This window comes from Streptomyces sp. NPDC036764 (genome assembly GCF_055609385.1).
This window is the reverse complement of record NZ_JBVJPT010000012.1, coordinates 228882-283471: the sequence shown is the minus strand read 5'-3', so window position 1 is coordinate 283471 and position 54590 is coordinate 228882. Positions and strand designations below refer to the sequence as shown.

63 protein-coding genes and 1 tRNA gene (2 of these 64 cut by a window edge) are annotated in these 54590 nt (G+C 70.2%); 46 read left to right on the top strand and 18 right to left on the bottom strand.

Features of this window, described 5'->3' with window-relative positions; all coding sequences use genetic code 11:
* The 31 genes from ACZ69Q_RS34155 to ACZ69Q_RS34005 form a co-directional block, all read left to right on the top strand.
* Positions 1–102, top strand: partial view of a cell division protein FtsK gene (locus tag ACZ69Q_RS34155; protein WP_471049571.1) — the end only. 1929 nt of this gene lie to the left of the window's left edge; only the last 102 of its 2031 coding nucleotides appear in the window; the start codon falls outside the window, past its left edge; its stop codon occupies positions 100–102.
* Positions 103–288: 186 nt separating this feature from the next.
* Entirely contained in the window at positions 289–732 is a 444-nt protein-coding gene (locus tag ACZ69Q_RS34150; RefSeq protein WP_471049568.1) for a DUF6221 family protein, read from the top strand.
* A gap of 18 nt (positions 733–750) precedes the next feature.
* Positions 751–951, top strand: a complete 201-nt coding sequence (locus ACZ69Q_RS34145) for a hypothetical protein (protein WP_471049566.1) — start codon at positions 751–753, stop codon at positions 949–951.
* 210 nt (positions 952–1161) lie between these two features.
* Positions 1162–1419, top strand: a complete 258-nt coding sequence (locus ACZ69Q_RS34140; protein WP_471049563.1) for a hypothetical protein — start codon at positions 1162–1164, stop codon at positions 1417–1419.
* Between the two features lie 13 nt (positions 1420–1432).
* Complete coding sequence (locus ACZ69Q_RS34135; protein WP_471049561.1) at positions 1433–1723, top strand: HNH endonuclease; 291 nt, start codon at positions 1433–1435, stop codon at positions 1721–1723.
* Between the two features lie 2 nt (positions 1724–1725).
* Positions 1726–2070 (top strand): DUF6221 family protein, encoded by a 345-nt coding sequence (locus tag ACZ69Q_RS34130; RefSeq protein WP_471049559.1) that lies wholly within the window; start codon positions 1726–1728, stop codon positions 2068–2070.
* Between the two features lie 201 nt (positions 2071–2271).
* Positions 2272–2724, top strand: coding sequence for an ATP-binding protein (locus tag ACZ69Q_RS34125; RefSeq protein ID WP_471049556.1), 453 nt, complete (start codon positions 2272–2274; stop codon positions 2722–2724).
* 381 nt (positions 2725–3105) lie between these two features.
* The gene (locus ACZ69Q_RS34120) at positions 3106–3378 is read left to right on the top strand and encodes a hypothetical protein (protein ID WP_471049554.1); all 273 of its coding nucleotides are present in this window, start codon (positions 3106–3108) and stop codon (positions 3376–3378) included.
* On the top strand, positions 3371–4897 hold the full coding sequence (locus ACZ69Q_RS34115) for a terminase (protein WP_471049551.1): 1527 nt from the start codon (positions 3371–3373) through the stop codon (positions 4895–4897). The genes ACZ69Q_RS34120 and ACZ69Q_RS34115 overlap by 8 nt, the downstream gene beginning before the upstream one ends.
* Complete coding sequence (locus tag ACZ69Q_RS34110) at positions 4879–5058, top strand: hypothetical protein (RefSeq protein WP_471049548.1); 180 nt, start codon at positions 4879–4881, stop codon at positions 5056–5058. Before ACZ69Q_RS34115 ends, ACZ69Q_RS34110 begins: the two co-directional genes overlap by 19 nt.
* Entirely contained in the window at positions 5055–6416 is a 1362-nt protein-coding gene (locus tag ACZ69Q_RS34105; protein ID WP_471049546.1) for a phage portal protein, read from the top strand. Before ACZ69Q_RS34110 ends, ACZ69Q_RS34105 begins: the two co-directional genes overlap by 4 nt.
* A complete protein-coding gene (locus tag ACZ69Q_RS34100; RefSeq protein ID WP_471049543.1) occupies positions 6416–7456 on the top strand; it encodes an HK97 family phage prohead protease in 1041 nt (346 codons plus the stop codon). The genes ACZ69Q_RS34105 and ACZ69Q_RS34100 overlap by 1 nt, the downstream gene beginning before the upstream one ends.
* Before the next feature lie 2 nt (positions 7457–7458).
* A complete protein-coding gene (locus ACZ69Q_RS34095; RefSeq protein WP_471049540.1) occupies positions 7459–8934 on the top strand; it encodes a phage major capsid protein in 1476 nt (491 codons plus the stop codon).
* A gap of 70 nt (positions 8935–9004) precedes the next feature.
* Positions 9005–9415 (top strand): hypothetical protein, encoded by a 411-nt coding sequence (locus tag ACZ69Q_RS34090; protein WP_471049537.1) that lies wholly within the window; start codon positions 9005–9007, stop codon positions 9413–9415.
* Positions 9416–9423: 8 nt separating this feature from the next.
* Positions 9424–9828 (top strand): hypothetical protein, encoded by a 405-nt coding sequence (locus tag ACZ69Q_RS34085; protein ID WP_471049535.1) that lies wholly within the window; start codon positions 9424–9426, stop codon positions 9826–9828.
* A 54-nt stretch (positions 9829–9882) separates the two neighbouring features.
* Complete coding sequence (locus tag ACZ69Q_RS34080) at positions 9883–10488, top strand: DUF1349 domain-containing protein (RefSeq protein WP_471049532.1); 606 nt, start codon at positions 9883–9885, stop codon at positions 10486–10488.
* A 1-nt stretch (position 10489) separates the two neighbouring features.
* The gene (locus ACZ69Q_RS34075; protein ID WP_471049529.1) at positions 10490–11314 is read left to right on the top strand and encodes a hypothetical protein; all 825 of its coding nucleotides are present in this window, start codon (positions 10490–10492) and stop codon (positions 11312–11314) included.
* A complete protein-coding gene (locus ACZ69Q_RS34070) occupies positions 11315–11782 on the top strand; it encodes a hypothetical protein (protein ID WP_471049526.1) in 468 nt (155 codons plus the stop codon).
* Between the two features lie 13 nt (positions 11783–11795).
* Positions 11796–12011, top strand: a complete 216-nt coding sequence (locus ACZ69Q_RS34065) for a hypothetical protein (protein ID WP_471049524.1) — start codon at positions 11796–11798, stop codon at positions 12009–12011.
* A 3-nt stretch (positions 12012–12014) separates the two neighbouring features.
* Positions 12015–13001: a phage tail tube protein gene (locus ACZ69Q_RS34060; protein ID WP_471049521.1), complete on the top strand. Its 987-nt coding sequence runs from the start codon at positions 12015–12017 to the stop codon at positions 12999–13001.
* Positions 13002–13010: 9 nt separating this feature from the next.
* Positions 13011–13523 carry a hypothetical protein gene (locus ACZ69Q_RS34055; RefSeq protein WP_471049520.1) on the top strand — a complete coding sequence of 171 codons (513 nt, stop codon included), beginning with the start codon at positions 13011–13013 and terminating at the stop codon, positions 13521–13523.
* A gap of 10 nt (positions 13524–13533) precedes the next feature.
* Positions 13534–14088, top strand: coding sequence for a hypothetical protein (locus tag ACZ69Q_RS34050; protein WP_471049517.1), 555 nt, complete (start codon positions 13534–13536; stop codon positions 14086–14088).
* Positions 14089–14173: 85 nt separating this feature from the next.
* Positions 14174–17998: a hypothetical protein gene (locus ACZ69Q_RS34045; protein WP_471049515.1), complete on the top strand. Its 3825-nt coding sequence runs from the start codon at positions 14174–14176 to the stop codon at positions 17996–17998.
* A gap of 11 nt (positions 17999–18009) precedes the next feature.
* Positions 18010–20451 (top strand): hypothetical protein, encoded by a 2442-nt coding sequence (locus ACZ69Q_RS34040; protein ID WP_471049512.1) that lies wholly within the window; start codon positions 18010–18012, stop codon positions 20449–20451.
* Between the two features lie 10 nt (positions 20452–20461).
* Complete coding sequence (locus ACZ69Q_RS34035; RefSeq protein WP_471049510.1) at positions 20462–20971, top strand: hypothetical protein; 510 nt, start codon at positions 20462–20464, stop codon at positions 20969–20971.
* Complete coding sequence (locus tag ACZ69Q_RS34030; RefSeq protein ID WP_471049509.1) at positions 20968–21465, top strand: hypothetical protein; 498 nt, start codon at positions 20968–20970, stop codon at positions 21463–21465. The genes ACZ69Q_RS34035 and ACZ69Q_RS34030 overlap by 4 nt, the downstream gene beginning before the upstream one ends.
* A 9-nt stretch (positions 21466–21474) precedes the next feature.
* Positions 21475–21720, top strand: coding sequence for a hypothetical protein (locus ACZ69Q_RS34025; protein WP_471049506.1), 246 nt, complete (start codon positions 21475–21477; stop codon positions 21718–21720).
* A 64-nt stretch (positions 21721–21784) separates the two neighbouring features.
* The gene (locus ACZ69Q_RS34020; protein WP_471049504.1) at positions 21785–22711 is read left to right on the top strand and encodes an N-acetylmuramoyl-L-alanine amidase; all 927 of its coding nucleotides are present in this window, start codon (positions 21785–21787) and stop codon (positions 22709–22711) included.
* Between the two features lie 24 nt (positions 22712–22735).
* A complete protein-coding gene (locus ACZ69Q_RS34015) occupies positions 22736–23044 on the top strand; it encodes a hypothetical protein (protein WP_471049502.1) in 309 nt (102 codons plus the stop codon).
* A gap of 30 nt (positions 23045–23074) precedes the next feature.
* Positions 23075–23485 carry a hypothetical protein gene (locus ACZ69Q_RS34010; RefSeq protein WP_471049499.1) on the top strand — a complete coding sequence of 137 codons (411 nt, stop codon included), beginning with the start codon at positions 23075–23077 and terminating at the stop codon, positions 23483–23485.
* Positions 23482–23841 carry a hypothetical protein gene (locus ACZ69Q_RS34005; protein ID WP_471049498.1) on the top strand — a complete coding sequence of 120 codons (360 nt, stop codon included), beginning with the start codon at positions 23482–23484 and terminating at the stop codon, positions 23839–23841. Before ACZ69Q_RS34010 ends, ACZ69Q_RS34005 begins: the two co-directional genes overlap by 4 nt.
* Before the next feature lie 56 nt (positions 23842–23897).
* Here the strand turns inward: ACZ69Q_RS34005 and ACZ69Q_RS34000 are convergent, their stop codons facing one another.
* Together ACZ69Q_RS34000 and ACZ69Q_RS33995 are read right to left on the bottom strand one after the other, a co-directional pair.
* Positions 23898–24119 carry a hypothetical protein gene (locus tag ACZ69Q_RS34000; protein WP_471049497.1) on the bottom strand — a complete coding sequence of 74 codons (222 nt, stop codon included), beginning with the start codon at positions 24117–24119 and terminating at the stop codon, positions 23898–23900.
* Positions 24120–24144: 25 nt separating this feature from the next.
* On the bottom strand, positions 24145–24339 hold the full coding sequence (locus ACZ69Q_RS33995; RefSeq protein ID WP_471049495.1) for a hypothetical protein: 195 nt from the start codon (positions 24337–24339) through the stop codon (positions 24145–24147).
* A gap of 126 nt (positions 24340–24465) precedes the next feature.
* On the opposite strand from ACZ69Q_RS33995, the gene ACZ69Q_RS33990 reads away from it, so the two are divergent.
* The 3 genes from ACZ69Q_RS33990 to ACZ69Q_RS33980 are packed head-to-tail and all read left to right on the top strand — an operon-like array spanning position 24466 to position 26260.
* Complete coding sequence (locus tag ACZ69Q_RS33990; protein WP_471049494.1) at positions 24466–25716, top strand: helix-turn-helix domain-containing protein; 1251 nt, start codon at positions 24466–24468, stop codon at positions 25714–25716.
* A gap of 56 nt (positions 25717–25772) precedes the next feature.
* Positions 25773–26105 (top strand): DUF6415 family natural product biosynthesis protein, encoded by a 333-nt coding sequence (locus ACZ69Q_RS33985; RefSeq protein WP_471049492.1) that lies wholly within the window; start codon positions 25773–25775, stop codon positions 26103–26105.
* Complete coding sequence (locus tag ACZ69Q_RS33980; RefSeq protein ID WP_471049491.1) at positions 26102–26260, top strand: hypothetical protein; 159 nt, start codon at positions 26102–26104, stop codon at positions 26258–26260. Before ACZ69Q_RS33985 ends, ACZ69Q_RS33980 begins: the two co-directional genes overlap by 4 nt.
* A 116-nt stretch (positions 26261–26376) precedes the next feature.
* Here the strand turns inward: ACZ69Q_RS33980 and ACZ69Q_RS33975 are convergent, their stop codons facing one another.
* Positions 26377–26610, bottom strand: a complete 234-nt coding sequence (locus ACZ69Q_RS33975; RefSeq protein WP_471049488.1) for a helix-turn-helix domain-containing protein — start codon at positions 26608–26610, stop codon at positions 26377–26379.
* A gap of 493 nt (positions 26611–27103) precedes the next feature.
* A tRNA-Arg gene (locus ACZ69Q_RS33970) sits at positions 27104–27179 on the bottom strand.
* A 218-nt stretch (positions 27180–27397) separates the two neighbouring features.
* Here ACZ69Q_RS33970 and ACZ69Q_RS33965 point away from each other — a divergent pair.
* Entirely contained in the window at positions 27398–27985 is a 588-nt protein-coding gene (locus ACZ69Q_RS33965) for an NADPH-dependent FMN reductase (RefSeq protein WP_471049485.1), read from the top strand.
* Positions 27986–28043: 58 nt separating this feature from the next.
* Here ACZ69Q_RS33965 and ACZ69Q_RS33960 read toward each other — a convergent pair whose 3' ends face one another.
* The gene (locus ACZ69Q_RS33960; RefSeq protein ID WP_471049482.1) at positions 28044–29726 is read right to left on the bottom strand and encodes an IclR family transcriptional regulator domain-containing protein; all 1683 of its coding nucleotides are present in this window, start codon (positions 29724–29726) and stop codon (positions 28044–28046) included.
* Between the two features lie 456 nt (positions 29727–30182).
* Positions 30183–31463: a M6 family metalloprotease domain-containing protein gene (locus ACZ69Q_RS33955; protein ID WP_471049480.1), complete on the bottom strand. Its 1281-nt coding sequence runs from the start codon at positions 31461–31463 to the stop codon at positions 30183–30185.
* 291 nt (positions 31464–31754) lie between these two features.
* Here ACZ69Q_RS33955 and ACZ69Q_RS33950 point away from each other — a divergent pair, with 291 nt between their 5' ends.
* Positions 31755–32399, top strand: a complete 645-nt coding sequence (locus tag ACZ69Q_RS33950; protein WP_471049477.1) for a TetR/AcrR family transcriptional regulator — start codon at positions 31755–31757, stop codon at positions 32397–32399.
* A 241-nt stretch (positions 32400–32640) separates the two neighbouring features.
* Positions 32641–34182, top strand: a complete 1542-nt coding sequence (locus tag ACZ69Q_RS33945; RefSeq protein ID WP_471049474.1) for an MFS transporter — start codon at positions 32641–32643, stop codon at positions 34180–34182.
* A gap of 115 nt (positions 34183–34297) precedes the next feature.
* Here ACZ69Q_RS33945 and ACZ69Q_RS33940 read toward each other — a convergent pair whose 3' ends face one another.
* Positions 34298–34849: a MarR family winged helix-turn-helix transcriptional regulator gene (locus ACZ69Q_RS33940; RefSeq protein WP_471049471.1), complete on the bottom strand. Its 552-nt coding sequence runs from the start codon at positions 34847–34849 to the stop codon at positions 34298–34300.
* A gap of 120 nt (positions 34850–34969) precedes the next feature.
* Here ACZ69Q_RS33940 and ACZ69Q_RS33935 point away from each other — a divergent pair, with 120 nt between their 5' ends.
* Positions 34970–35755, top strand: a complete 786-nt coding sequence (locus ACZ69Q_RS33935; RefSeq protein WP_471049469.1) for a dioxygenase family protein — start codon at positions 34970–34972, stop codon at positions 35753–35755.
* Between the two features lie 44 nt (positions 35756–35799).
* Here ACZ69Q_RS33935 and ACZ69Q_RS33930 read toward each other — a convergent pair whose 3' ends face one another.
* A complete protein-coding gene (locus tag ACZ69Q_RS33930) occupies positions 35800–36330 on the bottom strand; it encodes a GNAT family N-acetyltransferase (protein WP_471049466.1) in 531 nt (176 codons plus the stop codon).
* 199 nt (positions 36331–36529) lie between these two features.
* On the opposite strand from ACZ69Q_RS33930, the gene ACZ69Q_RS33925 reads away from it, so the two are divergent.
* Positions 36530–37528 carry a sigma-70 family RNA polymerase sigma factor gene (locus tag ACZ69Q_RS33925; protein ID WP_471049463.1) on the top strand — a complete coding sequence of 333 codons (999 nt, stop codon included), beginning with the start codon at positions 36530–36532 and terminating at the stop codon, positions 37526–37528.
* Positions 37529–37924: 396 nt separating this feature from the next.
* Positions 37925–38584 (top strand): TetR/AcrR family transcriptional regulator, encoded by a 660-nt coding sequence (locus ACZ69Q_RS33920; RefSeq protein ID WP_471049460.1) that lies wholly within the window; start codon positions 37925–37927, stop codon positions 38582–38584.
* Positions 38585–39380: 796 nt separating this feature from the next.
* On the opposite strand, the gene ACZ69Q_RS33915 is transcribed toward ACZ69Q_RS33920, so the two are convergent.
* Positions 39381–40370: a helix-turn-helix transcriptional regulator gene (locus ACZ69Q_RS33915; RefSeq protein WP_471049456.1), complete on the bottom strand. Its 990-nt coding sequence runs from the start codon at positions 40368–40370 to the stop codon at positions 39381–39383.
* A 227-nt stretch (positions 40371–40597) separates the two neighbouring features.
* On the opposite strand from ACZ69Q_RS33915, the gene ACZ69Q_RS33910 reads away from it, so the two are divergent.
* The 5 genes from ACZ69Q_RS33910 (at position 40598) to ACZ69Q_RS33890 (ending at position 46577) form a co-directional block, all read left to right on the top strand.
* Positions 40598–42049 (top strand): MFS transporter, encoded by a 1452-nt coding sequence (locus ACZ69Q_RS33910; RefSeq protein WP_471049697.1) that lies wholly within the window; start codon positions 40598–40600, stop codon positions 42047–42049.
* A gap of 172 nt (positions 42050–42221) precedes the next feature.
* Positions 42222–42983, top strand: coding sequence for a DeoR/GlpR family DNA-binding transcription regulator (locus ACZ69Q_RS33905; RefSeq protein WP_471049453.1), 762 nt, complete (start codon positions 42222–42224; stop codon positions 42981–42983).
* Entirely contained in the window at positions 42980–43927 is a 948-nt protein-coding gene (pfkB, locus tag ACZ69Q_RS33900; RefSeq protein WP_471049450.1) for a 1-phosphofructokinase, read from the top strand. Before ACZ69Q_RS33905 ends, pfkB begins: the two co-directional genes overlap by 4 nt.
* A gap of 229 nt (positions 43928–44156) precedes the next feature.
* Positions 44157–46208 carry a PTS fructose transporter subunit IIABC gene (locus ACZ69Q_RS33895; protein WP_471049447.1) on the top strand — a complete coding sequence of 684 codons (2052 nt, stop codon included), beginning with the start codon at positions 44157–44159 and terminating at the stop codon, positions 46206–46208.
* 114 nt (positions 46209–46322) lie between these two features.
* A complete protein-coding gene (locus ACZ69Q_RS33890) occupies positions 46323–46577 on the top strand; it encodes a hypothetical protein (protein WP_471049445.1) in 255 nt (84 codons plus the stop codon).
* Between the two features lie 58 nt (positions 46578–46635).
* Here the strand turns inward: ACZ69Q_RS33890 and ACZ69Q_RS33885 are convergent, their stop codons facing one another.
* From ACZ69Q_RS33885 to ACZ69Q_RS33870, 4 genes are all read right to left on the bottom strand, one after another.
* On the bottom strand, positions 46636–47382 hold the full coding sequence (locus tag ACZ69Q_RS33885) for a DUF6227 family protein (protein ID WP_471049443.1): 747 nt from the start codon (positions 47380–47382) through the stop codon (positions 46636–46638).
* Positions 47383–47571: 189 nt separating this feature from the next.
* Positions 47572–48786, bottom strand: a complete 1215-nt coding sequence (locus ACZ69Q_RS33880; RefSeq protein ID WP_471049440.1) for a L,D-transpeptidase — start codon at positions 48784–48786, stop codon at positions 47572–47574.
* A gap of 182 nt (positions 48787–48968) precedes the next feature.
* Complete coding sequence (locus ACZ69Q_RS33875; protein WP_471049437.1) at positions 48969–49997, bottom strand: P1 family peptidase; 1029 nt, start codon at positions 49995–49997, stop codon at positions 48969–48971.
* A gap of 144 nt (positions 49998–50141) precedes the next feature.
* Positions 50142–51380, bottom strand: coding sequence for a low temperature requirement protein A (locus tag ACZ69Q_RS33870; RefSeq protein WP_471049434.1), 1239 nt, complete (start codon positions 51378–51380; stop codon positions 50142–50144).
* 157 nt (positions 51381–51537) lie between these two features.
* On the opposite strand from ACZ69Q_RS33870, the gene ACZ69Q_RS33865 reads away from it, so the two are divergent.
* Entirely contained in the window at positions 51538–51720 is a 183-nt protein-coding gene (locus tag ACZ69Q_RS33865; protein ID WP_471049431.1) for a hypothetical protein, read from the top strand.
* Positions 51721–51724: 4 nt separating this feature from the next.
* On the opposite strand, the gene mscL is transcribed toward ACZ69Q_RS33865, so the two are convergent.
* The 5 genes from mscL to ACZ69Q_RS33840 all read right to left on the bottom strand — a co-directional run.
* A complete protein-coding gene (mscL, locus tag ACZ69Q_RS33860; RefSeq protein ID WP_471049429.1) occupies positions 51725–52183 on the bottom strand; it encodes a large conductance mechanosensitive channel protein MscL in 459 nt (152 codons plus the stop codon).
* Positions 52184–52312: 129 nt separating this feature from the next.
* Positions 52313–52864: a hypothetical protein gene (locus ACZ69Q_RS33855; RefSeq protein WP_471049426.1), complete on the bottom strand. Its 552-nt coding sequence runs from the start codon at positions 52862–52864 to the stop codon at positions 52313–52315.
* Between the two features lie 216 nt (positions 52865–53080).
* Positions 53081–53923, bottom strand: a complete 843-nt coding sequence (locus tag ACZ69Q_RS33850; protein ID WP_471049422.1) for an S-methyl-5'-thioadenosine phosphorylase — start codon at positions 53921–53923, stop codon at positions 53081–53083.
* A gap of 80 nt (positions 53924–54003) precedes the next feature.
* Positions 54004–54324 (bottom strand): FmdB family zinc ribbon protein, encoded by a 321-nt coding sequence (locus tag ACZ69Q_RS33845; RefSeq protein ID WP_471049419.1) that lies wholly within the window; start codon positions 54322–54324, stop codon positions 54004–54006.
* 67 nt (positions 54325–54391) lie between these two features.
* Positions 54392–54590, bottom strand: the 3' portion of a protein-coding gene (locus ACZ69Q_RS33840) for an MFS transporter (RefSeq protein ID WP_471049418.1). Its footprint extends 1094 nt past the window's final position; 199 of the gene's 1293 nt are visible here — the last part of the coding sequence; the start codon falls outside the window, past its right edge; it ends in the stop codon at positions 54392–54394.

Below are 54590 nucleotides of genomic sequence, written 5' to 3'. Positions count from 1 at the left end.
CAGTACAAGTCCGACGGCCGCATGGTCGTCGCCCGCACCCGCGTCCAAGACGCCATCCTTGAACGCCTCGCCGAGGAGGCCACAGACATCGACGACGAGTAGGGAGGCACCAAGATCTCAGGGAGTTCTCCCTAACAGCCTCCCTGGCCCGCCTCCCTGTACATGACCTGCGGAAATGGCCACACAGGGAGGCCAGGGAGACCAGAGACCCTCACCCCTCGGGAGGCCGGAAACGGGGGTTCAGCATCCCTCGCCGCGCCTCCCTCCCTGACGCGAGAGGATGACCCCATGGACGAACTGGTGCAGTGGCTCCGTGTCCAACTGGCGGACGACGAAGCGCACGCGAAGAAGGACTTGTGGGCCGCTGGCAGGGCCACCCCCGGACGCTGGCGAGCGCGCTACGGGACCAACCTCGATCACTCCTGGGTGGAGACCGAGAGCACACCCGTACTGCGGCTGGACGCCGCCGAACACGAGGCTGACGCACTCCTCGTCGCCCGGTTCAAGCCCGAGACCGTCCGCAAGCGCGCGGAAGAGAAGCTGCGCGACATCGAGGCGAAGCGGGCTCTGCTCGACCTGCACGAGCCCGGCGAGATGGAGTACGTGGACGGCGACGTGTGCATGGCCTGCGATGTGCGGGGCGGCGAGCCGTTCTACCCCTGCAAGACGCTGCGCCTGCTCGCCCTGCCCTACGCGGACCGGCCCGGCTACCGCCCCGAGTGGCGGCCGTAGCGGGCGCATCATGGGGCCATGGAGTCGCAGAACCTACGGCCCGGCCACCTCACCGCCCACCAGACCGCCCACGTCCTCGGAATCGGCCTCCCCGGCGTCCGCAAGCTCGTACAACGCGGCCAGCTCACCCGCTCCGGCGGCACCCCCCGACAGCCCTGGTACGCCGCCACCGCCGTCGCCGCCCTCGCCGCCAAACGCGCCACACCGGCTGGAGCTTGACCCCCAGGTCAGCGCAATGTCACGATCTGCGTGTACAACCATGCCCGCACACGGGCACCAACAGACCCACGACGAAGCCCCGGTGTCCAGAGCACCGGGGCTTCGTCGTGCCACCACCACCCGGCACGGTCACAACCCGGCCACAGCGCCCACACGCCGCCCACACGCGCCGGATGATGCCCACAGCATCAGACCGTCATTGGGGGCAACGTGAGCAGCAACTACCGAGACATCCAGACCGCCGTGCGCGTCGAGAAGCTGCGCATCTGGTTCGCCTGGCTCTGCGGCAACGTCATCCTGCTGATGATCGCGGTGGGGACACAGGACGTGGCCGTACTCAGCGTCATCACCCAAGTCCTGCTCGTTGCAGGCTTCCTCGCGCTCACCGTCGCCCTGTTCCGCATGACCGGCGCCCTCAACCGCAAGGCCCTCGCCGCCCGCCAAGAGGTCCTCGGCGACGACCTGTAGCAAGGAGGCGCCCGTGGCCGGCAACCCCCGCAACGGGCGCCCCTACCGCCGCCTCTGCGCCGCACAGCGAGCCCTCGGCCTCCCCTGCTGGTGGTGCGGCAAGCCCATCCGCTACGACATCACAGGCCCCCTCGCCGGCCGCCACCGCGACGCCTTCACCCTCGACCACGCCATCCCACTCTCCCGCGGCGGCGACCTGAACGACCCTGCCAACGCACGCTCGGCGCACCGCCGCTGCAACAGCGCCCGCGGCAACCGCACCGACCACAAGCGCCAGCCGGTACGGGCCTCACGGAGGTGGTGAAGGTGGCAGGCACGCACGACCTGTTCCGGTTCATCGAGGCCCGCCTGGACGAGGACGAAGCGCTGGCACGAGAGGCACCGCCGGGACCGTGGCACATCGGCAACGCTGTCGACCCCACACAGCCGTGCCACGTCCACACCTTCCCCGGGGCGCGGCTCGTAGCTGACGGCCTTAACTGGCTGGTTGCCGAGCACATCGCTCGCTTCCACCCAGCCCGCATGCTCGCCGAGGCGAAGGCCAAACGGCAGATCCTCCAGGCATGGGAGGACATCGACTACGACGTGCCGAGCTACGTGCTCGAGGCACTCGCCGAGCCGTACTCCGATCACCCGGACTACCCCAAGTAGCCGCACGGAGGTGGTGACTGTGCGCCTGCCTCACCTGATGCACCGAGATCCGCACTGGCAGGCACGCGGCCTCTACGCCTACTACCGATGCCGATGCGGCGCACGCCGGACCAGACGCCTCACCTCAACCATGCACGGGCCCGTCGCCCCCGGCTGGCCCGAGCCCCGAGACAGCCACGGGCGCCCGACCCACGACTCCGGATGGCAGCGATGCTGTACGTCGTGACCGGCCCGCCCGCTGCGGGAAAGTCCAGTTGGATTGAGGCACGGGCCAGACCCACCGACATCGTCATCGACCTCGACCGCATCACCGCCGCCCTCTCCGGCCCCGGCGCTCCGAGCTGGACACAGGACGGCTACGCACTCAAGGTCGCCCACCGCGCCCGCTACGCCGCCATCGACGAGGCCCTCAAGCACGTCGACCACGTCGACGTCTACCTCATCCACACCATGCCCAGCCCCAAGTGGCTCGCCCGCTACCGCAGGCACGGAGCCGAGATCATCGCCGTGGACCCAGGCAGAGACATCGTCATGCAGCGCATCGCCGACATGCGATCACCCGCACTACAGGCAGTAGCCACCAGGTGGTACACCCAGCGGGACAAGCAGCGCAACGCACACAGAGTCACACGTCAGGCATCACGCGCATGGTGATCGCGCGTTCATCATCGCTTCGAACTGATCACGGGGAGCGCCCCGTTCGCCGGCCAGCGGCCCGTGGTCGACGGGCGCGGCGGCAAGGCCACCGGTGAGGGTGGAGGGGAGTGGCGGTGGGTGACCATGCGGGGTCACCTGCCGCCACGGGCCGTGATGGCACCTCAGACAGTGATCCATTGAGCCTCGAACGAGCTCGAATGAGGGCGGGAGGGGGGCCCGACTCCATCGTGAAATTTGGAGGACCGGGCGACCCAAACGCCCTTGTCGCCCGATTTTTTGCGCGGCCAAATCGAGTCCCTAATCCGGCGAAGCGAACGCCAGCGATTTAGCGACGGTCACCCTGTGTGACGTCACGCTGTGTGACGGGTGGTGGTGATCATGGCAGTCGCCGACAAGATCGCCGACGAACTCGAAGATCTTCACGCGGAAGAGACGTCACCGGGCATGGCGGCCGTCGCCCTCGACCTCGCCAAGGCGATCGACAGCACGAACGTCCCCGGGGCGAAGGCAGCGGCGGCGCACCAACTCCGGTCCATCATGGCCGACCTGCGGAGGCTGGCCCCCGTCGAGGCGAAGGGGGACGCGGTCGATGACATTGCTGAGCAGCGAAAGAAGCGCCGAGCCGCAGCACGCGAGCAAGCCAGTGGCTGACGGCCCCGTGTACGGCTGGCAGAAACCGCCCATCGAGGTCGCCCCACCGTCGGTGACCACCGCGGGCCAGGAGGCGATCGACTTGGCGGCCCGGGCCGGTCTGCACCTGGACCCGTGGCAGCAGCACATCCTCCGCGTCGGCATGGGCGAGAAGGCGGACGGCAGTTGGGCGTCGTTCGAGGTAGCGATCAACGTGCCGCGACAGAACGGCAAGGGCGGGATCATCGAAGCCCGCGAGCTGTGGGGCCTGTTCATCGGCGGCGAGGAACTGATCCTCCACTCGGCACACGAGTTCAAGACGGCGAAGGCTGCGTTCAAGCGGATCGAGCGCCTGATCCGACGAACCCCTGACCTGCACAAACGCGTCAAGCGCTACTGGCAGACCACCGGTGAGGAAGGCATCGAGCTGCACACCGGCCAGTGGCTCCGGTTCGTAGCCCGCTCCAAGGGGTCCGGCCGTGGCTTCACCGGCAACTGCAACATGATGGACGAGGACATGATCCTCGGCGACAACGAGATGGACGCGCTGCTGCCGACGATGGCGGCCGTCGAGGACCCGCAGATCTGGTACCTGGGCAGCGCCGGTCTCGGCGCGCCGTCCGTACAGCTCGCACGGCTACGCCGCCGGGCCCTGGCCGCCATTGAGGCCGGCCGCCCCGACCCGTCGCTGTCGTACTTCGAGTGGTCCGCCGAGCTGCACGTCAAGGAGTGCCCGAAGGACTGCGACCGGCACGACGACCTCGACTCGGACGAGACGGTCCGGAAGTCCAATCCAGCGCTCGGCTACCGCCTGACCCTGCAAAAGGTCGCCAACGAGCGGGTCACGCTGAGCAAGGACGGATACGCGCGAGAGAGGCTCGGCGTGGGCGAGTACCCGTCCGATGAAGCGGACGCCTGGCAGGTCATCGGCAAGGAGGTCTGGGAGGCCCTGGCGGACGACGAGAGCCAGCCCGACGACCCGGTGGCCTTCGCCGTCGACGTCACGCCCGAACGGTCCCACGCGTCGATCTGCGTGGCCGGCCGGTTCGGTGACGGCGTGCACGTTGAGGTCGTGGACAACCGTCCCGGCACGGGATGGGTTGCTGAACGGCTGCGGGAACTGGCCGAGCGGCACGGGCCACGCTGCGTGGTCATCGACCCGGGCAGCCCGGCAGGTTCGCTCATCACGGACGTGACCGATGCGCTGAGGGTTGACCCAGACGAAGAGGTCGCGGAAGACGAGGAGCCGCGACTCCTGGTGCCCATCGTGCAGATGAAGACCAGAGACGTCGTCCAGGCCACCGGGCAGTTCTACGACGCGGTGGCCGCCGGCCGGGTCTCGCACCTCGACCAGGCGCCGCTGTCGACGGCTCTGGCGGGCGCCAGGAAGCGCGAGCTCGGCGAGGCGTGGGCGTGGGCCCGCAAGGGAGTCGGCGTCGACATCACGCCGCTGGTTGGCGTCACAGAAGCGCGGTGGGGGCTCTTCGTCGAGATCGAAGAGCCGGAGGAAGAGGTGGAACCGTGGGCCGAGTTCGGCTGACCCGTGCGGGCTGGTCACGGGCGGGGGTCCTGGTGGGCGGCGCGATGGCGGCGTCCGGGACGGGGCTGCGTTTCGGCCTTGCGGTCGGTCTCATCGTGGGCGGGCTGCTGCTGGTGGCGTACTGCCTGTTCCTGACCGACACGGACGGGAGTAGCCCATGACGAGCCTGTGGCAGCGCTCCCGCCGACCCCGGTCGGAGACGCGCGACATCACGACGATCGACGACTACGCGGCCGCGCTACAGGCGTCCCTGGGCTACGGCGGATACTCCGCCCTGGGAATGGCGCTCACGCAGCCCGGCCAGGCCGCTGAGCGGGCGCCTACGGACCTCCCGGGCTACGCCACGCTGTTCGCGACCAATCCCGTCGTGTGGGCGTGCATGGTGGCCCGGATGAGCGTCTTCTCGGCGCCCCGGTTCGCGTGGCAGCGGCTGAACAACGGCATGCCGAGCGAGATGTTCGGCACAGCCGAGCTGCGGCTGCTGGAGACGCCATGGCCGGGCGGGACGACGCAGGACTTGCTGAACAAGGTCCTCCAGGATGCCGACCTGGCGGGGAACAGCTACTGGACGCGGCACGAGGATGAGGCCGTGCGGATGCGGCCGGACTGGGTGCAGATCGTCCTTGAGCGGCGTCGCCATCCGCACGGTGGTGACCTGGGGTGGCGCCGGTACGGATACCTGTACCAAGAGCCCGGCTGCGACCCGGTGTTCCTGTGGCCGGATGAGGTCGCGCACTTCGCGCCGACCCCGGACCCGCTGGCGACGTTCCGCGGCATGTCGTGGCTGACGCCGGTACTGCGGGAGACGCAGAACGACAACCTGATGGCCGCGCACAAGCGGAAGTACTTCGAGAACGCGGCCACCCCGAACCTGATTGTCCGGCTGGCCCGCGAGGTCACCCCCGATGCGTTCAAGAAGTTCAAGGACAAGATGGAGGCCGGGCACCGCGGCGTGGAGAACGCCTACAAGACGCTGTACCTGGGCGGCGGCGCCGATGTCAGCGTGGTGGGCTCCGACTTCCAGCAGATGGATTTCAGCGCCGTGCAGGGCGCCGGCGAGACCCGCATCGCCTCGGCGGCCGGAGTGCCGCCGATCATCGTGGGCCTGTCGGAGGGACTGAAGGCCGCGACCTACTCGAACTATGGGCAGGCGCGGCGCCGGTTCGCGGACGGCACGATCCACCCGCTGTGGCAGAACGCGGCTGGCAGCTTTGCCCCGCTGGTGACGCCACCCGGTGGCGGAGGCTCGGGCGCGGTACGGCTCTGGTACGACGCGCGGCACGTGCCGTTCCTGCGCGAGGACGCCAAGGACGCCGCCGAGATCCAGGGTGTGCAGTCCCGCACGATTCGCACCCTGGTGGACGCCGGCTACACCCCGGAGTCCGTCATGGCGGCCGTGACCGCCACCGACTGGTCCCTGCTGGACCACACCGGCCTGTTCTCCGTCCAGTTGCAGAAGCCCGGCTCTGCCGAGCCCGAGGCGCCTGCGCTTCCCGCCCCGACCGAGGAGGGTTCGTAATGCCCCTGACCGCCGCGGTGCGGGACCTGGAAAGGTCCGTGCCGTTCCAGATGATCCGCGCCGACGGTGACGAGGAGGGTGACGGCCGGACCCTGTCCGGGTACGCGGCTCTCTTCGACACCCCCACAGAGATCAACTCGTGGGAGGGCGCGTTTACCGAGAAGATCCGCAAGGGCGCCTTCAAGAAGACGATCCGCGAGCAGACCCCGGTGATGCAGTTCGACCACGGCCGGCACCCGCTCATCGGCTCTATCCCGATCGGTTCCATCAGCGACCTGCGCGAGGACGACCAGGGCCTCTACGTCGAGGGACGCATCACGGACAACTGGCTCATGCAGCCCGTCCGCGACGCCATCGCCGAGAAGTCCGTCAACGGGATGAGCTTCCGGTTCGAGGTCGTCCGCGAGGAGTGGCGCGACGTCAACGGCAAGCTCGTCAAGCCCGAAGAGGTCTACGACCTCCTGTGGATGCCTGGCGACCGTGGCCCCCTCCAGCGTGAGCTGATCGAGCTGAAGTGCCGCGAGCTCGGCCCGGTCGTCTTCCCCGCCTACGTGGGCACCAGCGTGTCCGTGCGGGCCCGGGACGTCGCCGACGGCCTCGCCCACGACGACGAGATGACCCGCCGCATCCGGCACAGCCTCGCCCGCGACGCCGCGGCCCCGAGCGTGCCGGACGATCCCGAGCTGCGCCGCGAGGTCGCCACCGCCCTGCTCTACCAGCGGGCGGATGCACCCCGCCTTGTCATCGACCTGGCGGACACCACCGACCCCGAGCAACTCGCCACCAAGGTGCGCGAGGCGCTCGGCCGACACCAGCGCGGAGCCGCGCCGCTCGCAGTCCTTGAGCACCCGGCCCCGACTCGTTCCACTGGCGCGCCGCTCACACCCGAGCACCCGCCCACCCCGAGCAGCACCGACGCGCCGCCCGCCGATGGGCACCCGTCGCCTGACCCCGACACCGCACGACGCAAGGCCCACATCGGCGAAGTCCGAGGCCTCATGCGCGGCGTGCTGGAGTCCATCGAGCAGAAGGACAACTGATCATGGCCGTACAGCTCAGCCACCCGCAGGCGGTGATCCGCCTCAAGGACATCGAGCAGGAACTGGAGCGCCTCCAGGCGAAGGACAAGCTCACCGCCGAGGATGAGCAGTCCTTCGACGAGCTGACCCGCGAGTTCGCCGACGTCGACGACCACCGCCGCCAGTTGGAGCGCACCGCCGCCCTGGAGCGGATCCGCTCGCAGAGCAGCACCGCCGACCGCCGCCCGGCCGCCACGGCTCTGGAGCGCGGCACCGGGTACAGCTCGGCCGGCTACGACGCCGACCCGATCCTGAACCCCGACTCGGTCGAGGACCGCCGGTTCCGCAACCCGTGGGACCTCGGCGAGATGCGCACCTTCGACCGTTCCCCGGAGCAGGTCGGGCAGGAACTGCGCGCTCGGGCCCTGTGCGCCGTCGAGAAGATGGCGGGCGCCAACGACCGCATCCGGTCCACAGCCACGCAGATCATCGAGGCGTGGGACGACAAGCGCGGCTCCATCGCCCGCATGTGCCTGGCGACGTCCTCGCCGGAGTACATGCGCGCCTGGTCCAAGCTGGCCCGCGGCAAGGGCCACATGGTGACCCCCGAGGAGCAGCAGGCGCTGGAGCGCGCGATGTCCCTGACGGACAACGCGGGCGGCTACCTGGTGCCGTTCCAGCTCGACCCGACCGTGATCATCACGTCGAACGGGTCCATCAACCAGATCCGGCAGGTGGCCCGCCAGGTCGTCGCCACGGGCGATGTGTGGAACGGCGTGTCCGCCGGCGCCGTGTCGTGGCGGTGGGCCGCGGAGGGCTCCGAGGCGGGCGACAACGCGCCGACCTTCGCGCAGCCGACCGTCCCGGTCTACAAGGCCGACGGATTCGTTCCGATCAGCATCGAGGCGATGGACGACGCCGACAACGTCACCACCGAGGTCGGGCGCCTGCTCGCCTTCGGCAAGGACACGCTCGAGGCCGCAGCGTTCATCACCGGCTCCGGCTCCGGCCAGCCGACCGGCATCGTCACCGCACTGACCGGCACGTCGTCGATCGTGACCTCGACGACCACCGACACGTTCGCCTCCGGCGACGTCTACAAGACCGACACGGCGCTGCCGGGCCGATACCGGCCGAACGCGTCGTGGCTGGCCAACCGCGGCATCTACAACGCGGTCCGCCAGTTCGACTCCTCGGGTGGCACCAACCTGTGGGAGCGCATCGGCGCCGACGTCCCCCCGATGCTCCTCGGCCGCAAGGCCCTGGAAGCGGAGGACATGGACGGCGTGGTCAACGCCACGCAGGAGAACTACGTGATGGTGTACGGCGACTTCGACAACTACGTCATCGCCGACCGCATCGGCATGAGCATCGAGTTCCTGCCGCACCTGGTGGGCGCCAACCGTCGGCCCACCGGTCAGCGCGGCTGGTACGCCTGGTACCGGGTCGGCGCCGACTCGGTGAACGACGGCGCGTTCCGGATGCTCAACGTCACCTGACCCAGCCCGCTGTACGGCCGGAGGACCCCGTGGTCCTCCGGCCGTCCGCATTCCCCCAAGGGAGTCACCCATGAGGCAGAGCCTCTACAACGTGGCGCGGGCCAAGGCGACGCTGACCGTCGCGCTGCGCACGAACGGCACGGTCAACGGCACATCCGTGGACCTGCACGAGAACAAGGACGGGTCCCGCTCCGCGATGCTCGTCGTGCACTCGGGCACCGTCACCGACGGCTCGCACGCCGTCATCCTGCAAGAGTCCGACGACAACTCGTCGTGGGGCACCGTGGCAGCGGCTGACCTGCAAGGGTCCGCGCCGACGCTCACGTCGACCGACGACGACGCCCTGTTCGAGCTCGGCTACAAGGGCTCCAAGCGCTACCTGCGCGCGTCCGTCACCACGTCCGGGGCTACGACGGGCGGCACGTTCGGCGCCGTCATCCTGCGCGGCTTCCCGCGGCGTACCCCGATCGCGCATAGCTGAGGAGCACCATGAAGCGCTGCACAGAGTCATTCACCATCTGGCGGGACGGCGCCCCGGTGTCGTTCACCGTCGGCCAGTTGGTCGACGACAAGCACCCGATCCTCAAGTCGCACAAGCACCTCTTCGCCGAGCCGACGGCCACGCTGCCGTCCGCGCCGACGGCGGTGAAGGCACAGCCCGCCGAGCAGGCCACCGCCGATCCCGGCGAGCAGCGGACCCTGACGTCGCCGGAGCAGACGGCCGCCAAGAGCGACGACGAGCCGAAGCCGTTCGACCCGAGCGGGCACACCGGGCCGGAGGTCATCGAGTACCTGAAGGCGGCCGACGAGGACGAGCGGGCGCGCGTCCTGGCCGCCGAGGAGGCGGGCAAGGCCCGGTCCACCGTGCTGGGCGCGGACCTGAGCAAGGCGTAGGCGAGGTCACCGGTGCCCGGCTTCGGAATGCTGCAAGACGCCTTCGATGACGGCGTGTTGGACCCGGCGCGGTGGTCGCAGTCCTACGGGGATCCCGTCGAGCAGGGCGGGCGCCTGAAGGTGCCGTGCACCACCGGGTATGCGGGCGCCCGCACGGCGAGCGTCTACTCCCTGGCGTGGTCGCAGGTCGCGGCACGGGTGTACCCGCCCGCGGCCGGCGGGGCGTCGACCGCCGCCGTGTCGTTCCTCGTGCTCTCCAACACCGGGGGTACGGACGCCGGGTTCCTCGTCGACCGGGCACAGGGCGCGATGGGCCTGTACTCGCGTGTCGGGTACGCCGACGGCGCCGCCCTGTTCCCCGCCTACGACCCAGCGGCACACGCGTGGCTCAGGCTTCGCGAGGCCGCCGGAACCCTGTCGTGGGAGGCATCGCCGGACGGCCGGGCCTGGACGGTCCTACGCACGGCGGCCTCCCCGGAATGGGTCGGCCACACGAACCTGTCCCTGCTGTTCGAGGCGCACCGCGACGCCGGCATCGACGACTTCGCTGAACTCGACAGCCTCAACATCGTCCGGCCCGGCGGGCTGCGCCCGCTCCAGCGTGACCCTGCCGGGCCGGGCCCCCGTCCTCGCACGACGTCCACAGTGAGGGGGTCCTGACGTGGCATTCGACCTCGGCGCCGTCGTGCCCCTCGGCACCACCGTGACGGACGCGGCAGGCAGTCCGGCGAACGCCGGGTCCATGGCCGTGACCATCACCCTGCCCGACCGGACCGTCGTGACGGTGAGCCCCGTCGTCCCGACCGCGACCGGGCAGTACGCCTATGACTACCCGACCGTGCAGCCCGGTCGGCACTCCGTGCGCTGGGTCGCGACCGGCATCAACGCCGGCGCCTACACCGATGTGTTCGACGTGCGGGAAGCGGCGCCGCCGACGATCCTGTCGCTGCTCGAAGCGAAGCGGCACCTGAAGAAGTCCCTGACGGACACGACGGACGACGACGAGATCCGCGACTGGAACGAAGCGACCACGCGCGCCGTAGAGCGGTTCGTCGGCCCCGTGGCGATGCGCACGGTCACAGAAGACGTGCAGTTCAAGAGCGCCCGCTCGCTCGTACTGGCGACCACCCCGGCGGTCGAACTGACCAGCGTCACAGCACTCGTCACGGGCGGCACGTCCTACGACGTCGACACCCTGCACCTCGACGGCGTGACCGGCATCGTCACCCGCACCGACGGCGGCATCCTCTACGGCCCCCTCCGCTTCGTCTACGTTGCCGGGCGGTCGATGGTGACCGCGAACATCCGCGGCGCCGCACGGATCATCCTCCAGCACCTGTGGCGGACCAGACAGGGCCCTGGCCGGCCGCAGCGCGGCGTGGACGACTTCGACGTCACCGAGCCCATTCCGGGCCTGGGGTTCGCGATCCCCAACCGGGCCGTGCAGCTCCTCGACCCCGACGGCCTCGGCCCGGAGGTGGGGTAGATGGCAACCTCCGCAGTACCCGGCGCCATCGACGCGCTGCTCGCGATCCTGCGGGCAGCGAGCGGCCTGAGCGAGGTGTTCATCAGCGACGGCCCGCCGACCGATGACGTCGCCACTCAGGACTTCCTGGCGGTGGGTTGGTCCGGTGGCGAAGCCCAAGACGCCGAGACCGCGCAGGCTTTCAACGGTGCGGGCGCCCGCACACGCGACGAGGACTTCAGCATCGCCTGTGTGGTCGACGTGTGGTCCGGTGACGACGGGTTCGCCGCCGTCCGCAACCGGGCCTTCGAGATCCTCGGCGTCGTCGAGCAGGCGCTTCGGGCGACCGGACCGAACCCCGAGGCGCCGACCCTGAACGGCACCGTGATGTGGGCGCACCTCACACGCGCGTCGCTGCGCCAGTACTCCACCGACCAGGGCACACGGGCAGCCCTGGCGTTCACGGTGACCTGCCACGCCCGGATCTGAGAGGGAGAGACCCATGGCGCGTGTGCGCTACCTGGGCGCGGAACCGGTGACCGTGCCCGAGCTCGGCCCCGAGCGTGTCGTCCACCCCGACGAGGTGGTCGAGGTACCGGACGAGAGGTTCGAGGGCTACGTCTGCCAGCCCACGAACTGGGAGGCCGTCGAGGAGCCGACGAGCAAGTCGGCTCCGGCCAAGAAGACCGCGGCCAAGGCGTCGCAGAAGGAGGACTGATCCATGGCGATCGGATCCGGGCTCGGCGCCCAACTCGGCATCGCTGCCGAGTCCAGCTACGGGACGTTCGTCGCGCCGGCGAAATTCTTGGAGTTCACCAAGGAGTCGCTGGTCCTCAAGAAGACGACGGCCCAGAGTGCAGGCATTGCGGCCGGCCGTCTGCTGCCGCTGTCGTCGCGGCGTGTCCTCACACGCAAGGAGGTATCCGGGTCGATCGACATGGAGATCTCCAACAAGGGGATGGGGGTGATCCTCCAGACCCTGATGGGTACGACGGTCACTCCTGTGCAGCAGGGGGCGACGGCTGCGTATTTGCAGACCCACACGCTGGCCTCGGTCGCGGGCAAGAGCCTGACGATTCAGAAGGGCGTGCCGCTCACGACCGGCACCGTGGTGGACAAGACGTTCCTGGGCTGCAAGGTCACGTCGGGCGAGTTCGCGTGCGGCGTGGGCGAGATGCTCACCGGCACTTTCGAGATCGACGGCAAGGACTGTGACGAGGGCCAGACCCTGGCCGCCGCGTCGTACAGCAACATGAGCCCGTTCCACTTCGGGCAGATGGCGCTCAAGACCGGTGCCTTCGGCACGGAGACCGCGCTCGACGGCATCCGCAAGGTGTCCTGCAAGATCGAGCGCCCGCAGGACGTCGAGCGGTTCTACGCGAATCAGGCCTCGTTGAAGAAGGAGCCCATCGAGAACGACCAGGTCAAGATCAGCGGCACGCTCGAGACGGACTACGTCGCCACCACCCTGGACGACCTGCACACCTCGGACGGGGCGACTTCCCTCGTCTGGGAGTTCGTCGGCCCGCTCATCGCGAGCACGTTCTTCGAGACGTTCCGGATCACCCTGCCTGCGATCAAGCTCGACGAAGGGCCGCCGGTGGTCGACGGCTTCGGCGTCGTGAAGCCCAGCTTCAACTTCACCGGCCTGTTCGACGGAACGAACCAGCCGAAGATCGAATACATCAGCACGGACGTCACACTGTGAGGTGACCTCATGGTGCGGGACCTCCGCGTGGTCGGCACCGGCCAACTGCTCGAACTACAGCGGGCGCTGCGCCGGGCCGGCCACGAGAACATCCGCAGCTCGATGCAGCGCCGCATCCGGCGCGCGGCCGAGCCGCTGCGGGATGACCTGCAAGACGTCATCCGCAACCTGAGCATCACCTCGCAGGCCCGCAAGTCGGGAGGGCGCGGCGGCCCGTCGCCGACGACCCGCCCGCTGCGGGCGACCATCGCCGAGGCCGTGAGGATCTCGGTCCGCACGACCGGGAACCCGGGCGCCAGGGTATGGCTGGACAAGAACCTCCTGCCCCCGGACATCCCCATGGGCGTGGTGAACCGCCTGAACGAAGGCCGGCTGCGTCACCCCGTGTTCGGCAACAAACGGCGCTGGGTGCAGCAGAACACCACGCCTCAATGGTGGGACAGGACCGTGCGCGCCCACACCCCCCGCATCACCCGTGAAGTCGAGCGCGTCGTGGACGACGTGCGCCGTCACCTGGAATAGGAGCGCCAGAGTGATCATCGTTTACACCCCCGAGGGCGGCGAGCCGCAGCACTACGATGCGCGCTCGCTGCGCACCTCCGAAGCGTCGATCGTGCAGCGCACGGCCGGTATGAAGTGGGGCGAGGTCGAGCAGGGCCTCGACTCGGACGACCCCGAAGCGATGCGCGCCATCGTCTGGGTGCTGAAGAAGCGCGACGAACCCTCGCTTCGGTACGGCGACTTCGACCCGCTCATCGGGGAGATGACCAGCCGCATGGACCGGCGGGAGGTGACCGAGTACATCGAGAACGCGTTCCAGGTGGTGGACAACGACCCGGACGTCACCCGCGATCAGGTCGCCGCGGTCCTTCAGCGGATCATCAAGGTGGCAGCGGACCCGGAGCACGCTGAGCATCTGATCGCCGAGAAGCAGCAGGGCCCAAAAGAGCCGGACGCCGAGGAGACGCCGGCACAGGACCCGCCGAGTCCGGACCCGTCCTCGAGCACGACGCCGACATCGACGTCGTCCGAGGCGAATGGCTTGGCCTCTTCGCCTACCTCCTCCACATCCCCCCTGCTGGAGTAGACGACCTCACCCTGTCCGACTTCTACGGGCTCATCGCGTGGATGCACCGCCACCAGTCCCGACAAGCAGCAGAAGGCGGTGAGTGATGCCCACGCTGAACTTTCTTCTGACCGGACAGGACGGCCTCAGCCACCTCTTCGACAACGTCGGGCACCACGCCGCGCAACTGAGGAACCGCATCCGGGACGCGACGCGGGACGCCGGCAACTCGCTCAACCAGTTCACGACGAACGCAGGCAACCAGCTCTCGCAGTTGCAGCGGGACACCGACGCCGGCGGCAAGAGCATCGATGCCCTCAAGAAAGCCACGATGCTGCTGGCGCCGGCCGCAATCCCAGCGGCCGCCTCCCTCGCGCCCATCGCCGCCGGGGCGGGAACGGTCGCCGTCGCCCTGGGTGCCATGGGCGCCGCGCTCGGCCCGCAGATCTCCAAGCTCGGCGAGGCATCCGACGCCCAGAAGAAATACGAGGACGCGGTCGCCAAGAGCGGGGCCCGCTCGGAGGAAGCCGTCAAGGCGCAGGCTGCCTACGCGGCAGCCATGGAAGAACTTCCTGCCCCGACACGGGAGGCAGCCGCGGCACTCGGCATCCTGAAGGACGACTATCAGGACTGGTCCGACAGCCTGGCCGGCGACACGATGGCTCCGTTCAGCAAGGGCATCGCCATCGTCAACAGCCTGCTGCCCAAGACGACCGGCCTGGTCAAGGCAACGAGCGCCGAGGCCGACCGGTTCATGACGGTCATCGGCGGCACCATCAACTCGCCCGGCCTTGATGCGTTGAACAGTAAGTTCACTACCTTCGCGCAGCGCACACTGCGCGGGGTCAACGACCAAATCGTCCACCTGCTTCGCGTCAGCGAGGGCGGGGAAGTTGGCGGGAACGCGCGTCGGTTTATGGATTGGGCGCGTGCTCAGGGCCCGACCGTGGCGAGCGTCCTGACGAGCATCACCACAGCTCTGATGAACGTCCTTGAGGCGGGTAGCGACGTCGGGGTGGGCCTGCTCCAGGCGGTCGAGGTCATCGCTCATCTGGTGTCGGCGGTGCCGCCCGAGGCGCTCGCCATGTTCCTCCAGTTGGCGCTCGCGCTGAAGCTCACGAAGGCTGCCGCGCTCGGGCTGGTCGCCGCGCGATCCGCGCTGGCCGGCTTCGGGATCAGCCTAGTGGCGGTGAACACCGCGGCGGCCGCCGCGCCGACACGGCTCGCGGCGGTGCGCGCGGGGATCATGGCACTGTCCCGGACGACCCGCATCGCGATGGCCGGTACCGGGATCGGCCTGCTGCTGATCGCACTGTCCGAGCTGTCGGACCGCGGCAAGGAAGCACCTCCGGACGTCGACAAGCTGACCAGTTCCCTTAAGCGTCTGGGTGCGACAGGGCAGGTCACCGGCGAGGCGGCGGACAAGTTCGGCAGCGACCTCGGCGAGTTGTACGGGAAGGTGCGCGCGCTCACCGACCCGTCGACCACTGACCAGGTGCAGCAGTTCCTCGTCGGCTGGACGGGCTGGGACTCCACTCCGGTGAAGGATGCCAAGGAGTGGATCGACAGCGTCGACAAGAGCCTCGCCAACCTGGTGCAGAACGGCGACGCGGACCTGGCGGCCGCGGCTCTCAAGCGGTACACCGCGGCCTATGTGAAGGGCGGCGGCGACGCCAAGCAGTTCACGAGCGAGCTTGGCGACTACAAGTCCGCGCTCGCTGACGCCAAGTTCGAGGCGGATCTCGCGGCCGATTCCATGGGTCTGTTCGGCGCCCAGGCGCAGCAGGTTCAGGCGAAGCTCGACGCGCAGAAGCGTTCGACAGACGGACTGAGGCAGTCGATCCAGGCCCTCAACGACATGCAGCGCCAGGGTCTGGGCGGCATGATCGGTTTCGAAGCGGCCATTGATGCAGCAGCGAAAGCGGCGAAGGAGAACGCCGGCGCGCTGGAGATGACCGGCGGCAAGCTCAACCTCAACTCGGAGAAGGCGCGCTCGGCGGCCTCGGCGCTTCAGGACCTGGCGTCGAAGACCGACGACGCGGCAGCTTCGGCAAGGGAGTCGGGCTCGTCGTGGGAGACCGTCAACGGGATCTACTCGCGCGGCAGGGACGCGCTGATGAGGAACGCTCAGGCCATGGGCCTGAGCCGATCCGAGGCTGCCCATCTGGCCGACCAGATCCTGCGTATCCCGGACAAGACCGCCCGCGTGCGGATGGAGAAGGAGGACGCCACCCGCGACCTGGGGGCGTTCAACGCCGCGCTCAAGCGGTCCCCGGGTAGCAAGAGCGTCACCCTCAAGACCTTGTCCAAAGGGGCGGAGCAGATCCTCGAGGGCTTCGGCCTGAAGGTCAAAAGGCTGCCGAACGGATCGGTCACCGTCAGCGCCAAGACCGGTACCGCACTGGCCAACGTGCGGAACGTCAAGGGCGCCGTGGACTCGCTGTACAGCAAGTCCATCACCATCACGGCTCACTACCGCAAGGATGGCGCCAGCTTCCTCGGTGCCTCGGGCCGGTACGCGTCCGGCGGCCGCGTCCGCGGCTACGCCAGCGGTGGTGAGATCCAGGCGTTCCCGGACGGTGGCTATGTCCGGGGTCCGGGCACCGGTATCTCTGACTCGATCCTGGCGCTGTTCGGGTCCGGCGCCCGCGGCCGGGTGTCGGACACGGAGTACGTGATCCGGTCGGCCATGGTGCGGCGGTACGGGGTGGCGTTCTTCGACGCCCTGAACGCGGGGCGGCTGATGCTGCCCGGCATGGCCGGCTTCCGTGGCGGGTTCGCCGACGGCGGTGCGACCGCCGCCGGTGCGGCCGTGGCGGGCGGTCTCGCTGTCGGTATGGCTGGCAGTACCGGGCAAGTCGGGGCGGCGGCCCGGATCATGGCGGGCGCCGTTGTCTCCGGGATCCGCGATGAGTTGGAGATCCGGTCGCCTTCTAAGAAGACGAGGGCCCTGGCGCAGGACGTAGCCAAGGGGTTCCTGGAAGGATTGACCGGATCCCGCGACAAGATCAAGTCGGTGTCGAAAGACCTGGTCAAGGACATCCGCACGGCGTTCTCCGGGCGCAAGGAGTCCGGACTGGTCCGCATGGTCGACCAGCAGTCGAAGAAGCTGCTTGACCTGGCCGCGAAGCGGGATGCCGTCGCCAAGAAGATCGCAGAGGCGAAGGCGTTCCGCGACACCACGATGAACACGGCGCGCGGCACGGCCACCCTCGGGAACCTCGGCATCGAGGAAGGGGCTGTGACTGCGGGCGGCATCAAGGGTGCGATGGGCGCCAAGCTCGCGAAGATCAAGCAGTTCACGGCCTACGTCAAAAGCCTCGCGTCGCGGGGCCTGCACAAGACCTTGCTCCGGCAGATCCTGGAGATGGGGCCCGAAGCAGGCTATGCCTACGCGAGCGCGCTGGCCGGCGCGGACAAGGGCACCCTGGCTGCGATCAATAAGACGCAGCACGGCCTCGACGTGGCCACACGCCAGCTCGGGGAGATCGGCGCGGACCGCCTGTACGACTCGGGCAAGAACGCGTCGAAGGGGTTCCTGAAGGGATTGCAGTCCCAAGAGGCCGACATCGAGAAGCTCATGATGAAGATCGCCAAGGGGATGCAGAAGAGCATCAAACGGGCGCTCGGCATCAAGTCGCCCAGCACCGTCATGGCGAAGCTCGGCGAGTTCTCCACGGCGGGCCTGGCCCGCGGCCTGGTCGACGGCATGCCCGCCCTCGACCGTTCCCTGGCCGCAGTGTCCGGCCGCGTGGCCGGTATCCAGCCGGTCATGGGCCGTGCGGCCGTGGCCGGACGCGGCGCCGGCGGGACGGTCATCCAGGTCCAGATCGACGGCGCCCTTGATCCTCAGGCCGTCGCCCGGCAGGTCCGCACGATGCTGCTCACCCTCAAGCGCGACCTCGGTGGTGGCGAACTCGGCATTGCCTGAAGGGAGGGACGGTGACGAACACCCTGGTTGAGGTCGCGTTCGGCGCGACGCTCACTTCGTCGTCGCCTGTGTTGACGGACGTCAGCGAGTACGTCGACCTGATCCGCGGCATCGACATCGACCGCGGCGCGCAGGACGAACTGTCCGAGATCCAGCCGAGCACGTGCCGGATCGCGCTCACCAACAGCGACGGCCGGTTCACTCCGGCACGCGCCGCGTCGCCCTACTACCCGAACGTCAAGAAGGGGGTACCGATCCGCGTGAGCGTTGCGACGTTCACGCCGCGGACGGGGTCGTCGCCCTATCCGATGGACATGCTGGCCGACGACTTCGATGACAACCGCATCTCCAGCACGCTGTGGCCGAACAGCTACGGCGGCGTGTCGGAGGTGGGCGGCCGCGCTCGGATCCCGCTCACGCCCGGGGTGACGGCCGGCTACCTGTCGGTCCGCGAGTGGACGCTGGTCGCCAGCAAGCTCACGGCGAAGTTGGTCACGATCCCGGCGGCGGGTGGCTCGTCGTCGGCGGTGTGCTCGATGTGGGTCAACTCGACTACGTCGGGCACCCGGTTGGGCTGGCGGTACAACGCTCTGACCGGCGTCGTCTCCGCCGAGTCGCAGACCGCGTTCTCCGACGGCGCTGCGGTCACGTTCACCTACTCGCCGTTCAGCTACATGTGGCTGCGGGTACGGGAGTCGGGCGGCACCGTGTTCTGGGAGTCGTCCAGCGACGGCGCCACCTGGACGACGCGCCGCTCCCTCGCCGCCCCGTCCTGGGTGACCAGCCAGACCCACGCCGTGGAATTCGCCGCGGCCCGCACCGGCGGCGTCGCCGACTACTGCGAGTGGGACCTCGTCGGCGCAACCGTGCACCCCCGGTTCTTTGGCCTGGTGCAGGACTGGCCAACCGAGTGGAAGGGTCTCCACTCCACCGCGACTATCACGTGCACGGATCTGCTCACCTGGGCGAACATCGTCAAGGCCCTCCAGCCGATGCTGGTGCAGGAGGTCCTGCTCGACCGGCCGAGCGCGTACTACCCGCTGACCGAGCCGTCCGACAGCACCAGCGCCGGAGACCTGTCGGGCACCCAGAACGTGGGCTCCCTGTCCCTCGTGCAGGCCAGCGTCGGAGGAACCCTGGAGTTCGGGGCCGGCACCGGGCCTATGGGAGCCGGCGGGGCGACAGCGCCGGTGTTCACGCCCGCGTCGGCGAGCGCGGGCAAGTATCTGCAAGCCGACCTCGGCGGGACCGTCGAGGCCGCGAACGTCAGCTTCCGTGTGCGCGCTGAAGCGTGGTTCTCGACCAGCACCAACGGGCGCGTGCTGCTCGGCTGGATGTCGTCGGATGCCAGCAAGCGCATCGTCGTCTCGCTGGAGTCCGGCACCGGCAAAGTGCAGATCGAGTACTCGTCGTTCGTCGGCGGCCCGCTCACCGCGTTCGTGGTGGCCGCCTCGCCGAACCTCGCCGACGGCAACCTGCACCACCTGATCTACAACGAGAACGAGCAGACGGTGCACGTCGACGGCACCTCGTATGCGGTGACCACCGGCGTGACCGACGGCGCCCGTACCCTCCAGGTCGGCGGCTTCCAGAACGGCCGCCTGTGGAACGGCACCATCGCCCACGTCGCGCTGTACGTCCGGTCGGTGACCTCCGCGTCCCTGACCCCGCACTACACGACGGGAACCACCGCGCACGCCGGCGAGGACGCGGACGTCCGCATGTCCAGGCTGGCGTCCTACGCCGGTCTCTCCGTCACCATGCAGGGCTCGACCTTCGACGCGCTCGCCGCGCAGGCCGAGCTCGGCCGCAGCGCGCTGGAACACATGCGGGACGTGGCCCGCACCGAGTCGGGGAAGCTGCTCACCAACCGCAGCTCCGGGACGCCGCTGGTGTTCCAGAGCAGGGACCTGCGGTACAACCCCGTGGCCGCCCTCACGCTGGCCTACGCGGACCTGGAGACCGACGGCGTCAAGTACGCCTACGACGATCAGAAGGTGGTCAACGCCGTCACCGCGTCCCGGCCGGGCGGCGCCACGCAGCGCGTCATCAGCCAGGACTCGATCGACGCCTACGGCGAGAAGCCGCAGGACTTGCAGCTCCTGAAGGACACGGACAACTCCGCGGCCGACGCAGCGAACTGGCTGATCAGCCGGTACGCCGATCCGCCGCCCGAGGTGCGGCAGGTGCCCGTCGAGGCGTACAGCATGCCGGTCGCCACCTACCGCGCCCTGCTGGACGCCGACGTGTCCACCGTCATCGGCCTGACCGCCCTGCCGGACCAGGCGCCGGCCAGTACCGCCACCGCCATCGTCGAGGGCTACACCGAGCGCATCGGCCTGTGGCAGCACAGCCTCGACTTCCACACCAGCAGGGCGGACACCGACACCGTGTGGGTCCTCGACGACTCGACCTACTCGGTCCTCGACTCCACAACCCGACTCGCCTACTAGGAGGTGCGCTGTGTCCATCCCCGTCGTGCGGGCCGAGACGTTCTACCTGCCACCGCCCGGCCAACCGCCCGGCTACTGGGCGCTGGTGCCGCCGGCCGAGCGAGTCTTCCGCTGGGTCGAGCTGCGCCAGCAGCGCCGCCTCGAACCACCGGACGGTTTCATCCTCGGGCACAGGATCTACGCCCGCATCAACCACGGCCGCTGGGTGGCCGACTGCCCGTGCGGTTCCGCGCAGGTCGTCACCCCCGCCGATCAACGGCTCGCCTGCACCGAGTGCGGCGCCGGCTGGTTCCGGCTCGTCTTCCCCGAGGACCCGGACGCCGCCGAGGCGGACGTCGCCGACAGGCTGCCGCACGAACGGAACTGGTGGCACCCGGACGACGAGAGCTGGGACCGGCCGCCCGCACCGAAGGAACCGGAGCCTGAGGGCATGGAACTGGCGAACGCCCTCGCGTCCGCGGTACTGGCTGGTGTCCCGCGCGAGTCTCTCGCCCCGCTCGTCGAGGAGGCGAACCAGTGACGTTCGCACCCCGCACCTGGGTCGTCGGCGAGGTCGTCACCGCCGCCCTGCTCAACCAAGAGATCCGCGATCAGATCAACTCGATACTCGCGGCCTGGACCAGCTACACCCCGACCTGGGCATCGAGCGGAACCGCACCGAACATCGGCAACGGATCGATCGTCGGCCGCAGCATGAAGGTCGGCCGGACGGTCATCGCCACCATCAACCAGACCAACGGCTCGACGACCACCTACGGCACCGGCAACTACAACTGGAGCCTCCCGTTCCAGGCCGCCAACGCCGGCGCCAACCTCATCGGCAACGCCCACTACCTCGGCACTGCCCGCTGGTTCGGATCGACGGTCATCAGCGGCAACGCCACAACCATGAGCCCGTTCTTCCCCACCGCCACAAACGACACCCGCATCGACTTCATGACCGCGAGCAAACCGGAGACCCTCGCCTCCGGCGGACAGACCCGCATGACCTTCGTGTACGAAGCCGCCGCATAGGAGACCCCAATGGCCGAGCTCGAACTCCGCGTCACCGCAAACGACAGCAGCCGCCCCGCCTACGAAGTCCGCGTCAACGACGGCGGCATGGACGGCGGCAGCACCTGCCAGTTCTTTATTGGTGGCCAGCCCGGCGGCGTCACACCCGACGCCCTGGACGCCGCCGTCCGGGCGTTCGCCGAAAGTCTCGGCTCCGTTCCCAACGCCTCCGTCGTCAGCGTCACTCGCCTCACCGTGGCCGGCGACAGCCTGTAGCCCTTCGCCCACCCCTTCGGTCCCGCGCCATCCGGCCGGGACCCTTCGCATGTCTGGAGCACGCATGGCCACACCGCCGCCCGCAAGAACCTTCCTTCAGCGCCTCATCGACGAGGGCGTATCCGTCGTCGAGGTCGGCAGTTGGGAGACGCACAACCGCAACAGCAAGGGCCCGTTCGGTCCCGTGCATGGCGTGATGATCCACCACACCGTGACCAAGGGAACCGCCGCCACGGTGAAGATCTGCCGCGACGGGCACGCCTCCCTGCCCGGTCCGCTGTGTCACGGCGTCATCGCCAAGGACGGCCGGGTCCACCTCGTCGGCTACGGCCGCGCGAATCACGCGGGCCTCGGCGACCCCGACGTCCTCGCCGCGGTCATCGCCGAGCGGCGGCCGCCCCTCGACACCGAGGCCACCGTCGACGGCAACCGCGCCTTCTACGGCTTCGAGTGCGAGAACCTCGGCGACAACAAGGACCCGTGGCCCGACGTGCAGATCGATGCGATCGTCCGCGTTATCTCCGCACTCTGCCGCTACCACGGCTGGTCCGCCCGGTCGGCTCTGCGCCACCTCGACTGGCAGCCCGGCAAGGTCGACCCTCGCGGGCCCGGCATGGACTGGGACGCGATCCTCGACCGCGTCACCAAGCGGCTCGGCACGAAGCCCGCTACCACCCCGCTGCCCAAGCCGACGAAGCCGGTCGTCGACCTGTCCAAGCTGCGCTACGCCGCGCTCACCAACCCGACGGCGAAGGGCACCCCCGTCACCTACAGCGGCGTGCGCATCGTGGAGGCCGCGCTCGTCGACGCAGGACTGCTGGCAAAGCCGCTCCTCGATGGGCACTACGGCACGGCGACGGTCGACGCCTATGCCGACTGGCAGCGCTCCAAGGACGGCGGAAGCTACCGGGGCGACGACGCCGACGGCATCCCCGGTAAGGACTCCCTGACCCGCCTCGGCAAGAAGTACGGCTTCGCGGTCGTCGCGTAGCCCCTCCTGAAAAGAGAGAACGTCATGACCGTGGACCTCAACAATGCCTACTGGCTGGGCCTCCTCGTCTCCGTCATCCTGCCCGTCCTCGTCGGTCTGGTGACCACCAGAGTCACGCACGCCGGGTGGAAGGCGGTCCTCCTGCTCGCCCTGTCCACCGCAACCGGCTTCGTCACCGAGTACGCCGGACCGCACGACGCCGGGTACAGCGTGGGCACCGCGGCCGTCCTGGCGCTCGTCAGCTTCGGCACCGGCGTGCTCAGCCACTTCGGGTTCTGGAAGCCGGTGGGCGTCAGCGCCAAGGCGCAGGACTCGTTCGTCAAGGCGGCCTAGGTGGTGTGCCGTGCGGCTCGGCTCCGCGAGATGCTGGGCCGCCGCGGCGCCTTCCTCCTCATCATCGGCGTAGGCAAGACCTGCTGGGGATTCGGCATGCTCGTCGACCCACCCGCCACACAGGGGCTGCGCCTGCTGACCGATCTGGGCGACATCCGTCACTGGTCCTGGCTGTGGATCGCAGCCGGTCTCATCACCACCGGCTCGGCGTTCCTCCGTATCGGTCGGGACCGATACGGGTTCGTCGTCGCCCTGATTCCCCCCACGGTGTGGGCTATCGCCTACGCGGCCGCTGTCGTCAGCGGCGACTTCTCCCGCGGCGCGTATGTCGCGATCTGGTACCTCACCTCGCACGTCGGGGTCATCTTGTGGGCGAGCGCGGTGCCCGAGTACTCGGTTCCCCACGCACCGCAGCCCGCCCAGGAAGGCGGGCCCGGGTGAGTATCTGGGCGGCGATCGTGGCCGCGTTCGGCACGGTCGGGATGGTGGTGGCTGGGCTGTTCGCCGCCCGGGCCACGAGACAGGCAGCCGCGGCGACAGCGGAGGCGACACAGGCGGCGGCTGAAGCGCAGGCAGCGCCCGCGCTCCGGTCTGCTGACCTGGCCGTGTTGCAGGCCACGGTCAAGCGCGTCGACGAGGAGAACGGCAGCTTGCGGGTACGCATGTCCCGACTGGAGGCGATCGTCCGCGCGTTTTCTTGGAGCGCGGACCGGTGGCTTCGACAGATACACAGGGCGGGGATCGAGCCTGAGCCCCCGCATCCCTTGGTTGAGGAATACAACCGAACTGGAGTGTGACGGCGCCGCCCCCACTCTTCCGCCACGGCGGGAGGGTGGGGGCGTTTCGTCGTGTCCTAGTCCATGCCCGTCTTGGTGTCGGCGGATCGGGGGTGCCGCACGGCGTTCTTCAGCTCCTGCTCCACCTGAAGGCGAGGCAGGCCGGCCTCCTCCGCGAATGCTGCGATGCCGCGATGAACGGCGAGTGCCTGCTTGGCCGTGAGGGCGCCGGCCTGGATTGCGTTCCAGGCGGAACGTTCCAGCGCGATCAGTTCCTCGGGGAAGTCGGTGTCACTCACGAGTGGAGATCTTAAGCCGCCCCAGTCACGCAGCCTCCACTATGCCCCCATGCCCGCGTTCCGCGGCGACGGCGATCGTCCACTCCGCGACCAGCCGCTCGTATCGCTCGCGTGTCTCCCCGTACAGCCAGCCGCCGCACGCCACGACGAGCGCGCGGATCTCCGCGTTCACCACGGCAGCAGGCCGCACAAGCCCAGGAGGCGGGGAGTTCAGGGGCATGGCACAAGGCTACGGAGCCGAGGGCCGAATCACTCATGCGTGCCCCGGCCAATCCAGAGGCCTCACACGAAGATGGTCCCGCCCCATACCCTGACAGTGACGAGCTGTACAGAGAGGGGCGAGACCGTGCCATCTGATGCTACCCCGGACCCTTACGCTGACCCGCTTATCTTCGGCCAGCGGCTACAGATCCTCCGCACCCGCAAGGGTCTCACCCGCGACCAACTCGGCGGACTCGCAGGCCGCTCAGGGCAATGGGTAAAGGACATCGAGACAGGCCGGCGCCGTACCCCTCGGCTGGAGATCATCCTTCGGCTGGCTGAGATCCTCCGCGTCCGGGACCTGTCCGACCTCACTGGGGACCAGTCCGTGCACGTCGACCTGTTCACCGGCCCCGGCCACCCACGCCTGCCGGAGGTGAAGGCCGCCGTCGACGCCTTCCCCCTCACCACACAGCGCCCCGCCCCGCCAGCCGCACATCTTCGCGCCCGCCTCGCGCGGGCATGGGCTGCCCGTCACCAGGCGCCCAATCACCGCGAGGTCGTGGGCGAGTTGCTGCCCGATCTGATCAGGGACGCGCAGGCCGCAGTGCGGCAGGCAGACACCGGCGCCGACCGCCGGGCCGCGCACGCGATCCTTGCCGAGGTCTACTCCCTCGCCCAGTTCTTCTGCGCCTATCAGCCGGACCCCGCCCTGCTGTGGCGCGTCGCCGACCGCGGGCTCATCGCCGCGCAGGAGTCAGAGGATCCGCACGCGATCGGTGTCGCCGCGTGGCTCGCCGCCCAGGCACACCGGGACTCCGGGCCCGCGCACTACGACGCCGCGGACGCCGTGAACCTGGAGACGCTCACCTACCTGGACCCCTTGCTGCCGGACGCTTCGGACGACGTCCTCGCCATCGCCGGCGCCCTCACCTTCGAGGCCGGCTACACGGCCGCCCGCAGGGGTGAGACGGGCACCGCGTGGCGGTACTGGGACCAGGCCCGCGCGATGGCCGACCGGCTGCCGGCGGACTACTACCACCCGGTCACCAGCTTCGGCCGCGCCATCATGGGCGCGCACGCGGTCACCGTCGCCGTCGAGCTACACCAGGGAGGGGAGTCCGTGCGGCAGGCCGCGGCGGCGGACGCGGTGACGATCCCGTCTCGGCCGCGCCGCGCCCGGCACCGGATCGAGGAGGCGCGCGGTTACCAGTTGGACGGGCAGCCGGATGCTGCGCTGGCGACGCTGAACCAGGCACACGAAGCCGCACCGGAGACGATCAAGTACAACGGGTACGCGAAGCGGATTGTGCTGGAGGAGGCCGAGGCTAAGAGCCCGGCCCGGCGTCGCCGCGCTTCGGAACTCGCGGTGAAACTGGGGCTGCTGGCCGCATGAGCGAGGGGGTGCAAACTGCACCCCTGCTCCCCGCTCCCCGCTCCTACCGTCACGGTGTGACTACGGGAAGCACACGCCACACAGGGGAAACCGAGGTGCGCGGCCTGGTCGAAGAAGGCCTTGCCGCGACCGGAATCCTCCCGACCTACGAGCGGCTCGTCGAGCTCGACGAGCAACTCCGCGCGGCCATCGACAAGCTGCTGCCCGTCGCGCAGGCGGCAGCGGACAAGCTGAACCGTGGAACGCCCGAGTGGTACTCCCGGCAGACGGCGATCGACGAAGCCCGCAAGGTAATGGCCGGCGACCTCGGTATTGGCCTGCGCTCCGCGGCTATGCACGTCGCCGAGTTGGCGCGCCGCTGCTACGCCCTCCAGGAGAGGCGCTCATGAGCACGAAGACCCTTCCCCGCATGCGTGGCCGGATCTCCGGCTACTGCTGGGACGAGCATCCGAGCACTCGCGTCCACTGCACCGAGCCGGCCGGGCACCCCCCAAGGGACGGCAAGGGTGGCCACTGGCACCCGTACAGCAAGACCGAGTGGTAGACCCCCGCTACCGGGACGGCGCCGATCGTGCCGGTGGCGGGTGATGCGGCCGCTAAGTCCCCCGAGGCGGCCCTGGCCCGCCGTCGTGTGCACCCCTTGGCGCCGACGGCGGGCCTTCAGCGGACGAGGTCGGCGAGCGGGGTGTCGAGGGCGTCGGCGATGCGGAGCAGGTGGCTGTACCTCGGGTCGTTGAGTCCGCCCTCGATGCGCTGGATGGTCGAGCGGTCCAGACCGGCGCGCTCGGCGAGTTGCTCCTGTGTGAGATTCCTGTGGAGGCGCCGTGTCCGGATGCGTACACCAAGCGCGCGGCGGGCATTCGGGATCCACTCAGACTGATCTGCGGGCGGCACTCGACACACGCTCTGTCCCGCATGATCATTAGTCAGCAGCTACTTTGAGGCTTTTTTGGATCATGAATAGGAAGGCCCACCCCTGCGGCGCACTGGCATATGCCGCAGGGGTGGAGGTAGTTTCACTTAATCGAACACACGTTCACACGAATGGGCGACAGACCGGAAGGCGTGCCTCCTGATAGACCTGAGTGTGCGGACCACGTAGGTCGCCAAGTCGTGCCGGGGGAGCCTCCGTTGTGGTGCCCCCCTCCGGCGGCACCCCGGCACCGGGCGCCCCCGCAACTCTGACCGGTTGCGGGGGCCGCCTTATGTCTGGCCTGACCTGCGGAAACGAGCTGATCGTTTAGGAGATATTTAGGAGATCGGCTCGCGTACCAAGCCTGTATCCAGGGCGTAGGGAGTCTGTAGGCAGAGTGGGGACCGAGGGCAAGAGAAAGGCCCCGGACCCTCCCTGACCTGGGAGTTCCGGGGCCTAACCCCTGATCAAACCTGGTGCCCCCGGCAGGATTCGAACCTGCGACACCCGCTTTAGGAGAGCGGTGCTCTATCCCCTGAGCTACGAAGGCGGAAGGTGCCCTGACAGCGTAGCGGATTCGTCCCTCGGGGTTCGCGCCGGTTGTCGGTGATCGGTGGGGGCTCGGTGATCTTCGGTGGGGTGGACGGGAGCGTGGGGCCGGGGCCGCTTGACCTCAAGTTAGCTTGAGATTTTACGTTGCTTTCGCGGGGTCAGGCCACAAGCGCCCCGCGATCACCCCTGACCGCTTTCCGGAATCGAGGTACATCCATGTCCCTGCCCCCGCTCAAGATCGGCGTTCTTGTCGGCAGCGTTCGTCCCGCGCGGTTCGCCGACAAGGTCTCGGCGTGGTTCCTGTCCGAGATCGGGCGCCGTGACGACATGGAGACGCATGTCATCGATCTGTCCGAGCCCGACCTCGCCTCGGAACTCAAGCTCACCCTGGAGCAGTCCGACGGCTCCGGCGACGCTCCCACCCTCGCCCAGCGCATCGGCGGGCTCGACGGGTTCGTCGTCGTCACGCCCGAGTACAACCACGGCTACCCGGCGTCCCTGAAGCTCGCCATCGACTACGTCTACCGGGAGTGGCGGGCCAAGCCGGTCGGCTTCGTCTCCTACGGAGGTATGGCGGGCGGACAGCGGGCCGTCGAGCAGCTCCGTCAGGTCTTCGCCGAGCTGCACGCCGTCACCCTGCGCGACACCGTCAGTTTTCACATGGCCTGGGAACAGTTCGACGAGAACGGGCACCCCCGTGATCAGGACGGCACCGCCAAGGCCGCCTCCGTGCTGCTGGACCAGCTCGCCTGGTGGGCGCTCACCCTGCGCGAGGGCCGCGCCGCCAGGCCGTACGACGGCTGAGGCGACAGCCGACGCGCGCGGCTGGCCATGCCATCCGCATCGGCCGCCGGCCCGCCCCTCACCCCACCCCAACCCCACCAAACCGCCCCGCCACCCGCAGATCCTCCTCCACCCGTCCCGCCGTCTCCACCAGTTCGGGCAGTACGTCCCGGACGCACTCCTGCACTGATCGGCGTGCCGCGTGCATCGCTACGTTCAGGGCGGCGACCACCGTGCCCGTGCGGTCGCGGACCGGTACCGCCACCGAGCGCAGGCCCGCCTCAAGTTCCTCGTCGACCAGGGCGTATCCGTGGGTGCGGACGCTGGACAGGGTCGTCTCCAGGGTCGCGGGGTCCGTGATGGTGCGCGTGGTCAGTGGGCGCAGGTCGCGCAGGGCGGCCGTCAACTGGCCGTCGCCGTCCGGGAGATCCGCGAGCAGTACCCGGCCCATCGACGTCGCGTACGCCGGCAGTCGCGTGCCGATCGTGATGTTGACGCTCATCACGCGGCTGGTGGCGGCGCGGGCGATGTACTGGATCTCCTCGGCCGACGCCGTCAGCACCGCCAGGGACGCCGACTCGTGCACTCTGTCGGCCAGTTCGGCCAGGTGCGGGGTCGCGATCTCGGCCAGGGAAGTGCGGGACAGGGGAGGGTAGCCGAGGGACAGGACTCGGGGAGTCAGGGAGAAGGTGCGGTTGCCCGACGGGCGTACCAGGCCCAGGTGTTCGTACGTGATGAGCGCGCGCCGGGCCGTCGCGCGGGCCAGCCCGGTCGCGTTCGCCACGTCCGTGAGCGTCAGCTCGGCCCGGCCCTCGCCGAACGCGGTCAGTACGGTCAGCCCGCGCGCCAGCGACTCGACGAACTCCCTGCCCAGTTCCTGCTTGGAGGCGCCCGTCCAGGTCGCGAGGCCCGCCGGAGCGGTCGCGGGGCGCGGCTCGGGAGCCTCGCGCAGCTCGCGCTCCATCGCCGCCACCGCCGTCCGCAGGCGGGGGAGGAGCGTGTCGCGCAGGTCGGCGGCGGTGTGCCGGCTGGTGTGGCTCACCACGTTCGCCACGCACGCGATACGGCCGCCCGCGCGCGGATCGCGCACCGGTACCGACAGCGCGACCAGCCCCGGTTCGATCAACTGGTCGTCCAGCGCCCAGCCGTCCTTGCGCGCCCGCGCCGCCCGGCGCTCGAAGTCCTCGTCGGAGGACGGGTGCGACTGCCACGGTGCGGCCGGAAAGCCCCGGTCGTCCGGGTCCGCCGCCCGGCGCTCGCGCCACGCCCGCCACTGCATGTCCGTCCACTCCGTCGCGAACAGCGGGCCCGGCGACGTTCGTTCGGCCGGGAGCAGGTCGCCGATGCGGAAGCTGAGGGACATCGCGCGGCGGCGGGTCGCCTGATGGATGAAGCGGATGCCGTCGCGGTCGGCGACCGCCAGGGACACGGACTCGTCCAGCTCGTCGGCGAGCGCGTCCGCGTGGGAGGCGAGGAGGGAGGGCAGGGCGAGCGCCGCCAGGTAGGCGTTGCCCAGTTCCATCACGCGCGGCGCCAGCACGATGTCGCGGCCGTCGAGGCGGACGTACCCCATGCGCGCGAGCGTGGAGGCGATCCGGTCCACCGTCGACCGTGCCAGGCCGGTGCGGCGCTCCAGCCCGCTCGCGCTCAGCGTCCCGCCGGCCTCGGTCAGCCGCCGCAGCACCGTCACACCCCGAATCAGCGGCGTGACCGCCTCCGCGGGCACGGCACGGTCGTCGTCCAGGGTCGTCTTCGCGGGCATCGGCTCTCCGTACGGCGTTCGCAGCAGCCTCAACCGTAATCCGCCCCACGCGCGCCCGCGGCGACCTGGGCACACGCCCGCGCACCAATATCCCGCCCGATGCCCCGCCCGACGCCCGGCCCGACGCCCGGCCCGACGCCCGGCCCGACGCCCGGCCCGATGCCCGGCCCGATGCCCCGCCCGATGCCCCGCCCGACGCCCGGCCCGATGCCCCGCCCGATGCCCGGCCCGATGCCCCGGCCGAGGCGCCTGCCGGAGCCCCGGCGACACTCCTGCTCGCACCCGCCACCCTCGCACCCGCCACCCTCGGCCCCGACTCACCCACACCCGCCACCCCAGCCCCGACTCACCCACACCCGCCCCAGCCCCCACTCCTCCCCCTACCCCCGACCAACCCACACCCGATAGCTCCCCGTCAGAACCCCCACCCCCTACCCCCACCCCCTGCCCCACCCCCTACTCCCGCCCCACCCGCACCCGATAGCTCCCCGTCAGATCCACCCCCAGCACCGTCACCCGCACCCCCCGCTCCTCATCCCGGAACTCCTCCCCGGGGCCGAACGTCGCGTCCGACAGTTCGGCGTGGACGTTCGGGCTGCGGGTGCAGCCGCCGCTGTCCTCGTGGGAGTCCTGGACCTTCACCGGCCCCATCCCGGTGTCCACGTCCGCGTCGACCTTGTAGATCAGGACGCCGGGGCGGCACACGGACTCGTCGTTGCCCTCGCGGGTGCGCAGTTCGAGGGCGTAACCGGTGCGGCGGCTCAGCGGTACGAAGATCAGCTTCGGGCCGCCCTCGCGGGCCAGCGGGGTGAGGGCGTACTCCGTGGTCCCCGGGTTCACCGCGCACCGCACCTGCGCGGCGTCCAGCCAGCCCAGCTTCCACTTGTGCCAGCCGAGCAGGTCGTTGTTGGCACCCCAGTCCTCGCTCATGATGTCCCAGTGGCCGACCGCGCCCCCGCCCTCGGCGGTGTAGAGGTCGGGCAGGCCGAAGACATGGCCGTTCTCGTGGGGCAGGACCCGGTAGCCGGTGCGGTGGTAGGTGCCGGAGCCGTCGTCCTGGCGGGAGTAGACGAAGGACGCGTTGGCCACCGAGACGCCGTCGGCGACCGGGGCCTCGGTGTTGCCCGCGAAGGTCACCGACAGGACCGTGTCCAGGGCCGACGGGCCGGCGTTCGGGGTCACCAGGACGTTCAGGAAGTCGTACGAGCGGAAGTCCACCTTCGGATCGGCGGCGACCACGATGTCCTGGACCAGCTTCCGGTAGCCGGGGTCGAAGGGCGCGCCGCGCTCTATGCCGTAGGCCCGGAAGGACTTGGGCATTCGCAGCCAGCCGGATATCGGGGTCTCGGTGCGGTAGTCGAGGCGGCCGTAGGAGCTGGTGCGGAACCAGTCCTGGGTCTGGGGGAAGAACTCGTCGAAGCGGTCGAGGGCGCGGCCCGGACCGGGTGCGTCGGGGAAGTCGACCATGACGGTCAGGGCGCGGACGGTGCCGGTGGAACGGGAGTAGCCGCGCGGTGTCGGCATTCCTTCCGACATCTGGATCGTCGGCTGGCCGGTGATCATGCAGGGGCGCAGGGCGGAGGGGTGTTCCGGCGAGATCGGGCCCGCCCCGGCCACCGTCGAGGTGCCCGCCGTGAGGTGCCCGGTGCCTGCCGAGGTGCTGACCGCGAATGTCAGGGCGGTCACGGAGGCGAGGGCGGCGACACGGCGGGGGCGTATCCGACGGCTCGGCTGCATGCATGGGCCCTTCAGTCCATGGCAGCCCGCCGGCCTGCGCGCTGCACCCTCTCGATCACCCTGTGTCGAGGGGTGCGCGGGCGCGCGTTGGAAGAGACCGAACGGAGGTTTCTTCCCGGAATCCGCATACCCAATCGAATGTGACTCAGGTCACATGGAATCTTTTCCCGGTCGGGAAATAACCGGGGATCGTCTCCCCGTTTAGCCATGTGTCCGCGCGAAACGGGGACAGCTTCCCCGGATCGCCACCCGGCGGCACCAGCCGCCACCCAGCAGCATCAGGAGTACGTCGTGCAGACCGTGACCCGCGTAACGCGCAAGGCACCCCGGCCGCGCGCCGACGCCCTGCGCAACCGGGAGCGGATCGTCTCCGCCGCCCGGGAGATGTTCGTCGAGTTCGGCCCCGATGTGCCGCTCGACGAGATCGCCCGCCGGGCCGGCGTCGGCAACGCCACGGTGTACCGCAACTTCCCCGACCGCGACGCGCTGGTCCGCGAGGTCGTCTGCTCCGTCATGGACCGTACGGTGGCGGCGGCCGAACTCGCGCTCACGCAGACCGGGGATGCCTTCGAGGCACTGGAACGCTTCGTGCACGCTGCCGCCGACGAGCGGATCAGCGCGCTGTGCCCGATGGTCCAGAGCACCTTCGACCAGAATCACCCGGACCTGGAGGCCTCGCGCGAGCGGTGCGAGAGCCTCATCGGGGCGATCATGGACCGCGCCAAGGCGGCCGGCCAGCTCCGCTCCGACGTGGACGTCGGCGATGTCATGATCGCCACGGCCCAGCTCAGCCGGCCGCCGGCCGGAACCGGGTGCCAGATCGCCGACCGCTATGTCCACCGTCATCTTCAGCTATTCCTGGACGGACTGCGGGCCCCGGCCCGTTCGGTCCTGCCGGGCACGGCGCTGACCATGGAGGACCTGCGCCAGGCCTGACCTGACCGCTCAATTCAGAGCACCACGGCAGTCACCACACCGTATGTAGTCACCACACCGTACGTATTCGAATCACCCGACGTATTCGAAATCACCCGACGTGTTCGAGTCGGTCGACGTGTTCGAGTCACCCGACGTCATCGAACCACCCGATCCCTGAATCTCACCGGCCGTCACAGCCGACGAGCCGTCCCCTTTCCTTTGATCTTTTCCGTCACGAAGTCCCGAAGTGGGTACCCCCATGTCTGAAACAGCCGCAAAGGCTCCCGGCAGTGCCTTCGGTGCCGCCGATCCCAATCGCTGGAAAGCGCTCGCGTTCATCGCGATAGCCCAGCTCATGGTCGTCCTCGACGCGACCATCGTGAACATCGCCCTGCCCTCCGCCCAGCAGGACCTGGGCATCTCCGACGGCAACCGGCAGTGGGTCGTCACGGCCTACGCCCTCGCCTTCGGTGGTCTGCTGCTGTTCGGAGGCCGTATCGCCGACCTCTGGGGCCGCAAGCGCGCCTTCGTCATCGGTCTGGGCGGCTTCGCCGCGGCCTCCGCGCTGGGCGGGGCGGCCACCAACGAGGCCATGATGTTCGGCGCCCGTGCCCTTCAGGGTGCGTTCGGCGCGCTGCTCGCCCCGGCCGCTCTCTCCCTGCTCGCCGTGATGTTCACGGACGCCAAGGAGCGCGCGAAGGCCTTCGGTATCTACGGCGCCATCGCCGGTGGTGGCGGTGCGGTCGGTCTGATCCTCGGCGGTTTCCTCACCGAGTACCTGGACTGGCGCTGGACGTTCTTCGTCAACATCCCGTTCGCCATCGTCGCCGCGGCCGGTGCCTGGTTCGTCATCCGTGAGCCCGAGGGCGGCCGCAACCGCTCCGCGCTCGACATCCCCGGCGTGATCCTGTCCACCCTCGGTCTGGTCGCGCTGGTCTACGGCTTCACCCGCGCCGAGTCCAACGGCTGGGGCGACTCGCTGACGGTCGGCATGTTCGTCGCCTCCGGCGTGCTGCTGCTGGCCTTCGTCCTCGTCGAGGCCAGGGTCAAGGCCCCGCTGCTGCCGCTGCGCGTGGTCACCGAACGCAACCGCGGCGGTGTGTACCTCTCGCTCGGCCTCGCGATCATCGCGATGTTCGGCCTGTTCCTCTTCCTGACCTACTACCTCCAGATCGTCAAGGGCTACTCGCCGGTGAAGACCGGCTTCGCCTTCCTGCCGATGATCGTGGGCATGATCACGGGCTCGACCCAGATCGGCACCCGTCTGATGACCCGGGTCGCGCCGCGGCTGCTGATGGGCCCCGGCTTCCTGGTCGCCGCCCTCGGCATGCTGCTGCTGACCCAGCTCGAGATCGGCTCCTCGTACGCAGCGCTCCTGCTGCCCGCGATGGTGCTGCTCGGCCTCGGTATGGGTACGGCGTTCATGCCGGCCATGTCCCTGGCCACCCAGGGCGTCAAGCCGCAGGACGCAGGTGTCGCCTCCGCGATGGTCAACACCTCGCAGCAGGTGGGCGGCGCCATCGGTACGGCCCTGCTGAACACGATCGCCGCCTCGGCGACCACGTCCTACATCGCCGACCACATCGCCGGCGCGTCCGGCAAGTCCCAGCAGCAGCTCGTCCAGCTCGAGGGCATGGTGCAGGGCTACACCAGCGCCATCTGGTTCGCCGTCGGCATCCTGGTCGTGGCCGCGGCCATCGCGCTGACCTTCGTCAACGCCGGCCGTCCGGGCGGCTCGACGGTGGCCTCCTCCGAGGAGGGCGCCGAGGACGAGGTGGCGGTGCCGGTCGTCGCGCACTAGTCGCGCGACGACGACCGTCCGGTCGTACCCCTTGGGACCAGGCGTACGTACGGGGATGGGGACGCTCCGTACGTACGGCCTTCAGGGCCTGCCCCGGCCTCGCTGAATGAGCGGTTCAGCGGAGCCAGGGCAGGTCCGCACCCGCTTCCGTCGGCTGCAGGCCCTCGGCGACGATCCGCATGATCTCGCCGAGGGCCTTCTGCTGTTCTGCGGTGAGGCGGTCGAACATCGCCTGCTGCACGGCCTCCACATGGCCCGGCGCGGTCTCCTTCAGCACCGCCACGCCGGCGTCGGTCAGCACGGCGAACTGGCCCCGCTTGTCGTCGGGGCAGTCCTCGCGCTTGACCCAGCCGTTCTTCTCCAGCCGGGCGATGGCGTGCGAGAGCCGGGAGCGGGTGATCTTCGCGTACATCGCCAGCTCGGTCATCCGCAGCCGGCGGCGCGGCGACTCGGCGAGCTTGACCAGGAGGCCGTAGTAGATGTGCGGCATGCCCGCGTCGCGCTGGAGCTGGCGGTCGAGGTGGTCCTCCAGCAGGGTGACCGCGTCCAGGTAGGTGCGCCAGACACGCTGCTGCTCGTCGGTGAGCCAGCGGGTCTCCTGCGTGGGCGCGGACGAGGCGGATGCGGGCGCGGACGCGGGTGACGCGGGGGTCGATGCCGTATTCATGTACTCCACTGTACGAGAGCTCTCCTTGAAGTTTTAACTACCTGGACGTACGGTTTTCGGGTACGGAATGTTTAGACTTAAAGCACATGAGGCTTCAGGTCTCCGGAGGGAGTCGACGTCATGTCCGCCGCCACACAGGAGCGCATGCCCGCCCTCTACCTCAGCCACGGCGCCCCGCCCCTCGCGGACGACCCGGTCTGGCCCGGTGAGCTCGCGGCCTGGTCCGCCGGCCTGCCGCGCCCCAAGGCGATCCTCATGGTCTCCGCCCACTGGGAGGAGGCCCCCCTCGCCATCGGCGCCACAGAGACCGTTCCTCTCGTCTACGACTTCTGGGGTTTCCCGGAGCACTACTACCAGGTGACCTATCCGGCCCCGGGCGCGCCCGAGCTCGCCGAGTCCGTACGCAAGCTGCTGCGCGCCCCCGGCATGCCGGTGCAGGACATCCCCGGCCGCGGCCTCGACCACGGCGCCTACGTCCCGCTCGTCGAGATGTACCCCGGGGCCGACATCCCCGTCCTCCAGATCTCCATGCCGACCCTCGACCCCGTGAGGCTGATGGAGATCGGGCGCAGGCTGGCGCCGCTGCGCGACGAGGGCGTGCTGATCGTCGGCTCCGGCTTCTTCACCCACAACCTCGCCGCACTGCGGCAGGGCGGCATCCCCGCCTGGTCCGTGGAGTTCGACGACTGGGGCCGCCGGGCGCTGGAGAGCCGCGACTGGGACGCCCTGCTGGACTTCCTGCACAAGGCCCCGGCCGGCCGCTACGCCCATCCGCGCACCGAGCACTTCGCCCCGCTCTTCGTGACGATGGGCGCGGCGGACGCGGCCGGCGAGCAGGCGGCGCAGAAGTCGGTGATCGACGGGTTCTGGATGGGGCTGGCGAAGCGATCCGTGCAGTTCGGCTGAGAGCTCCCCGTCACCGGCGCCTCCGCCCGCCCCGCCCGGTGGGCTCAGAGCTCCTTCTCGTACCAGGCCACGTCCCAGTAGCGGCCGAACTTGCGGCCGACCTCGCGGTAGGTGCCGACGTGCCGGAAACCGAACCGCTCGTGCAGGCGGACGGACGCCTCGTTCGGCTGGGCGATGCCCGCGTAGGCGCGGTGCAGGTCCTCGCCGGCCAGGGCGTCGAACAGGGCCTTGTAGAGGAGCGTGCCGATGCCGCGCCGGCCGGCGTCCGGCGCGAGGTAGATGGTCACCTCGACGGAGGTCGCGTACGCGGGCTTCGGCCGGTGAGGGCCGGATGTGGCATAGCCGAGAATCCGCTGAGAGTTGCCTGTGGAGTCCCGCTCCGCGGCAACCATCAGGCGGTACGGGCCGTCTTCAGGGTGGGAGAGCAGCCAAGGGCGGCGCTCCTCCGGCGTGAAGACCGCGGTATCGAATGTGATGGGCGTCTCGCGTACGTAGTGGTTGTAGATGGCGGTGAGGGCATCGAGGTCACTCTCGATTCCCGGCCTGACCTGCACCTCTGTACGTTCCGACGGCATCGGCCCTCCTTGTGGCCCGGCAGGATACTGCAAGATCAGAAAAATAGAGGGGTGGGTTGGGAATTCTGTCCTGATTCCAGTCGTTGTTTCCATCGAACGGCGGGCACTCGACAAGAGTCCCGATCGTTCACGAACCACCGCCCGCCCTCCCCTTCTCGAGTGCGCTCGAGCGGGGGGACACCACCGCAAGGGAGCACGCATGGCAACCCGTGCCGTCGCCCGTCGTCAGTCCGCCACCGGCGGGACCGCCGACGCGGCAAGCAGTGTTCGCGCCCATGGCGGCGAGATCGCGGACCGCGACCTGGTCGGCATGTACCTCGACGAGATCGCGCGTACGCCGCTTCTCGACGCAGCCAAAGAGGTCGAGCTGTCGCAGATCATCGAGGCGGGTGTGTTCGCCAGGCAGGTCCTCGACGGGTACGAGGAGGCCAAGGCCGACGCCACCCGTGAAGAGCTCGAAGCCCTGGTCGCCGAGTCGGAGCGCGCCAAGGACATCTTCATCCGCTCCAACCTCCGCCTGGTCGTCGCGGTGGCCCGCCGCTACCCGCGCAGCGGCCTGCCCCTCCTCGACCTGATCCAGGAGGGCAACGCCGGTCTGGTGCGCGCGGTGGAGAAGTTCGACTACCGCAAGGGCTTCAAGTTCTCGACGTACGCGACCTGGTGGATCCGTCAGGCCATCACGCGCTCGATAGCCGACCAGTCCCGCACCATCCGACTCCCCGTCCACCTGGTGGAGGAGCTCGGCCGGATCCGCCGGGTCCAGCGCGAGTTCAACCGGGAGCACGGCCGGGACCCGGAGCACACCGAGATCGCCGCCGAGCTCGGCTCGACGCCGGAGCGCGTCGCCGACGTCCTGGACTGGGCCCGTGACCCGGTGTCCCTCAACATGTCGGTGGACGACGAGGGCGAGACCCAGTTCGGCGACCTCCTGGAGGACACCTCCGCGGTCTCACCCGAGCAGTCGGTCCTCACCCTGCTGCGCAGCGAGGAGTTGGACGACCTGATCGGCCGCCTCGACCAGCGCACGGCGTCCATCATCAAGATGCGCTACGGCATCGAGGACGGCCGGGAACGCACCCTGACCGAAGTGGGCAAGGAGCACGGCCTGACCCGCGAACGCATCCGTCAGATCGAGAAGCACGCCCTGCTGGAGCTGAAGAAGCTGGCGCGCAGCACCGGCTTCGACGCGGCCGCCTGATCCTCCATCAGGAGGGGCGGGGGCGTACACCCCGGGGCGGGCGCGTACGCCCGGTGGCCAAAGACCGCGCAAACATGGCGATGTAACGCCGCTTCAATGCACAGGGCACCGGGAACAAGACTTCCGGGCAAGGGAGTTCGGATCCCGAGGCGACCGGCCTCGGGTCCCGGACGGAGATCGATCCAGCGGACCCAGCCTCACCAGACCAAGTCCCGACGCACTCCCCCCGGCGCCGGGACTTCCCCTGAGCCGGGCTTCGGCGCCTATCCCCCCTGGGTGCCGGGGCCCGGCTCTTTCTGCTTCCGCACGCCTGGACGGGCGGGTCACCCCGTACCTGAACCACGGGGTGGCCCACCCGGATGGCAGATTGTGTCACATGGGCATAGCCTGCCGAACGTGACCAGCCCCACCCCCGCACAGCCCTCGGCCACCTCGTCCCTCTCCCTGACGGAGCGGCGCAAGGCGGCGACCCGCATGGAGATCGCCCGCGCCGCGGCCGCCCTCTTCGTGCGACGGGGGCTGCGGGCCACCCGAGCCGAGGACATCGCCCAGGCCGCCGGAATCGCGCCGCGCACCTTCTACCGCTACTTCGCGACCAAGGAGGAGGCGGTGTCCCCGCTCTACGCGGCGGGCGCCGACCGCTGGACCCAGGCGGTCCGCAACGCCCCCGCCGAGCTGTCCGTCCCCGAGGCCCTCGAACACGCCCTGCGCCACACTCTGACCCCGGGCGCGGGCGTCTCGGAGTCCTCCTGGCAGTGGGCCCGCACCCTGGTCCGCCTGGCCACGTCGAACCCCGCCCTGCGCAAGGTCTGGGCCGAGGTGTGCCACGAGTCCGAGGGGAAGCTGGCCGAGGCATTGGCGCAAAGAGGCGGTACCGACAACGTTGCCGCCCTCCACTTCGCCGCCGCGGTGGCCGCCGCCTCCATACGCGTGGCCGTGGAGACCTGGGCAACGGGAGACGCCCCCGCGGACGGCCCTCAGGGCCCGGCAGCCCAGGCCCTACGCAACCTGGCGGCCCTGCGGAACTTCCCGTGGGAGAACATCACAGCGCACTGAGCCAGTCCGACGAACTCGGGTACGGCGCCTGCGGGTTCGTGGGGGCCGATCGCGCAGTTCCCCGCGCCCCTGACGGGGTTGCGGGCGGCCTGCGTCACGAGGGGCTGCGGCCGTCGCCAACGTCCGGCGTCTGCGGGTCCGTCGTGGCTGGTCGCGCAGTTCCCCGCGCCCTTGGCGGGGTTGCGGGCGGTCTGCGCTACGAGGGGCTGCGGACTTCGACCGTGTCCGGTGGCTGCGGGTTCGTGGGGGCTGGTCGCGCAGTTCCCCGCGCCCCTGGCGGGGTTGAGGGCGGCCTGCGTCATGAGGGGGCTGCGGGTGTCGACCGTGTCCGGTGGCTGCGGGTTCGTGGGGGCTGGTCGCGCAGTTCCCCGCGCCCCTGGCGGGGTTGCGGGCGGCCTGCGTCATGAGGGGGCTGCGGGTGTCGACCGTGTCCGGTGGCTGCGGGTTCGTCGTGGCCGGTCGCGCAGTTCCCCGCGCCCCTGGCGGGGTTGCAGGCGGCCTGCGTTGGGACGTGGCCGCAGTCGCCTACGGCGTAAGGGGACGTGCCGGCGATGGCGCCGCACCCGCGTACGGCGTAAGGGGACGTGCCGGGGCTGGCGCAGCACCCGCGTACGGCGGTAAGGGGACGTGCCGGGGGGTGTCCGCCCGCAGCGGCGGGCGTCAAGGGACGGTGGCCTCTCTGCCCGACAGCAACCGCCCGACCGAGGACGGACACCCCCCGGCGCGGCCCCGACCCACCCACCGAACCGTTGGCGCTACACGCACCCCCACCCACCCCGCACAGGCGCCGCAGGCATCAACGCGCACCCCCACCCCCACCCCCACCCCCGGCCCGGCTCAACCGCCCGCCCAACTCCCGTACGCACCGCACCAGTTCCTCCGGCGTCTCCACCACGAACTCGCAGTCCACCATCGCCAGCCGCACCGCCATCCACTCCACCGCATCCCCCACGGACCCCCGAAGCCGACACCGAGCCCCGCCGTCAACGGCCTCCGGCACCCCCACCCACCCCGGCAACCGACCCGCCACGAACTCCACCGGCGCATCGAACGTCACCGAGAAGTCGTACGTCTCCTGCCGCCGCCACATCGACTGCCGCAGATACTCCGCCGCATTCCCCGTCGGCAACTCCCGCGGAGCGAACCGCGCCCCCGTCGCGAACGGCTCGCTCACCCGGTCCACCCGGAACGTCCGCCAGTCCCCCCGGTCGAGGTCGTACGCCACGAGGTACCAACGCCGCCCCGTCGACACCAGCCGGTACGGCTCCGTCAGACGCCGCGACTGGGTCCCGTCCTTGGCCCGGTACGCGAACCGCAACCGCTCCCGCCCCGCCACGCTCGACGCCATCACGGTCAGCGTCTCGGGCGCGATACTCCCCCCGTCCCCACTGACCAGCGGCGTGGTCGCGGCCTGAAGCGTGGTCACCCGGTGCCGCAGCCGCGACGGCAGCACCTGCTCCAGCTTCGCCAGCGCCCGCACCGACGCCTCCTCCACCCCCTCGACCGCGTGCCCGGCCCCGGCCCGCAGCCCGACCGCGATGGCCACCGCCTCCTCGTCGTCCAGTACGAGCGGCGGCATCGCCTTGCCCGCGACGAGCCGGTAGCCGCCGTCGGACCCCTTGGTCGCCTGCACGGGATACCCGAGCTCCCGCAGCCGGTCGATGTCACGCCGCACCGTGCGCCGGGACACCCCGAGCCGGCCGGCGAGCTCACCGCCCGGCCATTCGCGGGGCGTCTGCAGGAGAGACAGGAGTGTGAGGAGCCGTGCCGGAGTGTCCGTCGTCATGAATTCGAGGATGCCGTAGAACTAGGACATGACCTGACCTAATGAAGCCATAGCTTTGAGCCATGACCGCAACCGAGACAGAACCGGCGCGTGTGACCAGCGACAAGGCACAGCCCACCACCCCGTCCACCTCGGCCGCCGAGACCACTGCGGCCGCCGAGACCGCAGTGGCCGCGGAGACCGCCGCGACAGGCGACCGCCGCCGTTGGTTCGCCCTGGCCATCGTGATGACCGCGGCCTTCATGGACCTCGTCGACGTCACGATCGTCAACATCGCCATCCCGTCGATCCAGCGGGAGGCCGGCGCGTCCTTCAGCCAGATCCAGTGGATCACCGCCGGCTACGCGCTCGCCTTCGCCGCCGGCCTGATCACGGGCGGCCGCCTGGGCGACATACACGGCCGCAAGCGGCTGTTCCTGATCGGTATCGGCGGCTTCACCCTGGCCTCGGCCCTGTGCGGCTTCGCCGCCAACCCCGAGATGCTGGTCGCCTCCCGCATCCTCCAGGGTGCGATGGCGGCGATGATGGTTCCGCAGGTCCTGTCGATCGTGCACGCCACGTTCCCGGCGCACGAACGCGGCAAGGTCTTCGGCCTGTTCGGCGCGGTCGTGGGACTCGGTGCGGTCACCGGCCCCCTCCTCGGCGCGCTCCTCACCGAATGGAACCTCTTCGGCCTCGAATGGCGCCCGATCTTCCTGATCAACCTCCCGGTCGGCATCGCGGGCCTGATCCTCGGCAGCCGCTACATCACGGAGTCCAAGGCGCCGAAGGCCCTGAAGCTGGACCTGGTCGGCGTCGCGCTCGTCACCCTCGGTCTGCTGATGCTGCTCTACCCGCTGACCCGCGGCCGCGAGCTGGGCTGGCCGCTGTGGGGGTACGTGTCGATGGCGGGCGCACTCGTCGTCCTCGGGGTGCTGGTGGCGTACGAGCGCCGCAAGGCCGCCCGCGACGGTTCCCCGCTCGTCGAACTGTCGCTGTTCAAGGTGAAGAGCTTCGCGGCCGGCATCGCCGTACAGACCGTCTTCGGTGTGGCACTCGGCATCTTCTTCCTGGTCTGGACGCTGTACATGCAGTTCGGTCTGGGCTGGAGCCCGTTGAAGGCGGGCCTGACCGGGATCCCGTTCTCGATCGCGGTCTCGGTGGCGGCGGGTATGTCCGTGCAGGCGCTGGTCCCGCGCTTCGGCCGCAAGGTGCTCCAGGCGGGCGCGCTGGTGATGGCGCTCGGCGTCCTGCTCTACATCTGGGAGGCGAACCGTTACGGCCTGTCCATCGCCCCCTGGCAGATGGCACTGCCCCTGGTCGTGATGGGCGTCGGCATGGGTCTGATCGTGGCCCCGCTGACGGACGCGATCCTCTCCGAGGTGCCGCGCGAGCACTCCGGTTCGGCGTCGGGTCTCATCAACACCGTGCAGCAGATGGGCAACGCCCTCGGCCTCGGCCTGGTCTCGGTGGTCTTCTTCGGCGTCATCGACGACCGGCTGACCGAGGCCAAGGAGCGCACCGCGGCCGGCCTGGCCTTCGCGGACGGCTTCCAGCACGCGCTCTGGTGGGTCGCCGCGGTGATGGGCGTCATCTTCCTGCTGATGTCCGCGCTGCCCAAGCGGCCGGCGCAGCACGTCGAGGGGGCTGCCGATGATGCGTCACCGGCGACGGAGACGGAGCCCGCGCCGGCGGGCTGAGAGCGGGGGAGGGGCCCGGCACTTCGGTGCCGGGCCCCTTCTCGTTTCCGTATTTCCCACGCTGAGAGCCCGGTCATGCCCGATTGAGCCCGAACCTGTTTACTTTCCGGAAATCCGGGCGTAGCCTCCTGCCGAAACCACAAGTTCGGGCACAGTTCGGAGGCGAACGGACATGTACGCACCGGAGCGGCAGCAGGAGATTCTCCGGCTGGCCCGTGACGGCGGCCGGGTGGACGTCCTGTCGCTGGCCGAGGAGTTCCAGGTGACGGCGGAGACGATCCGCCGGGACCTGAAGGCCCTCGACCGCGCCGGGCTCGTGCGCCGGGTGCACGGTGGCGCCATCCCCGCCGGGCGGCTGGACTTCGAGCCGGACCTCGCCGAGCGGGAGGGCACGGCGGCCGACGAGAAGGACCGCATCGCCAAGGCGGCCCTCGCCGAGCTGCCCACCGAGGGCACGATGATCCTCGACGCCGGTACGACGGTCGCCCGCATGGCCGCCGCGCTGCCTCTGGAGGCGTCCCTCACCGTCGTCACGCACAGCCTGCCCATCGCGGCCCGCCTCGCGGACCACCCCGGCATCCAGCTCCACCTGATCGGGGGGCGTGTGCGGCACCGTACGCGCGCCGCCGTGGACGCCTGGGCGCTGCGGGCGTACGGCGAGATCCGCGCCGACGTCCTGTTCGTCGCGGCCAACGGCTTCTCCGCCGAGCACGGTCTGACCACCCCCGACCTCGCCGAGGCCGCGGTGAAGCGCGCGGCCGTGGCCGCGGCCCGCCGGGTGGTGCTGCTCGCCGACTCCTCCAAGCACGGCCAGGAGCACTTCGCCCGCTTCGGTGACCTGAGCGACGTGGACCTGCTGATCACCGACAGCGGGCTGAGCCCTGAAGACGCCACCGCCATCGAGCGCGGCGGCACGGAAGTTGTGCGCGCATGATCCTCACCGTCACCCCGAACCCGTCGCTTGACCGCACCTACGAGGTCCCCTCCCTCGACCGCGGCGAGGTCATACGCGCCACCGGCGAGCGCATGGACCCGGGCGGCAAGGGTGTGAACGTCTCGCGCGCGGTCGCCGCCGCCGGGCAGCGCACGGTCGCCGTTCTGCCGCTGGGCGGTGCACCCGGCGCGCTCGTCGCCGACCTGCTCGACGCGCAGGGCATCGAGGTCGCGCCGGTCCCGGTCGCCGGCGCCACCCGCTCGAACATCGCGCTCGCGGAGTCGGACGGAGTGCTCACGAAGATCAACGCACCCGGCCCCGAGCTGTCGGCGGCCGAGCAGGAACTCCTCCTGGAGACGGTCCGCGAGCAGTCGCGCGACGCGGACTGGATCGCCTGCTGCGGCAGCCTGCCGCGCGGGCTCGCGCCCTCCTGGTACGCCGATGTGGTCGCACGGGCGCACGCGGGCGGCGCGCGGATCGCGCTGGACACCTCCGGGCGCGCTCTCCTCGAAGCCGTGCGCGCCCGCCCGGACGTGGTGAAGCCGAACGCCGAGGAGCTCGCGGAGGCCGTCGGGCGCCCGCTGGCCACCGTGGGTGACGCGGTGAAGGCCGCTGAGGAGCTGCGCGGGATGGGTGCGCGTGCCGTGCTCGCGAGCCTGGGCGCGGACGGGCAGTTGCTCGTGGACGACGCGGGCGCCTGGTTCGGCAGCGCACGGGTGGACGCCGTACGCAGCAATGTCGGCGCGGGTGACTCCTCCCTCGCCGGATTCCTGATCGCCGGGGGGAGCGGGCCCGAGGCGCTCGCCTCCGCCGTCGCACACGGCGCGGCGGCCGTCCGGCTGCCGGGCAGCGTGATGCCCTCGCCGGCCGACCTGGACCTGGCGGCGGTGACGGTCACGGCCGAGGTGCCGGTCGACCGCGTACTGAAGGAGCCGGTGTCATGACGAATGTCGTGGATGTCACAGTTCTTGCCGGTTCGGCAGGCGAACGGCCAAGCTCACTGTTACTCACGGCCGTCGACGGACGGCGGGGCCTCCTGAGCCGCCCCGCCGCCCGGAGGAGGCGGGGTTTCCCCGGCCCCGCCTCCTCCACCCCCGCCTCCCCCCACACCGCCCCCGTCCCCTTCTGCGCCCACGAGACTCCCCGGGCGATACGCGTGCGAAGGAGCCCGCGATGAGCGACATGATCACCCCGGACCTGGTCGATCTCGACCTGTCCGCCGACACCAAGGAAGCGGCGGCGCGCGCCCTCGCCGAGCGCATGGTGGCCAAGGGCCGGGTGACCGACCTGGCGGGCTTCCTCGCCGACGTGGCCGCCCGTGAGGCACAGATGCCCACCGGCCTCGACGGCGGCATCGGCATCCCGCACTGCCGCAGCGAGCACGTCACCGAGCCCACGCTCGCCTTCGGGCGCAGCGCGGCCGGTGTCGACTTCGGCGCGACGGACGGCCCCGCCGACCTGATCTTCCTGATCGCCGCCCCGGCGGGCGCCGACGACGCCCACCTGACGATCCTGTCCTCACTGGCCCGGCAGCTCATGAACTCCGAGTTCACGGACGCGCTGCGGTCGGTGGGGGAACCGGCGTCGGCGGCGGCGCTGATCCGGGGCGAGGAGCCCCCGGCGGCCGAGACCGCCGGTTCCGCAGACTCCGTGGCGTCGTCGGTGGCGGCCTCCGCCGACGCCGCCACGGGCACCACCACGCCGGCCGAGGCCGCGACCGACGACGAGCGCCCCTTCCGTATCGTCGCCGTCACCTCCTGCCCGACCGGCATCGCCCACACGTACATGGCGGCCGAGTCGCTGGAGAACGCGGGCCGTGAGGCGGGCGTCGAGCTCGTCGTGGAGACGCAGGGCTCGGCCGGCTTCACCCGGCTCGACCCGGCCGTCATCGCGGCGGCGGACGGCGTGATCTTCGCCCACGACGTGGCCGTACGGGAGAAGGACCGGTTCGCCGGCAAGCCCACCGTCGACGTCGGCGTGAAGGCGGGCATCAACCGCCCGGCCGCTCTCATCGCCGAGGTCCGTGCCAAGGCCGAGCGCGGCGAGGCCACCGCGGCCGCCCGGCCCGGCACTCCGGTGGAGCGCTCCGGTGAGCCCGGTGAGGGCTACGGGAGCAAGCTGCGCAAGTGGCTGATGTCCGGCGTGAGTTACATGGTCCCGTTCGTCGCGGCCGGCGGTCTGCTGATCGCCCTCGGCTTCGCGATCGGCGGCTACCAGATCAACGAGGCCAAGTCGGTCACCGAGCACTTCGACTGGGGTCAGGTCGACAGTTGGGGCGCGCTGCTGTTCCAGATCGGCGCGGCGGCCTTCGGTTTCCTCGTCCCGGTCCTCGCCGGATACATCGCCTACGGCATGGCCGACCGGCCAGGACTCGTCCCCGGCTTCGTCGGCGGTGCGATCTCCGTGACGATCGGCGCCGGGTTCCTCGGCGGTCTGGTCGCCGGTCTGATCGCCGGTGGAGTGGTCCTCGGCATCCAGCGCATCGACATCCCACCGGTGCTGCGCGGCATCATGCCGGTGGTGGTGATCCCGCTGGTCTCCTCGGCGGTCGTCGGCTTCCTGATGTTCGTGGTGATCGGCAAGCCGATCTCCGAGGCGCAGAAGGGCCTCACCGACTGGCTGAACAGCCTCTCCGGCACCAACGCCATCCTGCTCGGCGTCCTGCTCGGCCTGATGATGTGCTTCGACCTCGGCGGCCCGGTCAACAAGGTGGCCTACACCTTCGCGACGGCCGGCATCTCGGTCGCGGCGCCCAGCGACTCCGCCATGAAGATCATGGCCGCCGTCATGGCCGCGGGCATGGTGCCGCCGCTGGGCATGGCCCTGGCCACCACCATCCGCAAGAAGCTGTTCACGACCGCCGAGCGCGAGAACGGCAAGGCGGCCTGGGTGCTGGGCGCCTCCTTCATCTCCGAGGGCGCGATCCCGTTCGCCGCGGCCGACCCGCTGCGCGTGATCCCCGCCTCCATGGCGGGCGGCGCGGTCACCGGCGCGCTGACCATGGCCTTCGGCTCGACCCTGCGCGCCCCGCACGGCGGCATCTGGGTCACCTTCCTGATCGGCAAGCCGTTCCTCTACCTGCTGGCCATCGCGGCGGGTACGGCCGTCACGGCGGGCCTGGTCATCCTGCTGAAGGGCATGCGCACGACGGTCCCGCAGGACGCCTCGGCCGCCGAGTCCCCGGCTGCCACGACCGCGCAGGCGAAGCAGGCGGTGGCGGCGTAGCCTTCCACCGGCGAGCCGCTTGTCCCTTTCGGGCGCTGTGAGTTGTTCACGGCACCTGCGATATACGTCACGGTCCGGGCCTATTGGCCCGGACCGTGGTGTCTACTGGGGCGTATGCCGGACAACGTCTCCATTCTCCAGCTACTGGGCCCTGTCGTACTCGCCCTGGCGGTCGTGCTCTGGGTGATGGGACTCCTCCGCCTCCTGCGCCGCAGCCGCCCCGGGGCAACCCCCTGGCGTTCGGACCCGATGCTTTCCGGGCTCCCGCACCAGCGACAGACCGCCCCCGAGCTGGAGGCCGTCGAACTCACCCCGGCCGAACGGGACGCCTTCGCGGGCCTGGTGCGACAGCTCGGCGACGGCCGCTGACCGGCCGAGCCACCTCCACCGACGCTTCCACCGGTGCTCCTTCAGCGCTCCTTCGGCGTTACGAGACCTGCGCCGCCCGTCGCTCCATCGCGTCCCGCGCGGCGTCCTCGCTGACGTACACCTCGCACATGTGCCGCCCGTCCGGCGTCGCCGTGTGCTCGACCTCCCAGAGGGAGACCTCCTTGCCGTCGCGCAGCAAGAAGGCGTGCTCGTAGAGCGAGAAGCACAGTCCGGCGCGGCCCGCACGGCACGGTCGCCCGAAGGCCTGCGTGATCTGGTGCGCGAACGCCGTGGTCAGCAGCGCGGTCGTCTCCGCGTCCGGCCGGTCGGTGTTCTCCGCCCGGCGCAGCAGCCGGCGCGCGTGGTCCGCCGAGTCGTCCGGCACGTACGCGTGCCGGGGTGCGGGTATCGGCGAGAGCTGCACGGTCACCGGCAGTTCGAAGTCCGGCGCGTCCGGCGGCAGCGGCAGCCGCGCGGTCGCGGCGCGCAGCTCCTCCTCGTCGGCGTACACCTCGTGCTGCGGGTCGCGGCCGCGCGCGGTGTTGTGGACGAGCTCCCACAGGGTGAGCGCCGAGCCGTCGGCGAGCAGCCAGGTGTGCCGGTACGTCTCGCGGTGCAGTCCGGCGCTGTGGTGCGCGGAGTGCAGCGAGCTGTCATGCGCCAGCGCGCAGTCGAGTCGCCGTATGGCCTCGTCCGGCAACTCGAAGGAGTTCAGGGCACGGCCGAGGAGTCGCGCGAGATGCTCCTCCGGAGACTCCGCCGACTCGGATGGTTCGTACGCTGCCGTCTCGTACGGAACGCTCAAGGTTTCTCCCGGCGTTGCTGCATGTCACCTTGTGGGTGCATACCGTAGCCCCTCGGTCGGACATCATGTCCGGGAACCGAGAAAACGTACGTCCGGTAAAACGCGCGGGCCGCGCGAGAAGTTCCCGCGCGGCCCGACGAACTGTCAAGAATCCCTGCTCGGACGCCACTTCAGTGGATCACGCAGCGATCACACGGCGCTGCCGGCGACCCACTCGTTCCACGTCATGTTCCAGCCGTTGAGGCCGTTGTCCGGCGTCACGGTCTTGTCGGGGGAGTTCTTGACGATCACGACGTCGCCGACCGTCGAGTTCTCGAAGAACCACTTGGAAGGCGTGTCCCCCTGTCCGCCCTGCACGTCCTGGAGGCCGACACAACCGTGGCTGGTGCCCTGGCGGCCGAAGGGCGGGTTGCCCTTGTTGTACCAGTAGTTGCCGTGGATGAAGGTCCCCGACTGCGTCAGCCGCATCGCGTGCGGCACATCCGGGATGTCGTACGCGTTGGCGAGGCCGACGGTCCTGCTGTCCATCCGCAGCTTCTCGAACTTCTCGGTGATCACCATCTGCCCGTTGTACGTGGTGAACTCCGAGCTGCCCGCCGAGATCGGCACCGACTTGATCGTCTTCCCGTCCCGCACGACCGTCATCGTCTGCGTGTTGACGTCGACCGTCGAGACCTGCGAGCGGCCGACGGTGAAGGTGACCGTCTTCTTCTGCACGCCGTAGACGCCGTTCGCGCCCTCGACGCCGTCCAGGTCGATCTTCATCGTGACCTTGGAGCCGGCCTTCCAGTACTCCTCGGGCCGGAAGTCGAGCCGCTGCTCGCCGAACCAGTGCCCGACCACCTTCTGCCCGCTGCTGGAGGAGACGGTGATGTGCGACTGGACGGCCTTCTTGTCGCCGATCGCCTTGTCGAAGTTGAACGACACCGGCATCCCGACGCCGACCGTGGTGCCCCCGTCGGGCGTGTACGTCCCGATGAAACTGTTGGCCGAGGAGACGGTGGTGAAGGTGGAGTCGGCGGCGGTGCTGCGCCCGTCCCCGTCCTTCGCGGTGGCCGCAATGCGGTACTTCGTCCCCCGCTCCAACTGCTCCTTCGGCTTCCAAGTGCCCCCGTCGGCGGACAGGGAGCCCGGCACGGCCTGCCCGCTGTCCGCCACCGTCATCTTCACCTCGGTCAGCTTGCCGTCGCTGACCTTCACGCCGGTCGAGTTGATCGACGCCCCGTTGGAGCCGTCCTTCGCCGAGATCTCGATCGTCGCGGCGGACGACTTGGAGTCCTTGCCGGCCTTGTCGTCGTTGTCGGCATTGGCGCTGCCACCGCAGGCGGTGAGCGTCAGGGCGCCGATCATCAGGGCGGCACAGGCCCCAAGTACGCGCCGCGCTGCTATGTCCGGCGTTGTCACTATCTGCTCCATCTTCGTGCGGTCTGCGGGATCCGTTCCGTTCCAGGGGGGAAGAGGTCATCGCCCCGGGACCGGGTTCCCAGCGTTCGCGGTGAATGCAGTCACGTGACAGAACCGCGACAATCGCCCACGCGAAGCAGCGGGAGCGAGGGCCGTCGGCCGGCCCCCGCCGCAGCAGCCCCCTACTCCTCCCCGTACAACTCCCCGTAGGACGGCCACACTCCACCCGGTCCGTCCACCGGCACGGCCGCGCGCACCGCCCGCACGATCGCCCGTGTCACCGCGTCCGCGCCCGCCGCGAGCACCTCGTTCAGCGCGAGCGGGTGCCCGGCTTCGAGCGGCCGCTCCCCGGTGGCCAGCGCGAACACGGTGTCCCCGTCGTTGAGCAGATGCACCGGCCGCACGGCGCGCGCGATGCCGTCGTGCGCGGTGCCCGCCAGCTTCTGTGCCTGTGCCTTCGAGAGGTCCGCGTCGGTGGCGACCACGGCGAGCGTGGTGTTCAGCGGGGGCGGCGCGTTCTTCGCCGCGATCTCGGCGAGCCGCAGCCGCGCCGCTTGATGGACGTCCTCCTTCGGATACCTCACCCGCCCCTGCAACAACTCCCCGTACAGCGCCCCGGTTTCGGGATCCACGGCCGACCCCGCCGCGTTGGCCACGACCAGCGCGGCCACCGTGATCCCCGAGTCGAGGACGGTGCTCGCGCTGCCGATCCCTCCCTTGACCGGCCCGACGGTGGCCCCCGTGCCCGCGCCCACGCAGCCCTGGCGCACCGGAGCGCCGAGCTCGCTCGCCGCGGCCGCCTCGACCGCCGCCCGCCCGGTGGCCGCGTCGGGACGCGCCCGGAAGTCGCCGCCCCGCCCGAGGTCGAAGACGCAGGCGGCGGGCACCACCGGCACGACATGTGCCGGATCCACTCCCACTCGCACCCCGCGCCGCTGCTCCTCCAGCCAGGCCATCACCCCGGACGCCGCGTCGAGCCCGTACGCGCTGCCGCCGGTCAGCACGATCGCCTCGACCTTCTGCACGAGGTTGCGCGGATCGAGGGCGTCCGTCTCCTTGGTGCCGGGCCCGCCACCGCGCACGTCCACGGCGGCGACGGCCCCGCCCTCGGGCGCGAGGACGACGGTCGTGCCGGTGAGCCAACCGCCCCCGGTCCGCGTCTCGTGCCCCACCCGCAGTCCGGCGACATCTGTCAGAGCGTCAACTGTCATGGGGCCAGTCTCGTCCAGCCCCCGCCGCGCCGGGGCACGGCACCGCGAGGTCCGGCCATGTGGGGTGTGCGCGGGGTGCGCCGGGCGCCGGGCCGGGCGGGGTGCCGGGCTGGGCGGGGCGCCGGGCCGGGCGGCCGGGGGCGGTCAGGCGACCGGCGTTCTCGTCGTCGTCCCGCGCTCCCGGGCCGTCATGCGCGCCGACAGCGTCTCCCCGGTCGCCACCGCCAGCGCCGAGACCAGTCCGGCCGCGAGCACCGCCCAGTCACCCAGGAACGTGCAGCAGATCACCAGCAGGGCCGTGGTCGGCAGCACCAACTGCTGGGCGATGCCCACCTTGAAGTGACGCGAGTGCAGCAGCCAGACCGTGAGCAGATACAGCGCCGTCGGCAGGGTCACCGCGGCCGACGCCGCCAGCGTCGAGATGTGCGCCTTGCCCACGGTGTGCTCGACCGCCACCTCCAGACCCGCGCCGATCGCGGCCGCCGAGGCGAAGACCACGTAGTGGCCGTAACCCCACAGGAACGCCTGCTTGTTGGAGCGCAGATGACCGTGGATCGGCACCACGAAGTAGATCCACCAGGCGGCGAAGATGATCAGCAGGCCACCCGCGGCGATCGGCAGCACGTCGGCCAGCGCGTCGTTCTCCTCGATGCCGGTCTTCACCGCGACCGTGGCCGCCGCGATGGTCTCGCCGAGCACGATGATCGTGAACAGGCCGTACCGCTCGGCGATGTGGTGCGGGTGCCAGGAGGTGGGGTGCACCCGCTCCGCGAACGGCGGCACACACATCTCCAGAGTCGCCATCACCAGGAACACCCAGGGCCTGGCGCCCTCGGGCAGGACCAACAGGCCCAGCCAGCCGATCTGGCACAGCAGCACACCGCCGGCGTACCGCAGGGCCATGGTCCGTTCCGGCCCGCTGGCCGATCTGGCCACCCGCAGCCACTGCGCCACCAGGGCGAGCCGCATGATCACATAGCCCAGCACGACCGCCAGGTAGTCGTGGTCGTCGAAGGCCCGGGAGACGCCGGCCGCCAGGACGAGCACACCGGCGATCTGGATCAGGGTGACGACCCGGTAGAGGACGTCGTCGTTGTCGTAGGCGGAGGCGAACCAGGTGAAGTTCATCCAGGCCCACCAGATGGCGAAGAAGACCATCGCGTAGTCGAGGATCCCCTGGCCCGCATGGCCCTCGGCGACCGCGTGCACCAACTGGATGCCCGCCTGGGCGATGGCCACGACGAAACACAGGTCGAAGAAGAGTTCCAGCGGAGTTGCGACCCGGTGACTCTCACCGCGACCGCGGGCGCTGAGCCTGCGCAGCGGGCTTCGGCGTCCGTGGGGGCTGGGCGAGTCCGGCGCGGGAGTGGAACTGGACGTCATGGGGACAAGCACAGCAGATGGAGCGGGGAATTTCTCCTGTAAGGGATCACCTGTGTGCGGGGGAGGCGGGCCGCCCGCTCGGGAGCCGCCGTGGGAGCCGTCACCATGGCAGCCGTCGCCGCGAGGGCCCTCGCCGCCGGGGCCGTACTCTGGAGGCATGAGCACAGCCGACCCCACCCCCGAGCCGCGCGAGCCCAAGGCCGTGCTGATCTTCGACGACCCGCTGGACCAGCAGTCCTCGGACGACACGGACCGCGGGTGGGGAGAGCGGCCGGGCGGCGGCGACAGCGCGGCCGACCTGAAGCGCTTCCTCGACGAGAAGCCGCCCCACCACATCTGAGCCGTTACTGCTCGTTGTGCCCCGAGCCGCGCTGGGCGACCAGCGCGTCGCGGATCTCCTTCAGCACCTCCAGCTCGGTCACCTCGATGACCTCGTGCGTGCTCTCCTTCGCCTTGCGGCGGGCCTCCATGCGGGCCAGGTACTTCGCCATGGGCAGGACCATCAGGAAGTAGACGACGGCAGCGGTGATCACGAAGCTGAGCGTCGCGCCGAGCACCGAGCCCCACAGGATCTGGATGCCCTGCTCGCCCTCGCACGACGAGCTCAGGCACGAACTGTAGTGATCGAGGTTCTTGGTGCCGATCGCTCCGACCAGCGGATTGATGATGCCCTTCACCACCGCGTTCACGATGTTGGTGAAGGCGGCACCGATCACCACCGCCACCGCCAGATCGACGACGTTTCCGCGCATCAGGAAGGCCTTGAAGCCCTCCCAGAGGCTCGGTCCCTTGTTCTCGCTCACTCCGGAGCCACCCCTCGCACACACAGCTTGTGGAACAGACCGCTCCGCAACCTACGTCAACGCTCGGCCATCCTGTCCAATCGGTCCCCTCCATCGAGCGACTTGACGGCGGGTCGCGCCTGATCGGGCTCAGCACAGTGTCACCGCCAGGCGGGCCGTCGCGCCCGCTCCCGCGAGGCGGGCCGCCGTGGCACGCGGCACCGACAGCACGACCAGCGCCCCGCTCTCCACGGCGGCGTCCAGCGGCTCGGGCACCTTGGTCACCCGCGCCCCGCGCGCGACCACCCGGGCGGCACCGCCCGTCGCGGTCTCCTCCGCGGCGATCACGTCGACGCGGTCGCCGGGCCGCAGCAGCCGCACGGTGGCCCCGTCGGCGATCCGCACCGGCGCGGACACCCGCTCGACGGCCCGGTGCTGGCGCAGTTCCGCCACCGGGTGCCCCCGCGCCCGGTCGGCCTCGCGTGGCCCGGCCGCGACGAGCGCCGCCGCGGTCACGGCGAGCCCGGCCGCCAGGGCCCGCCTGCGATGCCGCACGAGTCGGCGCAGCCGATGCCGTCCGCCGCGCACCCGCACCGGAGCGAAGTGCGGCACCTCGCAGGTGGCCGGGGCATCGGTGCCCGGCGGAAGCGGAAGGGCAACGGCGGGAGAGGACGAGGACAGGAAGGACGGAGCAATGGACATGAGGGGCACCACCTGCGACGACGGAACGGCTTGCCAGCCCACGATGAGCCATCGCGCCGCCGCCCGCCGGGCCCCGTGGACTACCGACCGGTTGTGGAAAACTCCCCCACCCGAACGAGAAGTTCCGCCGTCAGTCGGAGCGGCCCCTCACCGAGAAACCACCGGCCACAGCCCCTCCCAGGCTCCACCCGCCGCAGCCCCTCGCCGCCCCCGCCCCTACGGCAGCACGAACCCCGGATCCATCCCGCCCAGCGCGTTCGTGCACAGACAGTCCCGCTCCTCGTTCGCCGGCAGCGCCGCCACCGCGTCGAAGAGAACGCCTCGCAGCCGGTCCACATTCGCCGCGAACACCCGCAGCACCTCGTCGTGGGAGACGCCCTCGCCCGACTCGGCGCCCGCGTCCAGGTCGGTGACCAGCGTCAACGACGTGTAGCAGAGCTCGAGTTCACGGGCGAGCGCCGCCTCGGGATGGCCCGTCATGCCCACCACGGACCAGCCCTGGGCCTGGTGCCACAACGATTCGGCACGGGTGGAGAACCGCGGCCCCTCCACCACGACCAGCGTGCCGCCGTCCACCGCCTCCCAGTCCCGCCCGCGCGCCGCCTTCAGCGCGGCCGCGCGCCCGGTGGGGCAGTAGGGGTCGGCCAGCGACACGTGCACCACGTTCGGCACGGTGCCGTCGGGCAGCGGCAGTCCGTCGAAGTAGGTCCCCACCCGGGACTTCGTACGGTCGACCAGTTGGTCCGGCACCAGCAGCGTGCCCGGTCCGTACTCGGGCCGCAGGCCGCCCACCGCGCACGGGCCGAGGACCTGGCGCACGCCGAGCGAGCGCAGTGCCCAGAGGTTGGCCCGGTAGTTGATCCGGTGCGGCGGCAGATGGTGGCCGCGTCCGTGCCGGGGCAGGAAGGCGACCCGCCGGCCGGCGATCTCGCCGAGGTAGAGGGAGTCGCTGGGCGGCCCGTAGGGGGTGTCCACCTGTATCTCGGTCACGTCGTCGAGGAACGAGTAGAAACCGGAGCCGCCGATCACGCCGAGGTCGGCGTTCGCCTTGTTCGCCATGTCCGCACCCTAACCGGACCCGGATATGCCGAGGACCCCGTCGCCGTACGACGACAGGGTCCCGTAAGGAGTGGTGCGCCCTACGCGGCGGAGCTGGAGGAGCTGCCGGCGCTCGACGGCTTCGAGTCCGAGGAGGACGAAGTCGACGAGGAGGAGGACGACGAGGAAGAGTCGGACGAGGAGGACGACGACTTCGAGGAAGCCGGCGAGCTGCTCGACGAGGAACCGCGGCTGTCGTTGCGGTAGAAGCCGGAGCCCTTGAAGACGATGCCGACCGCGGAGAAGACCTTCTTGAGGCGGCCCTGGCAGTTGGGGCACTCGGTCAGGGCGTCGTCGGTGAACTTCTGCACCGCCTCGAGGCCCTCGCCGCACGCGGTGCACTGGTACTGGTAGGTCGGCACTGTCTTCCTCCTGGCACTCTCACTCGATGAGTGCTAACGACGGTCCATAGTGACGTATTCCCGCCGCTCAGTCCACTGCCACCGGCACGCGGTGACCCACGCCACGTGCGACCGTACGGCTGACGGGGCGCCCCGCGAGCCGGGAGCGCAGCGCCATCAGGGTCGCGAGGGCCAGCAGTGTGCCGGCCATCGGCACCAGGAACCCGGCGCCGCCCCACAGCCGGTCCTCGAGCTGCCCGGCGACCGTCACGGCGGCGGCCTGGCCG

Excerpts from the sequence above, each read along its gene's own strand:
- ACZ69Q_RS33905 (WP_471049453.1), top strand. The coding sequence starts at position 42,222 with ATGTACGCACCGGAGCGGCAGCAGGAGATTCTCCGGCTGGCCCGTGAC.
- ACZ69Q_RS33895 (WP_471049447.1), top strand. The coding sequence starts at position 44,157 with ATGAGCGACATGATCACCCCGGACCTGGTCGATCTCGACCTGTCCGCC.
- ACZ69Q_RS33960 (WP_471049482.1), bottom strand. The coding sequence starts at position 29,726 with ATGCCCGCGAAGACGACCCTGGACGACGACCGTGCCGTGCCCGCGGAG.
- ACZ69Q_RS34065 (WP_471049524.1), top strand. The coding sequence starts at position 11,796 with ATGGCGCGTGTGCGCTACCTGGGCGCGGAACCGGTGACCGTGCCCGAG.
- ACZ69Q_RS33945 (WP_471049474.1), top strand. The coding sequence starts at position 32,641 with ATGTCTGAAACAGCCGCAAAGGCTCCCGGCAGTGCCTTCGGTGCCGCC.
- ACZ69Q_RS34045 (WP_471049515.1), top strand. The coding sequence starts at position 14,174 with ATGCCCACGCTGAACTTTCTTCTGACCGGACAGGACGGCCTCAGCCAC.
- ACZ69Q_RS34105 (WP_471049546.1), top strand. The coding sequence starts at position 5,055 with ATGACGAGCCTGTGGCAGCGCTCCCGCCGACCCCGGTCGGAGACGCGC.
- ACZ69Q_RS34150 (WP_471049568.1), top strand. The coding sequence starts at position 289 with ATGGACGAACTGGTGCAGTGGCTCCGTGTCCAACTGGCGGACGACGAA.
- ACZ69Q_RS33875 (WP_471049437.1), bottom strand. The coding sequence starts at position 49,997 with ATGACAGTTGACGCTCTGACAGATGTCGCCGGACTGCGGGTGGGGCAC.
- ACZ69Q_RS33915 (WP_471049456.1), bottom strand. The coding sequence starts at position 40,370 with ATGACGACGGACACTCCGGCACGGCTCCTCACACTCCTGTCTCTCCTG.
- ACZ69Q_RS34015 (WP_471049502.1), top strand. The coding sequence starts at position 22,736 with ATGACCGTGGACCTCAACAATGCCTACTGGCTGGGCCTCCTCGTCTCC.
- ACZ69Q_RS34120 (WP_471049554.1), top strand. The coding sequence starts at position 3,106 with ATGGCAGTCGCCGACAAGATCGCCGACGAACTCGAAGATCTTCACGCG.
- ACZ69Q_RS33935 (WP_471049469.1), top strand. The coding sequence starts at position 34,970 with ATGTCCGCCGCCACACAGGAGCGCATGCCCGCCCTCTACCTCAGCCAC.
- ACZ69Q_RS33870 (WP_471049434.1), bottom strand. The coding sequence starts at position 51,380 with ATGACGTCCAGTTCCACTCCCGCGCCGGACTCGCCCAGCCCCCACGGA.
- ACZ69Q_RS34025 (WP_471049506.1), top strand. The coding sequence starts at position 21,475 with ATGGCCGAGCTCGAACTCCGCGTCACCGCAAACGACAGCAGCCGCCCC.
- ACZ69Q_RS34145 (WP_471049566.1), top strand. The coding sequence starts at position 751 with ATGGAGTCGCAGAACCTACGGCCCGGCCACCTCACCGCCCACCAGACC.
- ACZ69Q_RS33855 (WP_471049426.1), bottom strand. The coding sequence starts at position 52,864 with ATGTCCATTGCTCCGTCCTTCCTGTCCTCGTCCTCTCCCGCCGTTGCC.
- ACZ69Q_RS34070 (WP_471049526.1), top strand. The coding sequence starts at position 11,315 with ATGGCAACCTCCGCAGTACCCGGCGCCATCGACGCGCTGCTCGCGATC.
- ACZ69Q_RS34010 (WP_471049499.1), top strand. The coding sequence starts at position 23,075 with ATGCTGGGCCGCCGCGGCGCCTTCCTCCTCATCATCGGCGTAGGCAAG.
- ACZ69Q_RS34055 (WP_471049520.1), top strand. The coding sequence starts at position 13,011 with ATGGTGCGGGACCTCCGCGTGGTCGGCACCGGCCAACTGCTCGAACTA.
- ACZ69Q_RS33940 (WP_471049471.1), bottom strand. The coding sequence starts at position 34,849 with ATGAATACGGCATCGACCCCCGCGTCACCCGCGTCCGCGCCCGCATCC.
- ACZ69Q_RS33995 (WP_471049495.1), bottom strand. The coding sequence starts at position 24,339 with ATGCCCCTGAACTCCCCGCCTCCTGGGCTTGTGCGGCCTGCTGCCGTG.
- ACZ69Q_RS34020 (WP_471049504.1), top strand. The coding sequence starts at position 21,785 with ATGGCCACACCGCCGCCCGCAAGAACCTTCCTTCAGCGCCTCATCGAC.
- ACZ69Q_RS33865 (WP_471049431.1), top strand. The coding sequence starts at position 51,538 with ATGAGCACAGCCGACCCCACCCCCGAGCCGCGCGAGCCCAAGGCCGTG.
- ACZ69Q_RS33930 (WP_471049466.1), bottom strand. The coding sequence starts at position 36,330 with ATGCCGTCGGAACGTACAGAGGTGCAGGTCAGGCCGGGAATCGAGAGT.
- ACZ69Q_RS33955 (WP_471049480.1), bottom strand. The coding sequence starts at position 31,463 with ATGCAGCCGAGCCGTCGGATACGCCCCCGCCGTGTCGCCGCCCTCGCC.
- ACZ69Q_RS33910 (WP_471049697.1), top strand. The coding sequence starts at position 40,598 with ATGACCGCGGCCTTCATGGACCTCGTCGACGTCACGATCGTCAACATC.
- ACZ69Q_RS34060 (WP_471049521.1), top strand. The coding sequence starts at position 12,015 with ATGGCGATCGGATCCGGGCTCGGCGCCCAACTCGGCATCGCTGCCGAG.
- pfkB (WP_471049450.1), top strand. The coding sequence starts at position 42,980 with ATGATCCTCACCGTCACCCCGAACCCGTCGCTTGACCGCACCTACGAG.
- ACZ69Q_RS34090 (WP_471049537.1), top strand. The coding sequence starts at position 9,005 with ATGAGGCAGAGCCTCTACAACGTGGCGCGGGCCAAGGCGACGCTGACC.
- ACZ69Q_RS33850 (WP_471049422.1), bottom strand. The coding sequence starts at position 53,923 with ATGGCGAACAAGGCGAACGCCGACCTCGGCGTGATCGGCGGCTCCGGT.
- ACZ69Q_RS34095 (WP_471049540.1), top strand. The coding sequence starts at position 7,459 with ATGGCCGTACAGCTCAGCCACCCGCAGGCGGTGATCCGCCTCAAGGAC.
- ACZ69Q_RS34100 (WP_471049543.1), top strand. The coding sequence starts at position 6,416 with ATGCCCCTGACCGCCGCGGTGCGGGACCTGGAAAGGTCCGTGCCGTTC.
- ACZ69Q_RS33925 (WP_471049463.1), top strand. The coding sequence starts at position 36,530 with ATGGCAACCCGTGCCGTCGCCCGTCGTCAGTCCGCCACCGGCGGGACC.
- ACZ69Q_RS33980 (WP_471049491.1), top strand. The coding sequence starts at position 26,102 with ATGAGCACGAAGACCCTTCCCCGCATGCGTGGCCGGATCTCCGGCTAC.
- ACZ69Q_RS34125 (WP_471049556.1), top strand. The coding sequence starts at position 2,272 with ATGGCAGCGATGCTGTACGTCGTGACCGGCCCGCCCGCTGCGGGAAAG.
- ACZ69Q_RS33890 (WP_471049445.1), top strand. The coding sequence starts at position 46,323 with ATGCCGGACAACGTCTCCATTCTCCAGCTACTGGGCCCTGTCGTACTC.
- ACZ69Q_RS34085 (WP_471049535.1), top strand. The coding sequence starts at position 9,424 with ATGAAGCGCTGCACAGAGTCATTCACCATCTGGCGGGACGGCGCCCCG.
- ACZ69Q_RS33965 (WP_471049485.1), top strand. The coding sequence starts at position 27,398 with ATGTCCCTGCCCCCGCTCAAGATCGGCGTTCTTGTCGGCAGCGTTCGT.